This window comes from Nocardioides sp. SLBN-35, from assembly GCF_006715725.1.
In the GTDB taxonomy this organism is placed as follows: Bacteria; Actinomycetota; Actinomycetes; order Propionibacteriales; family Nocardioidaceae; genus Nocardioides.
On record NZ_VFNU01000001.1, the window covers coordinates 4498450 to 4556120 of the forward strand.

General features: G+C 71.7%; 51 protein-coding genes (2 of these 51 only partly in view). 24 read left to right on the forward strand and 27 right to left on the reverse strand.

Annotated features, from left to right (window positions below):
• The 4 genes from FBY23_RS21745 to FBY23_RS21760 all read left to right on the forward strand — a co-directional run.
• On the forward strand, positions 1-641 hold the 3' portion of the coding sequence (locus tag FBY23_RS21745; protein ID WP_260806208.1) for a succinate dehydrogenase cytochrome b subunit. It extends 1 nt beyond the left edge of the window; the window shows 641 of its 642 coding nt (coding positions 2-642); its start codon straddles the left edge of the window (only 2 of its three bases are visible, at positions 1-2); its stop codon occupies positions 639-641.
• Positions 642-654: 13 nt separating this feature from the next.
• Complete coding sequence (locus FBY23_RS21750) at positions 655-2718, forward strand: fumarate reductase/succinate dehydrogenase flavoprotein subunit (RefSeq protein ID WP_141800046.1); 2064 nt, start codon at positions 655-657, stop codon at positions 2716-2718.
• Positions 2715-3458 (forward strand): succinate dehydrogenase/fumarate reductase iron-sulfur subunit, encoded by a 744-nt coding sequence (locus tag FBY23_RS21755; RefSeq protein ID WP_141800047.1) that lies wholly within the window; start codon positions 2715-2717, stop codon positions 3456-3458. Before FBY23_RS21750 ends, FBY23_RS21755 begins: the two co-directional genes overlap by 4 nt.
• A 130-nt stretch (positions 3459-3588) precedes the next feature.
• Positions 3589-4857, forward strand: coding sequence for an adenylate/guanylate cyclase domain-containing protein (locus tag FBY23_RS21760; protein ID WP_141800048.1), 1269 nt, complete (start codon positions 3589-3591; stop codon positions 4855-4857).
• Between the two features lie 12 nt (positions 4858-4869).
• Here FBY23_RS21760 and FBY23_RS21765 read toward each other — a convergent pair whose 3' ends face one another.
• From FBY23_RS21765 to FBY23_RS21800, 8 genes are all read right to left on the reverse strand, one after another.
• Positions 4870-5097 (reverse strand): SCO4848 family membrane protein, encoded by a 228-nt coding sequence (locus FBY23_RS21765; protein ID WP_141800049.1) that lies wholly within the window; start codon positions 5095-5097, stop codon positions 4870-4872.
• Positions 5094-6173 (reverse strand): YihY/virulence factor BrkB family protein, encoded by a 1080-nt coding sequence (locus tag FBY23_RS21770; RefSeq protein ID WP_222117903.1) that lies wholly within the window; start codon positions 6171-6173, stop codon positions 5094-5096. Before FBY23_RS21770 ends, FBY23_RS21765 begins: the two co-directional genes overlap by 4 nt.
• An 18-nt stretch (positions 6174-6191) precedes the next feature.
• Positions 6192-6698, reverse strand: coding sequence for a 2'-5' RNA ligase family protein (locus tag FBY23_RS21775; protein WP_141800050.1), 507 nt, complete (start codon positions 6696-6698; stop codon positions 6192-6194).
• On the reverse strand, positions 6698-7786 hold the full coding sequence (trpS, locus tag FBY23_RS21780; RefSeq protein WP_141800051.1) for a tryptophan--tRNA ligase: 1089 nt from the start codon (positions 7784-7786) through the stop codon (positions 6698-6700). The genes FBY23_RS21775 and trpS overlap by 1 nt, the downstream gene beginning before the upstream one ends.
• A gap of 139 nt (positions 7787-7925) precedes the next feature.
• Positions 7926-9155, reverse strand: coding sequence for an MFS transporter (locus FBY23_RS21785; RefSeq protein WP_260806214.1), 1230 nt, complete (start codon positions 9153-9155; stop codon positions 7926-7928).
• A gap of 164 nt (positions 9156-9319) precedes the next feature.
• Positions 9320-12829 carry an ABC transporter ATP-binding protein gene (locus FBY23_RS21790; RefSeq protein WP_141800052.1) on the reverse strand — a complete coding sequence of 1170 codons (3510 nt, stop codon included), beginning with the start codon at positions 12827-12829 and terminating at the stop codon, positions 9320-9322.
• 68 nt (positions 12830-12897) lie between these two features.
• Positions 12898-13563, reverse strand: a complete 666-nt coding sequence (locus FBY23_RS21795) for a DNA alkylation repair protein (protein ID WP_222117904.1) — start codon at positions 13561-13563, stop codon at positions 12898-12900.
• A 16-nt stretch (positions 13564-13579) separates the two neighbouring features.
• Complete coding sequence (locus tag FBY23_RS21800; RefSeq protein ID WP_141800054.1) at positions 13580-15769, reverse strand: NADP-dependent isocitrate dehydrogenase; 2190 nt, start codon at positions 15767-15769, stop codon at positions 13580-13582.
• A gap of 154 nt (positions 15770-15923) precedes the next feature.
• Between FBY23_RS21800 and FBY23_RS21805 the strand changes: the two genes are divergently transcribed.
• Entirely contained in the window at positions 15924-17012 is a 1089-nt protein-coding gene (locus FBY23_RS21805; RefSeq protein ID WP_186348241.1) for an MIP family channel protein, read from the forward strand.
• A 98-nt stretch (positions 17013-17110) separates the two neighbouring features.
• Here FBY23_RS21805 and FBY23_RS21810 read toward each other — a convergent pair whose 3' ends face one another.
• The gene (locus FBY23_RS21810) at positions 17111-17770 is read right to left on the reverse strand and encodes a hypothetical protein (protein WP_141800055.1); all 660 of its coding nucleotides are present in this window, start codon (positions 17768-17770) and stop codon (positions 17111-17113) included.
• A 95-nt stretch (positions 17771-17865) separates the two neighbouring features.
• On the opposite strand from FBY23_RS21810, the gene FBY23_RS21815 reads away from it, so the two are divergent.
• Complete coding sequence (locus FBY23_RS21815) at positions 17866-18852, forward strand: malate dehydrogenase (protein WP_141800056.1); 987 nt, start codon at positions 17866-17868, stop codon at positions 18850-18852.
• 63 nt (positions 18853-18915) lie between these two features.
• Here FBY23_RS21815 and FBY23_RS26755 read toward each other — a convergent pair whose 3' ends face one another.
• From FBY23_RS26755 to FBY23_RS21850, 7 genes are all read right to left on the reverse strand, one after another.
• Positions 18916-19332 carry a DUF3017 domain-containing protein gene (locus FBY23_RS26755; RefSeq protein WP_260806226.1) on the reverse strand — a complete coding sequence of 139 codons (417 nt, stop codon included), beginning with the start codon at positions 19330-19332 and terminating at the stop codon, positions 18916-18918.
• Complete coding sequence (locus tag FBY23_RS21825; protein ID WP_141800058.1) at positions 19221-20090, reverse strand: bifunctional methylenetetrahydrofolate dehydrogenase/methenyltetrahydrofolate cyclohydrolase; 870 nt, start codon at positions 20088-20090, stop codon at positions 19221-19223. Before FBY23_RS21825 ends, FBY23_RS26755 begins: the two co-directional genes overlap by 112 nt.
• 47 nt (positions 20091-20137) lie before the next feature.
• The gene (locus FBY23_RS21830; protein WP_160158327.1) at positions 20138-21922 is read right to left on the reverse strand and encodes a PQQ-binding-like beta-propeller repeat protein; all 1785 of its coding nucleotides are present in this window, start codon (positions 21920-21922) and stop codon (positions 20138-20140) included.
• Positions 21923-21944: 22 nt separating this feature from the next.
• Positions 21945-22259, reverse strand: a complete 315-nt coding sequence (locus FBY23_RS21835) for a hypothetical protein (protein ID WP_141800060.1) — start codon at positions 22257-22259, stop codon at positions 21945-21947.
• A 13-nt stretch (positions 22260-22272) separates the two neighbouring features.
• Positions 22273-23862: a bifunctional phosphoribosylaminoimidazolecarboxamide formyltransferase/IMP cyclohydrolase gene (gene purH / locus FBY23_RS21840; protein WP_141800061.1), complete on the reverse strand. Its 1590-nt coding sequence runs from the start codon at positions 23860-23862 to the stop codon at positions 22273-22275.
• 115 nt (positions 23863-23977) lie between these two features.
• Entirely contained in the window at positions 23978-24592 is a 615-nt protein-coding gene (purN, locus tag FBY23_RS21845; protein ID WP_141800062.1) for a phosphoribosylglycinamide formyltransferase, read from the reverse strand.
• Positions 24593-24619: 27 nt separating this feature from the next.
• A complete protein-coding gene (locus tag FBY23_RS21850) occupies positions 24620-25939 on the reverse strand; it encodes a DUF6350 family protein (protein WP_141800063.1) in 1320 nt (439 codons plus the stop codon).
• A gap of 135 nt (positions 25940-26074) precedes the next feature.
• Here FBY23_RS21850 and FBY23_RS21855 point away from each other — a divergent pair, with 135 nt between their 5' ends.
• The 5 genes from FBY23_RS21855 to FBY23_RS26080 all read left to right on the forward strand — a co-directional run bounded on the left by FBY23_RS21855 (position 26075) and on the right by FBY23_RS26080 (position 30621).
• On the forward strand, positions 26075-28027 hold the full coding sequence (locus tag FBY23_RS21855) for a hypothetical protein (protein WP_141800064.1): 1953 nt from the start codon (positions 26075-26077) through the stop codon (positions 28025-28027).
• A gap of 93 nt (positions 28028-28120) precedes the next feature.
• Complete coding sequence (locus FBY23_RS21860) at positions 28121-28630, forward strand: RNA polymerase sigma factor (protein WP_141800065.1); 510 nt, start codon at positions 28121-28123, stop codon at positions 28628-28630.
• Complete coding sequence (locus tag FBY23_RS21865) at positions 28623-30131, forward strand: hypothetical protein (RefSeq protein WP_141800066.1); 1509 nt, start codon at positions 28623-28625, stop codon at positions 30129-30131. Before FBY23_RS21860 ends, FBY23_RS21865 begins: the two co-directional genes overlap by 8 nt.
• Positions 30132-30180: 49 nt before the next feature.
• On the forward strand, positions 30181-30351 hold the full coding sequence (locus tag FBY23_RS26075) for a hypothetical protein (protein ID WP_160158328.1): 171 nt from the start codon (positions 30181-30183) through the stop codon (positions 30349-30351).
• 102 nt (positions 30352-30453) lie between these two features.
• Positions 30454-30621, forward strand: a complete 168-nt coding sequence (locus tag FBY23_RS26080) for a hypothetical protein (RefSeq protein WP_160158329.1) — start codon at positions 30454-30456, stop codon at positions 30619-30621.
• 64 nt (positions 30622-30685) lie between these two features.
• Here FBY23_RS26080 and sucD read toward each other — a convergent pair whose 3' ends face one another.
• Complete coding sequence (gene sucD, locus FBY23_RS21870) at positions 30686-31582, reverse strand: succinate--CoA ligase subunit alpha (protein WP_141800067.1); 897 nt, start codon at positions 31580-31582, stop codon at positions 30686-30688.
• Positions 31583-31599: 17 nt separating this feature from the next.
• Entirely contained in the window at positions 31600-32766 is a 1167-nt protein-coding gene (gene sucC / locus FBY23_RS21875) for an ADP-forming succinate--CoA ligase subunit beta (RefSeq protein WP_141800068.1), read from the reverse strand.
• Between the two features lie 342 nt (positions 32767-33108).
• On the opposite strand from sucC, the gene FBY23_RS26500 reads away from it, so the two are divergent.
• From FBY23_RS26500 to FBY23_RS21900, 5 genes are all read left to right on the forward strand, one after another.
• On the forward strand, positions 33109-34215 hold the full coding sequence (locus tag FBY23_RS26500; protein ID WP_222117905.1) for a M23 family metallopeptidase: 1107 nt from the start codon (positions 33109-33111) through the stop codon (positions 34213-34215).
• Positions 34216-34335: 120 nt separating this feature from the next.
• Positions 34336-34671: a hypothetical protein gene (locus FBY23_RS21885; RefSeq protein ID WP_141800069.1), complete on the forward strand. Its 336-nt coding sequence runs from the start codon at positions 34336-34338 to the stop codon at positions 34669-34671.
• Positions 34668-35561 carry a hypothetical protein gene (locus tag FBY23_RS21890; protein ID WP_141800070.1) on the forward strand — a complete coding sequence of 298 codons (894 nt, stop codon included), beginning with the start codon at positions 34668-34670 and terminating at the stop codon, positions 35559-35561. Before FBY23_RS21885 ends, FBY23_RS21890 begins: the two co-directional genes overlap by 4 nt.
• Positions 35558-36091 (forward strand): hypothetical protein, encoded by a 534-nt coding sequence (locus tag FBY23_RS21895; protein ID WP_141800071.1) that lies wholly within the window; start codon positions 35558-35560, stop codon positions 36089-36091. Before FBY23_RS21890 ends, FBY23_RS21895 begins: the two co-directional genes overlap by 4 nt.
• A complete protein-coding gene (locus tag FBY23_RS21900) occupies positions 36088-37056 on the forward strand; it encodes a hypothetical protein (protein WP_141800072.1) in 969 nt (322 codons plus the stop codon). Before FBY23_RS21895 ends, FBY23_RS21900 begins: the two co-directional genes overlap by 4 nt.
• Here the strand turns inward: FBY23_RS21900 and pcrA are convergent.
• The 5 genes from pcrA to FBY23_RS21925 all read right to left on the reverse strand — a co-directional run bounded on the left by pcrA (position 37053) and on the right by FBY23_RS21925 (position 42843).
• A complete protein-coding gene (gene pcrA / locus FBY23_RS21905) occupies positions 37053-39494 on the reverse strand; it encodes a DNA helicase PcrA (protein WP_141800073.1) in 2442 nt (813 codons plus the stop codon). The two genes, FBY23_RS21900 and pcrA, sit on opposite strands and share 4 nt — an antisense overlap.
• Before the next feature lie 116 nt (positions 39495-39610).
• Positions 39611-39970 (reverse strand): hypothetical protein, encoded by a 360-nt coding sequence (locus FBY23_RS21910; protein ID WP_141800074.1) that lies wholly within the window; start codon positions 39968-39970, stop codon positions 39611-39613.
• A 32-nt stretch (positions 39971-40002) separates the two neighbouring features.
• Positions 40003-40905 carry a M15 family metallopeptidase gene (locus tag FBY23_RS21915; RefSeq protein WP_222117906.1) on the reverse strand — a complete coding sequence of 301 codons (903 nt, stop codon included), beginning with the start codon at positions 40903-40905 and terminating at the stop codon, positions 40003-40005.
• Entirely contained in the window at positions 40902-41561 is a 660-nt protein-coding gene (locus tag FBY23_RS21920; protein WP_141800075.1) for a response regulator transcription factor, read from the reverse strand. The genes FBY23_RS21915 and FBY23_RS21920 overlap by 4 nt, the downstream gene beginning before the upstream one ends.
• Positions 41554-42843 (reverse strand): ATP-binding protein, encoded by a 1290-nt coding sequence (locus FBY23_RS21925; protein ID WP_141800076.1) that lies wholly within the window; start codon positions 42841-42843, stop codon positions 41554-41556. Before FBY23_RS21925 ends, FBY23_RS21920 begins: the two co-directional genes overlap by 8 nt.
• A 144-nt stretch (positions 42844-42987) precedes the next feature.
• On the opposite strand from FBY23_RS21925, the gene FBY23_RS21930 reads away from it, so the two are divergent.
• Genes FBY23_RS21930 through FBY23_RS21940 form a run of 3 tightly spaced genes read left to right on the forward strand, consistent with a single transcriptional unit; the run spans position 42988 to position 45013 of the window.
• On the forward strand, positions 42988-44154 hold the full coding sequence (locus FBY23_RS21930) for a PspC domain-containing protein (protein WP_160158330.1): 1167 nt from the start codon (positions 42988-42990) through the stop codon (positions 44152-44154).
• The gene (locus FBY23_RS21935; RefSeq protein WP_141800078.1) at positions 44151-44474 is read left to right on the forward strand and encodes a hypothetical protein; all 324 of its coding nucleotides are present in this window, start codon (positions 44151-44153) and stop codon (positions 44472-44474) included. The genes FBY23_RS21930 and FBY23_RS21935 overlap by 4 nt, the downstream gene beginning before the upstream one ends.
• A complete protein-coding gene (locus FBY23_RS21940; protein WP_141800079.1) occupies positions 44471-45013 on the forward strand; it encodes a YbaK/EbsC family protein in 543 nt (180 codons plus the stop codon). The genes FBY23_RS21935 and FBY23_RS21940 overlap by 4 nt, the downstream gene beginning before the upstream one ends.
• Positions 45014-45237: 224 nt before the next feature.
• Here the strand turns inward: FBY23_RS21940 and npdG are convergent, their stop codons facing one another.
• Complete coding sequence (gene npdG / locus FBY23_RS21945; RefSeq protein ID WP_141800080.1) at positions 45238-45942, reverse strand: NADPH-dependent F420 reductase; 705 nt, start codon at positions 45940-45942, stop codon at positions 45238-45240.
• Between the two features lie 153 nt (positions 45943-46095).
• Between npdG and FBY23_RS21950 the strand changes: the two genes are divergently transcribed.
• From FBY23_RS21950 to FBY23_RS21965, 4 genes are all read left to right on the forward strand, one after another.
• Positions 46096-47133, forward strand: a complete 1038-nt coding sequence (locus tag FBY23_RS21950; protein WP_141800081.1) for an LLM class F420-dependent oxidoreductase — start codon at positions 46096-46098, stop codon at positions 47131-47133.
• Positions 47133-48281 carry an acyl-CoA dehydrogenase family protein gene (locus FBY23_RS21955; protein ID WP_141800082.1) on the forward strand — a complete coding sequence of 383 codons (1149 nt, stop codon included), beginning with the start codon at positions 47133-47135 and terminating at the stop codon, positions 48279-48281. The genes FBY23_RS21950 and FBY23_RS21955 overlap by 1 nt, the downstream gene beginning before the upstream one ends.
• A gap of 200 nt (positions 48282-48481) precedes the next feature.
• The gene (locus FBY23_RS21960) at positions 48482-50614 is read left to right on the forward strand and encodes an MMPL family transporter (protein WP_141800083.1); all 2133 of its coding nucleotides are present in this window, start codon (positions 48482-48484) and stop codon (positions 50612-50614) included.
• A gap of 285 nt (positions 50615-50899) precedes the next feature.
• The gene (locus FBY23_RS21965; protein ID WP_141800084.1) at positions 50900-53467 is read left to right on the forward strand and encodes a bifunctional FO biosynthesis protein CofGH; all 2568 of its coding nucleotides are present in this window, start codon (positions 50900-50902) and stop codon (positions 53465-53467) included.
• Here the strand turns inward: FBY23_RS21965 and FBY23_RS21970 are convergent.
• Genes FBY23_RS21970 through FBY23_RS21980 form a run of 3 tightly spaced genes read right to left on the reverse strand, consistent with a single transcriptional unit; the run spans position 53464 to position 56626 of the window.
• Positions 53464-54717 (reverse strand): sugar ABC transporter permease, encoded by a 1254-nt coding sequence (locus tag FBY23_RS21970; RefSeq protein WP_222117907.1) that lies wholly within the window; start codon positions 54715-54717, stop codon positions 53464-53466. The genes FBY23_RS21965 and FBY23_RS21970 overlap by 4 nt on opposite strands.
• Positions 54714-55535, reverse strand: coding sequence for an ATP-binding cassette domain-containing protein (locus FBY23_RS21975; RefSeq protein ID WP_141800085.1), 822 nt, complete (start codon positions 55533-55535; stop codon positions 54714-54716). The genes FBY23_RS21970 and FBY23_RS21975 overlap by 4 nt, the downstream gene beginning before the upstream one ends.
• The gene (locus FBY23_RS21980) at positions 55535-56626 is read right to left on the reverse strand and encodes a substrate-binding domain-containing protein (RefSeq protein WP_141800086.1); all 1092 of its coding nucleotides are present in this window, start codon (positions 56624-56626) and stop codon (positions 55535-55537) included. The genes FBY23_RS21975 and FBY23_RS21980 overlap by 1 nt, the downstream gene beginning before the upstream one ends.
• Positions 56627-56779: 153 nt before the next feature.
• Here FBY23_RS21980 and FBY23_RS21985 point away from each other — a divergent pair, with 153 nt between their 5' ends.
• A protein-coding gene (locus FBY23_RS21985) for an ROK family protein (protein WP_141800087.1) crosses the window boundary here: on the forward strand, positions 56780-57671 show its 5' portion. The gene runs 275 nt beyond the window's last position; only the first 892 of its 1167 coding nucleotides appear in the window; the start codon lies at positions 56780-56782; its stop codon lies off the right edge, out of view.

A 57671-nucleotide genomic window follows, 5' to 3' on the forward strand; every position in this document is an offset into this window, starting at 1 on the left:
TGGCTGTGAGTGGCCTGCTGTTCATCGGCTTCGTGCTGGGACACATGTACGGCAACCTCAAGGCCTTCTCAGGGCGGGAGGCGTTCAACCACTACGCCGAGCACCTGCGTGAGCTCGGGGAGCCGATGCTCCCCCACGAGGGCTTCCTGTGGATCATGCGCGTCGGCCTCATCGTCGCCGTCATCGTCCACATCGCGTGCGCGGCGATCCTCGCCAGCCGCGCCGCCAAGGCTCGCCCGGTGAAGTACGTCGCCAAGAAGAACGTCGGCTCGTCGATCTCCTCGCGCACCATGCGCTGGGGCGGCGTCACGATCCTCGTCTTCATCGTCTGGCACCTGCTCAACTTCACGATCGTCAAGATCAACCCGAGCAACGGCGACACCGGCGGCCACGACCCGTACTCCCTGGTCGTCGACACCTTCGACCTGTGGTGGATGACGATCATCTACCTGCTGGCGATGGTCGCCCTCGGCCTCCACCTGCACCACGGCACGTTCAGCTCGCTGCAGACGCTGGGCTTCACCAACTCGGCCACGTCGCGCGCCCGCGCCCGCGCGGCCGGCTGGGTCGTCGCCATCGTCGTCGCCGGCGGCTTCTCGCTGGTCCCGCTGTCCGTGCTCGTCGGCATCATCGAGAAGTAAGGGGCCAACGAACATGGCTGCAGGAACCCACTACCTCCCCGGTCTGACCGAGACCAACCAGCCGTCGGTCCAGACCTCCGACGACGCCGCGGGCTTCTACGAGCTCGGCGAGAAGATCGTCGACACCCACGCGCCCACCGGCCCGATCGCCGAGCGCTGGACGACCCGCAAGTTCGAGAACCGCCTGGTCAACCCGGCCAACCGCCGCAAGCTCGACATCATCATCGTCGGCACCGGCCTCGCCGGTGGCGCCGCCGCCGCCACGCTCGGCGAGGCCGGCTACAACGTGAAGTCGTTCTGCTACCAGGACTCCCCGCGCCGGGCGCACTCGATCGCCGCCCAGGGTGGCATCAACGCGGCCAAGAACTACCGCGAGGACGGCGACTCGACGTACCGCCTCTTCTACGACACCGTGAAGGGCGGCGACTACCGCTCGCGCGAGTCGAACGTCTACCGCCTCGCCGAGGTCTCGGCCAACATCATCGACCAGTGCGTCGCGCAGGGCGTCCCGTTCGCCCGCGAGTACGGCGGCCTCCTCGACAACCGCTCGTTCGGTGGCGTGCAGGTCTCCCGCACGTTCTACGCCCGCGGCCAGACGGGCCAGCAGCTGCTCATCGGCGCCTACCAGGCCATGGAGCGCCAGGTCGCGGCCGGCACCGTCGAGCAGTTCACCCGCCACGAGATGCTCGACCTGATCGTCATCGACGGCAAGGCCCGCGGCATCGTCGCCCGCGACATGGTCACCGGCGACATCGAGACCCACCTCGCCGACGTCGTCGTGCTCGCCTCCGGCGGCTACGGCAACGTCTTCTACCTGTCGACCAACGCGATGGGCTCGAACGTGATGGCGGCGTGGCGTGCGCACCGCAAGGGCGCCTACATGGCCAACCCCTGCTACACGCAGATCCACCCGACCTGCATCCCGATCTCGGGCGCGCACCAGTCGAAGCTGACCCTGATGTCGGAGTCGCTGCGCAACGACGGCCGGATCTGGGTGCCCAAGAAGGTCGAGGACTGCGAGAAGGACCCGCGCGACATCCCCGAGGAGGACCGCGACTACTACCTCGAGCGCATCTACCCGTCGTTCGGCAACCTGGTCCCCCGCGACATCGCGTCGCGTGCGGCCAAGTACATGTGCGACGAGGGCCGCGGCGTCGGTCCCGCGATCGAGGAGCAGCAGCCCGACGGCACCACCAAGATGGTCCGCCGCGGCGTCTACCTCGACTTCGCCGACGCGATCAAGCGCCTCGGCAAGGACGGCGTCGAGGAGAAGTACGACAACCTCCTCGACATGTACGAGCGGATCACGGGCGAGAACCCCTACGAGGTGCCGATGCGCATCTACCCCGCCGTGCACTACGTCATGGGCGGCCTGTGGGTCGACTACGAGCTCCGCTCCAACATCGACGGCCTGTTCGTGACCGGAGAGGCCAACTTCTCCGACCACGGCGCCAACCGCCTCGGCGCCTCGGCGCTGATGCAGGGCCTCGCCGACGGCTACTTCGTGCTTCCGAACACCATCCGCGAGTACCTCGCCGACGGCCCGTTCGAGAAGATCGACGACAGCCACCCCGAGGTCAAGGCCGCGCTGGACGCCGTCAACGAGCGCGTCGCCAAGCTGATGTCGATCAACGGCAGCCGCTCGGTCGAGTCGATCCACAAGGAGCTCGGCTCCATCATGTGGGAGTACTGCGGCATGGAGCGCACCGAGGAGGGCCTCAAGCTCGCGATCGAGAAGATCAAGGCGCTCCGCAAGGAGTTCTGGACCAACGTGCGCGTGCTCGGCTCCCCCGACTCGCTCAACCAGGACCTCGAGAAGGCCAACCGCGTCGCCGACTTCATCGAGCTCGGCGAGCTCATGTGCATCGACGCGCTCAACCGCCGCGAGTCCTGCGGCGGCCACTTCCGTGCCGAGTCGCAGACGGAGGACGGCGAGGCGCTGCGCCACGACGACGAGTTCGCGTACGTCGCGGCCTGGGAGTGGGGCGGCGACTCCAACGAGGGCGGCAAGCCGGTCCTGCACAAGGAAGACCTCATCTACACCGCTATCGAGCTCAAGCAGAGGAGCTACAAGTGAAGGTCACGCTCAAGGTCTGGCGTCAGGAGAACGCCGCCGCCAAGGGTGCGATGCACACCTACGAGCTCGACGGCGTCTCCTCCGACATGTCCTTCCTGGAGATGCTCGACCTGCTCAACGAGCAGCTCGTCACCAGCGGCGAGGAGCCGGTCGCGTTCGACAGCGACTGTCGTGAGGGCATCTGCGGCATGTGCTCGCTGATGATCAACGGCCAGGCGCACGGCCCGGAGGTCACCACGACCTGCCAGCTGCACATGCGCTCGTTCAACGACGGCGACACGATCACCATCGAGCCGTGGCGTGCCGAGCCGTTCCCGGTGCTCAAGGACCTGGTCGTCGACCGCTCGGCGTTCGACCGGATCATCCAGGCCGGCGGCTACATCTCGGCCAACACCGGCTCGGCCCCCGAGGCCAACTCGGTGCCGGCGCCGCGCGACAAGGCGATGCGGGCGTTCAACGTCGCGACCTGCATCGGCTGTGGCGGTTGCGTCGCCGCGTGCCCCAACGGCTCCGCATCGCTGTTCCTGGGTGCCAAGATCACCCACCTCGGCGAGCTGCCGCAGGGCCAGCCGGAGCGCTGGTCGCGCGTGGTCGACATGGTCGGCCAGCACGACCACGAGGGCTTCGGTGGCTGCACCAACATCGGTGAGTGCGCCGCGGCGTGCCCGAAGGAGATCCCGCTCGACGTGATCTCCCAGCTCAACAAGGACCTGCGCACCGCGCTGAAGAACGGTCACTGACCCGGCTCCAACTGGCGTCGGATCCGCGCCGACCCGGCAGAAAGTGTCTCCGAGGAGACCACTTTCTGCCGGGTCGGCGTGTTTTTCGGGTCACTAGGCGCCGGGTCGGCGGGGCTGGCACGATTCGGCTGTGGGGGTCAGGTGGCTGCAGGAGCGGCACGCGCTGCACATGGGGCGCTGGATGCTCGAGTTCGACCAGCCGGACGCCGAGCGCGAGTTCCGTGCGTACGACGACGCGGCCGGCCAGCGCCAGGCCCGGATCGCGGTGTGGGTTGCCGTCTTCTTCGTCGTCGTCTACGGCGGCATCGACTTCCTCGTGGTCGGCTCCGGCGATGCCGGGGCTGCCGCGGTGGTCCGCTTCGCCGTGGCCACCCCCGCCCTGCTGGCGGCCGCCGTGCTCGTGCGCCGGGCGTCCTTCGTGGCCCGCCACCTCCAGCTGTGCTCGGTGCTCCTGGCCGGGTTCGTCATGGTGCTGCTCGGCAGCGTCCTGGCGCGTACGGCGGACCTGCCCGCGACGTACGTCCACACCTCCGGGACGGTGACCCTGATCGGCGCGATCGGGCTGCTGCGGCTGCGGATGCACGCCACGATGGCGGCCGTCGCGATCTACGCCGTCGTCAGCCTCACGCTCCCCCGCGGGTCCGACCAGCTCGAGACGATCATCGCGCCGACCATCGGGCTGAGCACGATCGCTGTCATCGTCGGCTACGCGCTCGAGCGGCTGCGGCGCACGGCCTTCGAGCGGCAGCGCGAGGTCGAGCTGGAGCGTGCCCGCTCCGAGGAGCTGCTGTTCAACGTGCTCCCGGTGCCGATCGCCCAGCGGCTGCGCACCGAGCGCGGCGCGATCGCCGACTCGGCACCCGACGTCAGCGTGCTGTTCTCCGACATCGTCGGCTTCACGCCGGTCTCGGAGGCGCTGAGCGCCGAGGAGCTGGTGGTCCTGCTGGACACGATGTTCCGGGAGTTCGACGCACTGTGCGACCTCCGCGGCATCGAGAAGATCAAGACCGTCGGCGACGCTTACATGGCCGTCGCCGGGCTGCCGGTGCCCGACGAGAACCACGCCGCGTCGCTCGCCGAGCTCGCGCTCGACATGCAGCGCACGCTGACCCGGCTCTCACCGTCGTGGCCGAGCCCGATCGCGATGCGGATCGGGATCGCGTCCGGACCTGTCGTCGCGGGCGTGATCGGACAGCGCAAGTTCACCTACGACCTGTGGGGCGACACGGTCAACACCGCAAGCCGGATGGAGTCCCACGGCCGGCCGCACCGGATCCAGGTCTCCGCGGCGACCCACGCGCTGCTGGAGGACCGCTACATGTTCAGCGACCCGCAGGTGATCGACGTCAAGGGCAAGGGCCCGATGACGACGTACTTCCTGCTGGGTGCCTTCGCCTGAGGCCGTCCGGGCTCAGCCGTCCTTCGAGGCGCGCAGCGCCTTCCAGCCCAGCGAGCCGAGGAGGCCGGCGATCACGAAGTTCACGACGATCAGCACGGTGTGGGCCACCCAGTAGCCGGTCGCGCGGTCCTCCCCCGCGTCGTACGCGTGGTAGAGGTTCTTGGCGAAGTTGCCGAAGGAGAAGACGTTCCAGGCCGCGACGGCGAGGAGCAGGATGGCGTGCTTGCGCTCGAACTTCACCTGCTCATTCTCCCAGACCGTGGGGTACGACGACCCACCCGGGCGACCAGCGCCCCCGCGACGCCGCCGGCGGCGAACGCGAGCAGGCTCGGCGCTCGCGGGCCGGGGGCCTCGCCGCCGTCGGCGGCCTCGGCGGTGTCAGTCGCGCGGGGCGAGTTGGCAGCCGCGATCGCCGCGGCGGCGGGGACCGGCGCCGGCGGGCGCTCGGCCAACGGGCTGGTCTGGGCCCAGGCGGCGGCGTACAGGATCACCCGCGAGAAGTAGTTGATCCACACCAGCAGGATCAGCGCGATGCCGAAGGCCTGGAAGGCCGGCTGGCCGCGGGTGCTGGTGAGCAACAGCCCGGACAGCTGCTTGAGCACCTCGAAGCCGAGCGCGCCCAGCACGGCGCCCGACCGGAGCGCCCGGTCCGGGATCGACGGGCGCACCAGCAGCCGGAACATCATGAAGAAGAGCACGGCCGAGGCGGCCAGGCCGAGCAGCACCGCGAGCACGGCCACCAGCCAGCCGAGCCGCGCGCCGATCCCGACCATGTCGAGCAGGGCGCGGGAGAAACGGGTGAGGACCGCGGAGGCGATCACGCTGGTGAACAGCACCGCGCCGAGAACGGCGAGGGTGACCAGGTCGCGCACCTTGCCGATGACGAAGTTCGGGCGCAGCCGGGTGGGCATCTCGAAGATCACGGTCAGCGCCGACTGGACCGAGGACAGCCAACCCAGCCCGGCGTACAGCACACCGACCAGGCCGATGACCCCCACCGTCCCGGCGGCATCCTGGATGTCGGTGAGGTCGACCTGCCCGTCGCCGCTGCCGACCAGGCCGGGCAGCACCTCGTCGATGGCCTTGACGAGGGTGTCCTGGGCGTCGGGGTAGACGTGGGCGATCCAGCCGACCACGAAGAAGGCCAGGGCCAGGATCGGGAAGACGGACAGGAAGCCGAAGTACGTGACGCCACCTGCCTGCTGGCTGCCCTGCACGGCGCTGTAGTGCTCCTGGGTGCGCACGGCATGGTCGACCAGTGGCCACCGGTCACGGAGCTCGGTGACCTTCGCCTTGACACGTTCGACGAGCTTCATGGGAGCCTCCGGTCCGGGTCAGCCGAGCGGGAAGGTGCGGGTCGAGCGCCAGCCCTCCTGCTCGTGGTGCACGTACAGGTGGAAGTCGGTGACGTCGAACGCGCAGTCGAAGCCGGCCAGGTCGTCGAAGGCCCGGTCCAGGGTCGGGTCGTCGAGGTGGTGGGCGACGGTGACGTGCGGGTGGTACGGGTAGTCCAGGTCGACGGCGAGCGGCCCCCGTCGTACGGCGTCCGCCAGCTGCTCGCACTGGGAGATTCCCTCGGCGAGGCTGACGAAGACCACGGGCGACACGGGCCGGAAGGTACCCGTTCCGCGCAGGTGCACCCGGAACGGCGCGACCTCGGTCGCCGCCGTGGCCAGGTGGGCCTCGATCTCGTCGAGCCCGCCCGGCAGCTCGGTGGGCGGGATGAGCGTGATGTGGCTCGGCACGCCCTCGGCGGTGGGGTCACCGATGCGGAGCCGGTAGTCGACCAGCTCGGTGGCCCAGGGCTCGGGGATGGCGACGGCGACACCGATCACCGGCATCAGCCGGCCTCCGTACGACGCTCCACCGGTGCCACGAACCCGATCCGCTGGTAGACGTCGCGCAGTGTGCTCTCCGCGACCGCGTTGGCGGTCTCGGCGCCCTGGGCGAGCACCTGCATGAGGTGGTCCTGGTTGTCGAGGAGCTCGAGGGTGCGGTCCCGGAACGGGGTCACGAACCCGACCACCACCTCGGCGAGGTCCTTCTTGAGGTCGCCGTACATCTTGCCGGCGTACTGCTCCTCGAGGGCCTGGATGCTCTCGCCGGTCAGCGCCGAGTAGATGGTCAGCAGGTTGCTGACGCCCGGCTTCTCCTCCTGGTCGAAGCGGATCTCGGTGCCGGAGTCGGTGACCGCCGAGCGGATCTTCTTCGCCGAGCGGGCCGGGTCCTCGAGCATCTCGATGATGCCGTTGGGGCCGGAGCCCGACTTCGACATCTTCTTCGTCGGCTCCTGCAGGTCGTAGATCTTCGCGGTCGCCTTGAGGATGTAGGGCTCCGGCAGCCGGAAGGTCTTCTTGAACCGGCTGTTGAACCGCTGCGCGAGGTCACGGGTCAGCTCGAGGTGCTGGCGCTGGTCCTCACCGACCGGCACGTAGTGGGGCCGGTAGAGCAGGATGTCGGCGGCCATCAGGATCGGGTACGCGAACAGGCCGACGCTCGCCGCGCCCTCGCCGCCCTTGGCCGACTTGTCCTTGAACTGGGTCATCCGCCGCGCCTCGCCGAACCCGGTCAGGCCGTTGAGCACCCACCCCAGCTGGGCGTGTGCCGGCACGTGGCTCTGCACGAAGATCGCCGACTTCTCGGGCTCGACGCCCGCCGCGAGCAGCTGGGCCGCGCTGCGCAGGGTGCGCTCGCGCAGCAGCTTCGGGTCCCAGTCGGTCGTGATCGCGTGCTGGTCGGCGATGAAGAAGAACGGCTGGTGGTCGCGCTGCAGGTCCACCCACTGCCGCAACGCACCCATGTAGTTGCCGAGGTGGAAGGAGTCGGCGGTCGGCTGGATGCCGGACAGCACGCGCGGTCGCGCGGCTCCCTCGGGCGCGGCCGGCTGCGCGGTCTCCGGCACGGGCGAGTGCTCGGTGGTGGCGGACATGGGAGGGATTCTCTCAGGCCGGTTGAGCTCCTCGTAAAGCCCCCGCCCGCGGCGGACTCCGGTTGACCGCGCCCCATGCGGTTTGGTCGCAGATCGGGGCGATCAGGCGCCAATTCGTATGGGGCGCGGCACATCGAGCTCAGACACGGACCGCAGTGACGCTTTGGCGGCGGTGGACGACGGCCGAGGCGACCAGGATCGCCGTACCGACGGCGGCGAGGCCGGCGCCGACGAGGGCCGGCGCGCGGTAGCCATGACCACCGGCGATGACCAGTCCGCCGAGCCAGGCGCCGAGCGCGTTGGCGATGTTGAGGGCGGCGTGGTTCATCGCGGCGCCGAGGGTGACCGCGTCGCCCGCGACGTCCATCAGCCGCAGCTGCAGGTTGACGACGAGCACGGATCCGGTCGCGGTGACGAGGAAGGCGACGGGCAGCAGCACCCAGCCGTGGGGGGCGGCGGCGTAGTAGACGAGCATCAGCACGATGCCGGCGACGCCGGACAGCAGCAGGCTGCGGTAGACCGACCACGCGGCGAGCTCGCCGGCGAGCCAGGTGCCGGCGACCATGCCGAGGCCCAGAGCCAGCACGAAGAACGGGACCGTGCCGCGCTCGAGGCCGCCGACGACGGTGACCGTCTTGGCGATGTACGAGTAGACGGCGAACATGCCGCCGAACCCGACGGCGCCGACCGCCATGGTCAGCCACACCTGGAGGCTGCCGAAGAACTCGCGGGCCTCCTTGCGCCCGCTCGCCCCGGAGTCGCCCGGCACCGACGGCACCGCGGCGAGCACCATCGCGACGGTGACCAGGGCAAGCAGGCCGCCGAGCAGGTACGTCGAGCGCCAGCCGACCTGCTGGCCGAGGAAGGTGGCCAGCGGGACGCCGACGACATTGGCGACCGACAGCCCGAGCATGACGCTCGCGACCGCCCGCCCGCGCCGCTCGGGCGCGACCAGGCTCGCCGCGACCAGGCTGGCGACGCCGAAGTAGGCGCCGTGGGGAAGCCCGTCGAGGAAGCGGGCCACCGTGAGCACCTCGTAGCCGGGTGCGGCCGCGCTGAGCAGGTTGAAGGCGGCGTACGCGGCCATCAGTCCCACGAGCATGGCGCGGCGCGGCAAGGCGGCACCGAAGAAGGCGAGGATCGGTACGCCGACCACCACGCCGAGCGCGTACGCCGAGATCACGTGCCCCGCGTCCGGCACCGACACCTCGACACCGTGGGCGATCTCGGGCAGCACGCCCATCGTCATGAACTCGGTGGTGCCGATGGTGAACCCGCCGACCGCGAGCGCCAGGATCGCCAGCGCGGGTCGGTGATGGGACACCTCGGGGCGCCCCTCGGTCGAGGTCGTCGTCGGCGAGGAGGTCACGGGGGATGCTAACCGGGCGACAGCCCGGCGTATTCCGGGACGTCGGATGTCTGGGCTCCACGTCGCCGGCCCGAACCGGTTCAACTACCGAATTCGCGGCCGATCGCGGCATCTCACGACAAATCCGGTAGTTGAACCGAGAGAACGCCGACCACGCCCCGGGCTCAGCCGGCGAGGTGACCCCAGTCGCCGGCCAGCGACGACCACGGCCCGACTGCGGCGACCTCGCCGTCGACGAGGACGACGACGCGGTCGGCCTGGGCGAGCGCGGCGCGCTTGGAGGTCGCCCCGATCACCGTGGTGTGCCGCTCGCGCAGCGCCGCCCACAGCTCGATCTCGGTGGCGGCGTCGAGCGCGCTGGACACGTCGTCGGCGAGCAGCAGCTCGGCGTCGGTCGCCAGGGCGCGGGCCAGGGCGAGGCGCTGGACCTGGCCGCCGGAAAGACGTACGCCCCGGTGTCCGATGACCGCGTCGGGGCCGCCGGCGTCGGCGACGTCCTCGGCCATCCGGGCGGTCTCGACGGGGCCGGCCATCTGTCGGTCGTGGCCGAGCAGGATGTTGTCGGCGAAGGTGCCCGAGAGCACCCGCGGCACCTGGGCGACGTGGCCGACCTGGCCGGGGCGCAGGAAGGTCTCGGGGTCGGTGACGTCCTGGCCGTTCCAGCGCAGCGAGCCGCGGTGGTCGATCAGGCCGGCCAGCGAGGAGAGCAGGCTGGACTTGCCGGAGCCGACCTGGCCGACGAGCAGCACCAGCTCGCCGCGCTCGACGACCAGGTCGATGCCGGTGGCGCCGACCGTGCCGTCGTCGTGGACCGCGGTGTAGCCGGCCAGCTCCAGCCGCTGCAGCGGGACCCGCGCCGGCGTGGCCGGCTCGGGCGCCTCGCCTGCGACCAGGTCGATCCCGTCGGCCATCGCCATCAGGTCCCGGCCACCCGCGAAGCGCGCGGTCGCCTGCTGCCAGGCGCGCACGCCCGGGGCCTCGGTGACCACGGCGCCGGCGACCCGGCCGAACCAGTCGAAGCCGTTGACGGCCGTCGCGACGAGCAGCGCGGTCGCCAGGCCCCAGACGTCCCACAGGTAGAGCGCCCAGGCCGCGACGACGCCGACCTGCACCATCACGATCGGCACGCCGTCGAGGACGGCCTGCACGCGGTGCTCGAAGACGGCCGCCTCCACACGGCCGTCGTCGACCTTGCTCAGGTGGGCGTGGACCTGCGGAGTGCGACCCGCGAGCTTGACCGTGCGGGCCGACTCGACCGCCGACACCACGGCCCGGCCGAACCGGGCCCGGGCGGCCGAGGAGCGCGCGGCCGAGCGACCGGCGATCGGGCGGCCGATCGAGGACGCGAGCGCGCTGGTGAGCATCACGACGAGCAGGACGCCGCCGGCCAGCCAGGTGCCACCGGCGACCATGGTGATCGCGGCGATGAGCAGGCCGTTGACGAAGTCGACCCAGCGGTCGGCGTACCTCGCGTAGCGGTCGGCGTCCATGGAGCGCGCGACCACCTCGCCGGGAGGCGTGCGCGGCAGCCGCTCGCTGCGGACCTGGCCCAGGAGCACGGACATCCGCACCCGGAGCATGACCTCGATCCACCAGCGCGGGTAGCGGCGGAAGGCGTCGGCGAGCAGGATCGGCGCGACCAGCAGGCTGACGACGAGGACGACGACCAGCGAGGTCGCGGACTCCCCCGCCTCGAGCCGCTCGACGACCTTGCCCCAGACGAAGCCGGTGATCGCGCCCAGCGGGGCGAAGATCGTGCCGCCGAGGAACAGCAGCACCGACCAGGCGCCCCACCACGGGCGGACCCAGAAGGCGTTCCAGGTGCCGCGGGCCAACGAGGAGCCGGAGCCGACCTCGGGACGCTCCGGCGGGGTTCCGGTACGGCGACGCCCGCCGACCGCGGTACCGGTCTCGGCCGGGTCGAGGTCGGCGTCGGCGAAGCCCTCGGTGTCGCTGGCGGCGAGCAGCCGGCGGAACGGTCCGTCGGCGACCGCGAGCTCGTCGCGCGGGCCGTGCTGGATGACGGTGCCGTGGTCGAGCACGGCGACCGCCTCGGCGCGCTCGATGGTGCTGAGCCGGTGGGCGACGAGGATGCCGGTGCGGCCGCTGATCAGCCGGTCGGCGGCCGCGACGACGCGGGCCTCGGTGACCGGGTCCATCCGGGCCGTCGCCTCGTCGAGCACGACGACCTGGACGTGGCGCACCAGCAGCCGGGCGAACGCGACCAGCTGCTCCTCCCCTGCCGACAGCGTGGTGCCGCCGGGACCGAGCAGGGTGTCGAGGCCGTCGGGCAGGCCGGCCACCCAGTCGGTGAGGCCGAGCTCGGCGACGGCCGCCTCGACCTCCTCGCGCGGGACGCTGGCGAACAGCGTGATGTTGTCGGCGAGGCTGCCGGCCAGGATCTCGGTGCGCTGGGTGACGACACCGACCCGGCGGCGCAGCTCGTGGAGGTCGAGCGTGGTGATGTCGGCCCCGCCGAGGAAGATCGTGCCGGGCGGCGGCTCCGCGGCCCGCGAGAGCAGCGAGGCGAGGGTCGACTTGCCCGAGCCGGTGCGGCCGACCAGGGCCAGGGTGTGGCCCTCCTCGACGTACAGCGTGACGTCGCGCAGCGCGAACGAGCTCTCGTTGTAGGCGAAGTCGAGGTGGCGGATGCGCAGGTCGAGCGCGCCCGACGGGACCGCCTCGCCGCCCTCGGGCTCCGCCTCGACGGCGAGGAGCTGGCGCAGCCGCAGGACCGCGCCGAGGCCGGCCTGGATGTCGGGCAGCTGGTGGGCCAGGTTGTTGATCTGGCCGACGAAGATCGTCGTCACCAAGAAGAGCGTGACCAGTCGCGCGACGCCGAGGTGGTCGCCGCTGACCAGCGCGACGCCACAGACCGCGATCGCGGCGAGCAGTCCGTGGAGCAGCAGGCCGACCTTGATCGCCAGCCGGGCCTCGATCATCAGCACCCGGCGGAACTTCTCGTGGACGTCGGCGGAGAGCTGCGCGAGCCTGCGTACGGCGAACGCCTGGCCCAGGCTCGTGCGCAGGTCGTCGCGCCCGGCGACGCCCTCCTCGAGTGCCGCGGCGTGATCGGTCCAGGCGGCCTCCTCGATCACCTTGCGGCGGGCGATCTCGACCAGCGCCGGACGCATCACCCAGACCGTGACGGCGCCGACGAGCGGGAACAGGACGAAGGCGGGCCACCAGGTGAAGCCGGCGACCAGCCACATCGGGACCGAGGCGAAGCCGGTGCGCATCGCCATCCAGATCTGCTGGCGCAGCAGGGTCCCGACCTCGTGGGTGTCGTCGTCGACCCGGTCGAGGACCTCGCCGACGGCCTGCTCGGTGAGGTGCTCGAGAGGCTGCTGCAGCGCGGCGCTCAGCAGGTCACCGCGAAGCCGGCCCTCGGCCCGGTCGACCACGCCCGCCCACACGACCCGGCCGGCGGTGTCGACGGTCGCGGCCCCCACGACGAACAGTGCGAGCCAGCCGACCAGGGTGCCGGTCGGGTGGTCGGCGATCCGTCCGGCGACGACGGTGCCGAGCGCCTGCCCGAGGGCCGCGAGCGCGACCGCGCCCACGGCGAAGCCGGCGGCCGGCGTGCGCAGGCGGCGCCAGTCGACGCGACGCGCCGGGTCGCCACCGACAGCGGGCCGCTCGCGGGCGTCGGGGCGGGTCAGCGTCGTGGTCATCGGCACCAGCGTAGGTTCCGGCGCCGACAGTTCGCCTCCGAATAAACTGCGGCGAATGCCCGGCCCGGCTACAGGTGTTTGAGGGCCTCGCGTCGGCTCAGCGGGCTCATCTCGTGGCCGGCGGCGTAGGCGCGGACCCACTCCGGGTGCACCTTCGCGACCTCCCGCAGCGACCACCCGACCGCCTTGCGGATGAAGAACTCGCCGTCGGCGAGGTTGGGCTCCAGCACCGCAACCAGCAGGTCGAGGTCGACCCGGTCCCCGCGGCCGAGCTGGGAGATGATCGCGAGCCGGCGCACCCAGAAGGACCCGTCGTCGGTCGACCAGCGGCGCACGACCTGCGCGGTCTCGACCGGGTGCGCGTCGTGCAGCTCGGCGACCCGGTGGGCGGCCTCGTCGACGTGGTCCCACCAGGCGCCGCTGCGCGCGACGTGTTCGTGGAAGGGCACCAGCGACAGGTCGCCGCGCAGGGGACGCAGGCCGACCAGGGCCGCCGCGGCGTACCTCTCCTCGCGGTGGGTGGCGTCGTCCCACAGCTCGCGTGCGGCGGTCGTCAGCTCCAGGGGGTCGTGGACGCCGAGCTCGCGCACGAGGGCGCGAACCAGGCGGCGTACGTCGGGAACGCGGACGCCGAGGAAGGGCATCGCCGACTTCATGTACGCCTGCTGGCCCGGGGCAAGGGACGCGTCGGCCGCGGCCCGCAACGAGGTGCGGACCGCGGCCGGCAGCGACACGGTGATCAGCGAGCGATCAGAACCCGGCGAGCGCCTCGTTGAGCGTCGCGCTCGGGCGCATCACGGCCGAGGTCTTCTCTGCGTCCGGGTAGTAGTAGCCACCGATGTCGGCGGGCTCGCCCTGGACGGCGATCAGCTCCTCGGCGATCTTCGCCTCGTTGGCCCGCAGCTTCTCGGCGAGCGGCTTGAACGCGGCCGCGAGGTCGGCGTCCTCGGTCTGGTTCGCCAGCTCCTCGGCCCAGTAGAGCGCGAGGTAGAAGTGCGAGCCGCGGTTGTCGGTCGTGCCGAGCTTGCGGCCCGGCGAGCGGTCCTCGTTGAGGAAGGTGCCGGTGGCACGGTCGAGCGCGTCGGCCAGGACCTGCGCGGCGGGGGCGCCGGCCTGCTCGGCGTACTTCTCCAGCGAGGGGACGAGCGCGAAGAACTCACCGAGGCTGTCCCAGCGCAGGTAGTTCTCCTCGACCAGCTGCTGCACGTGCTTGGGCGCCGAGCCGCCCGCGCCGGTCTCGAACAGTCCGCCGCCGGCGATCAGCGGGACGACGGAGAGCATCTTGGCCGACGTACCGAGCTCGAGGATCGGGAACAGGTCGGTGTTGTAGTCGCGCAGCACGTTGCCGGTCACCGAGATGGTGTCCTCGCCCTTGCGCATCCGCTCGAGGGAGTACGACGTCGCGAGCTCCGGCGACAGGATCTCGATGGTGAGGCCGTCGGTGTCGTGCTCGGGCAGGTAGGCGTTGACCTTCTTGATGAGCTCGGCGTCGTGCGCACGCGACTCGTTGAGCCAGAAGATCGCCGGCGTCTGCGACGCGCGGGCGCGCGTGACGGCGAGCTTGACCCAGTCCTGGACGGGGATGTCCTTGGTCTGGCAGGCACGCCAGATATCGCCGGCCTCGACGTCGTGCTCGATGAGCACGTCACCGTTGGAGGCGAGGACACGGACGGTGCCGGCCTCGGCGATCTCGAAGGTCTTGTCGTGCGAGCCGTACTCCTCGGCCGCCTGCGCCATCAGGCCGACGTTCGGGACGGTGCCGATGGTGGCCGGGTCGAGCGGGCCGTTCTTCTTCACGTCGTCGAGGACGGCCTGGTAGACGCCGGCGTACGACGAGTCGGGGATGACCGCGAGCGTGTCGTCCTCGCCGCCGTCGACACCCCACAGGCGGCCACCGTTGCGGACCAGCGCGGGCATCGACGCGTCGACGATGACGTCGGAGGGGACGTGCAGGTTGGTGATGCCCTTGTCGGAGTTGACGTAGGACAGGCGCGGGCCGGCGGCGAGGGCGGCGTCGAACGCGGCCTTGATCTCCGCGCCGTTCTCGAGGGCGTCGAGGCCGGCCAGGATGGCGCCGAGCCCATCGTTGGCCGACAGGCCGGCGGCGGCGAGCTGGTCGCCGTACTGCGCGAAGACGTCGGAGAAGAAGGCCTTCACGACGTGGCCGAAGATGATCGGGTCGGAGACCTTCATCATGGTCGCCTTGAGGTGGACCGAGAACAGCACGTCCTGGGCCTGGGCCTCGGCGATGGCGTTCTTGAGGAAGGCCTGCAGGTACGCCGCCTCCATCTTGGTGCCGTCGACGATCTCGCCGGCGAGGACCTTGAGGCCGTCCTTGAGCACGACGGTCTCGCCGGCGGCGGTCTCGAGGACGATCGAGAGCACGTCGTCCTGGGCCAGGGTCACGGACTTCTCGTTGCTGGCGAAGTCGTGCTCGCCCATGGTGGCGACGTTGGTCTTCGAGCCCTCGGTGAAGGGCTTGTTGGTGTGCGGGTGGGTCTTGGCGTAGTTCTTCACCGACGCGGGGGCGCGGCGGTCGGAGTTGCCCTCGCGCAGGACCGGGTTCACGGCGGAGCCCTTGACCTTGTCGTACTTGGCCCGGATCTCCTTCTCCTCCGCCGTCGCCGGCGCCTCGGGGTAGTCCGGGACGGCGAAGCCCTGCGCCTGCAGCTCCTTGATCGCGGCCTTGAGCTGCGGGATGGAGGCGGAGATGTTGGGGAGCTTGATGATGTTGGCCTCGGGCGTCTTGGCGAGCTCACCGAGCTCGGTCAGCGCGTCGTCGGCGAGGCCGAACTGGGCGAGGATGCGCGCGGCGACGGAGATGTCGCGGGTCTCGAACGCGACGCCGGCCTTGGCGGCGAACGCCTCGACGATCGGCAGGAAGGAGTACGTCGCCAGCAGCGGCGCCTCGTCGGTGTGGGTGTAGATGATGCTCGACATGTCCGGGCGTCACTCCTGGGCCGTGGGTGGGATTCTTGACGTCAAGATACCTGATGCCGGGGCACGCGTCCCCTTCGGCAGCCACAGTAATGACTAGGCTGCCGTGTGTAACCCGGCGGTTTTCGGGAGCCCCACGGAGGAGAAGGTCCAGCCCATGTCAGAAGAAGCAGTCGACACGTCCACACCCCCCACCCTCGTCCAGAAGATCGCGGCCGAGGCCCTCGGCACCGCCGTACTCGTCTTCATCGGCTGCGGTTCCGCCGTCATCTTCGGCAACGTCGCGGACGACAGCACCGGTCTCGCCGGGCTGTTCGCGATCACGGCGGTCGGCCTGTCGTTCGGCATCGCGATCATCGCGATGGTCTACACCTTCGGCCGCGTCTCCGGTGGCCACTTCAACCCGGCGGTCTCCGTCGGTGCCGCGCTCGGCGGCCGCATCTCGTGGAAGGACGCCGGTCTCTACAGCGCGGCGCAGATCGTCGGCGGCCTCGTCGGCGGCCTCCTGCTCGCACTGACCGCGCTCTCCAGCGACTTCGGCTGGGAGTTCGGCGAGTCGCTGGGCTCCAACGGCTTCGGTGACCACGGCGGCGTCGAGCTGCTCGGCGCGCTGCTCATCGAGCTCATCCTGACCTTCATCTTCGTGACGGTCATCCTCGGCACCACCGACGAGCGGAACCGCGCCGTGGCCGCCATGGCCCCGCTGACCATCGGCCTCACCCTCGCGGCGATCCACTTCGTGGCCATCCCCGCGACCGGCACGTCGGTCAACCCGGCTCGCTCGATCGGCGTCGCGTTCTTCTCCGGCAGCGACGCGATCGTCCAGCTGTGGCTGTTCATCGTCGCCCCGCTGCTCGGCGGTGCGATCGCCGGTGTGCTGTACCCGCTGGTGTTCGGCCACGGCGCCGACCCGGTCCCCGGCTCGGGCCTGAACTTCGGTGCGGGTGGCTCGTCCGACCCGGGCTTCACCCAGCAGTGGAACCAGCAGGCCTACGGCCAGCAGCAGGCGTACGGCCAGCACCAGGCGCAGCCGGGCCAGCAGGTCGGCCAGGTCGGCCAGGTCGCCCAGCCCGCCCAGCAGCAGGGCCAGCCGATCATCCAGGACGGCTGGCAGTGGGACCCCGCCGCGCAGCAGTGGATCCCGGCCCAGCAGCAGCCCGCTCCCGGAGCGCCGGCCTCGCCGGACCCGCAGGCCGGGTGGGCGCCACCCGCCAGCGACCAGACGCAGGTGCGTCCCCCGCAGTGATGCGGTGACGGGTCAACCCTCCCGGGGGCGTGGAGTCGCGGCGACGCGGCCCACGCCCTCGGGCGTTTTTCCGGTCCCCCGGGCGCGCGGCGGGCGTGTTACTCGCGGCCCGGCTCGTACGCGCCGAGGCCCGCGTCGTCGGTCCGGACCAGTCCGACACCGCGAGCGTAGGTCTCCGTGCGGACCCCGGTGGCGTCCTCGACGTCGAGCGTGACGGTGCGGTGGTACGTCGCCAGCGGGACCGTGATCTCCTCACCGACGTCCGCGACCGTCGCCACCTCGGACAGGCCCGGTGCAGAGGCGGTGCGGAAGCCGTCCCCGAACCGGGGCGCGGCGGGCATCGCTAGGCCGGCCTCGGCGCCGCCCTCCCCCGCCTGCCACTGGCCCTCGCGGCCGAACCACCACACGTTGCCGGCCCGGTCCTGGGCGTACAGGTCGCGGACGACGGTGCCGTCGGCGGCGGTACGGACCAGCGTCGTCGTCGCGACGCCGTCGACCGAGGGTCCGGCCTCCACCGTCAGGGTGAGGTCGACGCTGCCGGTCGCCAGGTCGGCGTACTCCCACCGCGAGCCGACGGCCAGCGGGAGCCACGGGTTGTCGATCCGGGCGACGAAGTCGGCGGGCCGCGGGTCGGGGGTCGGGATCTCCAGACCGTCGACGCCGGTCGGCGCACTGGGCGCGGAGGCCGACCCGCAACCGGCCAGCACGGCCCCGGCGAGGGTCAGGGCCGCGAGAGCCGCGAGAGCACGTGTCCGCATGGCCGTCATCGTCGCAGCACCCGGACCGGGTCAGCGCGCGGGCCCGGGCGCTGCTAGCGTCGCGGGAGTCCACCGAGTTCCTTGAAGGAGTCCTTGTGAGCACCACCCCGCTCAAGGTGGCCGTGACCGGCGCGGCCGGTCAGATCGGCTACAGCCTGCTCTTCCGCATCGCCAGCGGCGCCATCGCCGGCGACCGTCCCGTCGAGCTGCGTCTGCTCGAGATCGAGCCCGCGCTCAAGGCGCTCGAGGGCGTCGTCATGGAGCTCGACGACTGCGCGTTCCCGAACCTCGCCGGCGTCCAGATCGGCTCCGACCCGGAGAAGATCTTCGACGGCGTCAACCTCGCCCTGCTCGTCGGCGCGCGGCCGCGCGGCCCGGGCATGGAGCGCGGCGACCTGCTGTCCGCCAACGGCGCGATCTTCACCGCCCAGGGCAAGGCGCTCAACGCCGTCGCCGCCGACGACGTCCGCATCGGCGTCACCGGCAACCCGGCCAACACCAACGCGCTGATCGCCGCGAGCAACGCCCCCGACATCCCCAAGGAGCGGTTCTCGGCGCTGACCCGCCTCGACCACAACCGGGCGATCTCCCAGCTGGCCGCGAAGACCGGCTCGGCCGTCACCGACATCAAGAAGATCACGATCTGGGGCAACCACTCGGCCACCCAGTACCCCGACATCTTCCACGCCGAGATCGCCGGCAAGAACGCCGCCGAGGTCGTGGGCGACCAGGCCTGGATCGCCGACACCTTCATCCCGACCGTCGCCAAGCGCGGCGCCGCGATCATCGACGCCCGGGGCGCCTCCTCGGCCGCCTCGGCCGCGTCCGCGACCTGCGACGCCGCCCGCGACTGGCTGAACGGCACCCCGGCCGACGACTGGGTCTCGATGGCGGTCGTCTCCGACGGCTCCTACGGCGTCCCCGAGGGCCTGGTGTCCTCGTTCCCGGTCACCACCTCGAACGGCGACTGGAGCATCGTCCAGGGCCTCGAGATCGACGAGTTCTCGCGCGGCAAGATCGACGCCTCCGTCGCCGAGCTGGCCGACGAGAAGGCCGCGGTCACCGAGCTGGGCCTGATCTGACCTGACGTACGACGAAGGGCCGGTGCCGCGTGGCACCGGCCCTTCGTCGTACGTGCGGAGTCCTCAGCCCTGCTCCGGGATGCTCCCGGCGAGCAGGATCAGCACGACCGCGACGGTGACCAGGATGCCGACGTCGAGGAACCGGTGGCGCACGGCGAGCATGCCGGCATCCTTCTCCGGCAGCCCCAGCCGCAGCGCGGCGGCGGTGAGCAGGCCGCCGGACATGATCCGCAGGCCCACCCGCCAGTCCGAGACTGCCGCGACCACCAGGCCGGCGCCGACGACGACCAGGACGGCGATGTAGCACGCGCCGCCGATCGTCGAGGGGTAGCGACGCGGCTCCTCGGGGAGCTCGGGGGCCTCGTCGTTCAGCGTGCTGCCTTCCCGTTCGCCGCCTGCTTCTCGGCCATCGAGACCACGTTGGCCAGCAGCATCGCGCGCGTCATCGGGCCGACCCCGCCCGGGTTGGGCGAGACCCACCCGGCGACGTCCCAGACGTCGGCGGCGACGTCGCCGGCGATCTTGCCGCCAACCCGGCTGACGCCGACGTCGAGGACGGCCGCGCCGGGCTTGACCATGTCGCCGGTGATGATGTCAGGCACGCCGGCGGCCGCGACCACGATGTCGGCCGTGCGCACGTGGGCGGCGAGGTCGACGGTGCCGGTGTGGCACAGGGTCACCGTGGCGTTCTCGCTGCGGCGGGTCAGGAGCAGGCCGAGCGGGCGGCCGACGGTGATGCCGCGACCGACCACGACCACCTCGGCGCCTGCGATCGGGACGTCGTGGCGGCGCAGCAGCTCGACGATGCCGTACGGCGTGCACGGCAGCGGCGCCTCGTTGCCGAGCACCAGCCAGCCCAGGTTGGTGGGGTGGAGCCCGTCGGCGTCCTTGGCGGGGTCGATCAGGCCGAGCACCCGGTTCTCGTCACGACCGCGCGGCAGCGGGAGCTGGACGATGTAGCCGGTGCAGTCGGGGTCGGCGTTGAGGCCGGCGACGGCCTCCTCGATCTCCTGCTGGGTCGCGACCTCGGGCAGGTCGACGCGGATCGAGGCGATACCGACCTCGGCGCAGTCCTTGTGCTTGCCGTTGACGTACCACCGCGAGCCGGGGTCGTCGCCCACCAGTACCGTGCCGAGCCCCGGGATGATGCCCTGCTCGCGCAGCTTCTCGATCCGGACCCGGAGCTCGTCCTTGATCGCGGCCGCAGTGGCGTTGCCGTCGAGTTTTCTTGCCGTCACGCACGCATCCTCTCAGAGGTTGCGCCAGCCTCTTGACCGCCCGGTGCTCACGGACGGGTGACCTCGACTCCCAGCGAGGCGAAGATCTCGGTCACGGCACGCGCCACCGCGCGTCGTACCCGGGCGGCCGGGACCACGCCCGGCACCCCCTCACGCTCCACCTCGACCGAGGCGGCCACCGTGACCATCACCCCGTCCTGCTGGACCAGCAGTGCGTACGCGAGGTTGTCGTCGCGCGGAGCCTTCGGCGACGGGTCGGCGCGGCGGGCCGCGGGCCGGTCGACGACCCACGCGGCGGCTCCCCAGCCCACGGCGGGCATGCTCTCGCCCAGGTCGTCGAGGTCGTCGAAGGACTCCGCCGAGGGCAGCAGGCGGGCCAGCCCCTCCGCCTGGTCCGGCGTGCCGAGCGCGACCGCCGTCTCGAAGCGGATGTTCACGTCGTTCGTGGAGACGGTGTACCAGGAGCAGTCGAGCCTGGTGCCCACCTCGGTCCGCCGCCCGTCCAGCATCGCCAGCGTCCGGTCGCTGAACCCGTTGCAGGCACCGACGACGTCGTCGGGGCCGATCGCGGCGCTGCCACTCCCGTCGTCGACCGGCCCGACCTCCTCGCCGGCCGGCGGCAGGTCGACCACGCGGGCCCGAGCGCCGTCCTCGCTCGCCGCCACCGCCACCAGGACGTCGTCGTCGCCGAGCACCCGGTCCTGCTCGCCCTGCCTGGCGATCCGCCCGAGCAGCTGCCGCTGGCCGTCCGCCGCCGCCATCCGTACGACGTCGTACGACTCGCCGGGCTCGCCCTTGACGACAGTGAGCCCGGCCGCGTCCGCGGCCACGACGGCGCCTTGCAGGCTCCGGGACCAGGCGAGCGTGCCGGTGGCGGTGTCGAAGCGGTGGACCGTGGTCGGTCCGCCGTCGACCGCACTGGTGGCGTAGGTGGAGCCTGGCGACCTCAGCGCCGGCGAGGGGGTGTCAGCACCCGCGAGCAGGTTCTGGGCACCACGACGCCCGATCCGCTGCACCACCACGTCGTCGTCGGCCCACCGACCGAGCACGAGCGGCGAGCCGCCCAGCACCTCCAGCGCGACCGGGTCCTCGCCGTGCTCCTGGCGCAGCACCGCTCCGCTGTCGGCGTCGCGCACCCGCAGCGTGCCCGTCAGGTCCAGCGAGTCCGGGTCGTCGGGGACGAAGTCGACGAGCACCTGGCCGTCGGTGGCCGCCCCGCCGGAGAAGGTGCAGTCGCCGTCCTTCTCCAGCTCGAAGACCTCGCGCGAGAGCCGGTGGCCGTCGTCGAGCCGTAGCCGCGTCACCGAGCAGCGGCCCAGGGCCGTCACGGCGGTGTCGCCGACGGCGAGCCCGTCGAGACCCGGGTTCGCGGCGAACGGCGGCACCCGGCTGCTCCACCGCTCGGCGCCGTCACGGACGTCGTACGCCGTCACGGTGCGGCACGGCTCCGGCTCCCGCCGTGGGCCGGCAGGATCGCCGGTGGCCAGCAGGATCAGGCCGGTGCCGGTCACGTCCGACGCCGTGCACCACCGGGCCAGGTCCCGGCGCCACAGCTCGTCGCCGCTGGAGCGCTCGAATCCCGCGAGGTACCGGTCTCCGGCCAGCACGACCACCTCGTCGGTGACCCGCACGACCCGCGGCCCGGCGGGCAGGGTCGCCGTCCAGGCGGGCACGAGCGCGTCCTCGACCGCGGGCGAGGAGTACTCGGTGGGCCGGGCGACGGGAGCGGGAGTCGCCTGGCCGCCCCGGCCGAGGACCAGGGCGACGGCGACGGCGACGAGCGCCAGGACGATGCCGGCGACAACGGTGGTGCGGGAGCGGGTGGAACTCACGGCGTGCAGCCTCCCCACCCGATCAGTACACGAACCGGAACTCCCGGGTTCCTGTCCCGGCGCGAACGGCGGCCAGCACGCGCGGCACCTGGGCGTCGCCTACGCCGGCCCGGGCGAACAGCGCCACCAGCCAGCGGTAGCTGGCCGGCTGCGCCCACAGACCGACCCGGCTGCTCTGCATGCCGGGCTCCGCCAGCTCGCGCTCGGCCCGCGAGTAGCCGTAGGTCCCGTCCGGGATCTCGACGACGTCGAACCGGACCTGCCTGCCCTCGGCCTCGATCAGGACCTCGGTGCGGTGCTCCTCCTCGGAGTGCCGTCCCGAGACCACCACGCTCATTCCCCCGTCCAGCTCAGTGGAAGAAGTGACGGGTCCCGGTGAAGTACATGGTGACGCCGGCCGCCTGGCAGGCAGCGATGGTCTCCTCGTCACGCACCGAGCCGCCCGGCTGCACGATCGCCTTCACGCCGGCGTCGAGCAGGATCTGCGGGCCGTCCGCGAACGGGAAGAACGCGTCGGAGGCGGCGACCGAGCCGCGCGCCCGCTCCTCGCCCTCGACCAGGGTGTTGGCCCGCTCGACGGCGAGCTTGCAGGAGTCGACCCGGTTGACCTGGCCCATGCCGATGCCGACGGCACCGCCGTCGCGCGCCAGCAGGATCGCGTTGGACTTCGCGGCGCGGACCGAGCGCCAGGCGAAGGCGAGGTCCGCAAGGGTCGCCTCGTCGGCGGCCTCACCGGTCGCCAGCGTCCACGCAGCAGGGTCGTCGCCCTCGGCCTGGAAGCGGTCGGCGTGCTGCATGAGCAGGCCGCCGCTGATCGGCCGGGTCTCGACGCCACCCTGCGCGAGCGGCTCGGCGAGGAGGATCCGGATGTTCTTCTTGCCCTGGAGCACCTCGACCGCGCCGTCGTCGTACCCGGGGGCGACGATGACCTCGGTGAAGATCTCCGCGACCTGCTGGGCCATCTCGACCGAGACGGGCACGTTGGTGGCGATCACGCCGCCGAACGCGGAGACCGGGTCGCACTCGTGGGCGCGGCGGTGCGCCTCGGCCACGTCGGCGCCGACCGCGATGCCACACGGGTTGGCGTGCTTGATGATCGCGACGGTCGGCTGGTCGCCGTGGTCGTAGGCCGCGCGGCGGGCCGCGTCAGTGTCGACGTAGTTGTTGTAGGACATCTCCTTGCCGTGCAGCTGCTCGGCGGCGGCGAGGCCGCCGGGGCCGAAGCCGGAGCGGTAGAGCGCGGCCGGCTGGTGCGGGTTCTCGCCGTAGCGGAGCACGGCCTGCTTGTCCCAGGTGCCGCCGATCCAGGCCGGGAAGCCGGTGCCCTCGGAGGAGTCGGTGAGCACCGAGCCCATCCAGGAGGCGACCTGGACGTCGTACGTCGCGGTGTGGACGAACGCCTTGGCGGCCAGCGCCTTGCGCTCGTCGTACGTGAAGCCCTCGCCCTGCGCGGCACTCAGCGCCGCGGCGTAGTCGGCGCCGTCGGTGACGATCGCGACCGAGGGGTGGTTCTTCGCGGCGGCGCGGACCATGGACGGGCCGCCGATGTCGATCTTCTCGATGCAGTCGTCGACGCCGGCACCCGAGGCGACGGTCGCGGCGAACGGGTACAGGTTGACCACGACCAGGTCGAACGGCGCGACCTCGAGCTCCTCGAGCTGACGGACGTGGTCGGGCAGGCGGCGGTCGGCGAGGATGCCGGCGTGCACCCGCGGGTGCAGCGTCTTGACCCGGCCGTCGAGGCACTCCGGGAAGCCGGTCAGGTCCTCGACCTTGGTCACCGGGAGGCCGAGCGACTCGATGAGGGCGGCCGAGCCGCCGGTCGACACGAGCTCGACGCCGGCGGCCGCGAGGCCCTGCACCAGGTCGTCGAGACCGGTCTTGTCGAAGACGGAGACCAGCGCGCGCTTGATCTTGATCCGGTCGGGCGTGGTGGACATCGGGCTCCTCATCGGTCGGTGGTCTCGATGAGGGCACCCAGGCGATCGATGCCGACTCGTCACTCCCTGGTGGTGGCCCACCTGCGCCAGTCGTGTGCCCTCAGTCTATCGGCGTTCAGCCTCCCAGCCGAACCCGCCGGCCGTCGACGGTGAACCCCTCCCGGGCCATCCGGCCGACCGACTCGACGAGCATGGCCCGCTCGGCGACCTTGATCCGCTCGTGGAGCGTATCGACGGTGTCGTCGTCCTCCACGGGTACGACGGTCTGGGCCACGATCGCACCGGTGTCGACGCCGGCGTCGACCACGAACAGGGTCGCGCCGGTGACCTTCACGCCGTACGCCAACGCGTCGGCCGGCCCGTGCATGCCCGGGAACGACGGCGACAGGGCCGGGTGGGTGTTGACGGTCATGCCGCCGAACCTGCCGAGGAACTTCTCCCCCACCAGCTTCATGAACCCCGCCAGCACCACGAGGTCAGGCTCGAAGGCGGCGACCTTGTCGGTCAGCGCGCGGTCCCAGTACCCACGACTGCTGTGGTCGCTGACCTTCGCCACGAAGGTCGGTACGCCGGCCCGCTCGGCCCGGGCGAGGCCCTCGATGTGGTCGCGGTCGGCCCCGACGGCGACCACCCGGGCGCCGTACGACGGGTCGGCGCAGGCGTCGAGCAATGCCTGGAGGTTGGTGCCGGAGCCCGACACGAGGACGACGATACGAGGACGAGCGGGCACGGCCCGGAGTCTAGGACGTCCCGGGCCTCAGGAACGACGCGGCAGCCGCGCACGGACGGCTCGCAGCCCCCGACGGACCCGGCCGTCGGCGTCGCGCTGCCACCAGCACACGCCCAGCGCACCGACCACGCCGCCGATGCCGAACGACGTGATCGCGTGCAGCAGGACGTCGAAGGTGTAGGGCCCGACGTCCTGCATCCGGCCCGGGCCGACCGCCCCTCCTGCGAAGGCCGACACGAGCGCGAGGACGACCCCGGCGCTGATCCCGCCGGCGCAGCCGCGGATCGCGGCGCGGTCCCAGGCCAGGACCGGCCGGTCGCGCTGGACCTGACCGGCGGTCAGGGCGGCCAGCAGGAGCGGGGTGAGCATCAGCCAGTCGGTCCACCACGGCTGGCTGCCCTGGTCGGGCAGCGCGGCGAGCAGCGGGAACATCGGCAGCGGGCCGAGCACGACGGCGGTCGTGGAGACGGTGGTGCCGGTGCCGACGGTGAAGCCGGGCCCGATCAGGTAGGCGCTGGAGAAGAGCAGCGCGTTGGGGAGCAGCAGCAGGGTGAGCGCGGTCATCAGCAGCACCGCACCCGCGTCGGCGTGCAGCTGCGAGACCACGTTGGCCGCGGTCGAGAAGTCGAGCACGAACGCCGCAACCAGCGCGACCAGGCACACCAGCGCCCAGCGGGTGAGGATCCGGCGGGCGACGAGGGCGGCGTCACGCACCGCAGGGGGTACGACGGGCAGCCAGATCGCCGCGCGACCGGAGCCGAACGCGATGGCCGATCCCCCGACACCGAGTCCCAGCAGCACCGACCAGAGCACGACCCGCGCCACAGAGGGCGAGGAGGCGGCGGTGGCGGCGACCGAGGTGGTGAGGACGCCGACGACGGCGTACCCGATCGTGAACAGGCCGGCGGCGTACGGGACGGTGAGGTCGCGGGCGCCGTCGGCGATCCGGTCGGCGTCGGGGCCGTGCCCGGAGATCGACTCGCCGACCCGGTGCCCGACGCGCCAGACCACCCAGGCGCAGAGCAGGGTGAGGCCGAGCGGCATCGCGCTGATCCGCACGCCCTCGACCGCGACGGTGGAGCCGTGGGCCATCAGCCAGCCGTGGGCGCCGACCCGCAGCGCGCCGCTGGGCGCGCCCTCGCCTCCGGCGTCGGTGAGGAACCAGCCGACCACGGCGACCGCCATGCAGACCAGGAGCGGCGCACCCGCGGCGATGATGCCGCCGATGCTGGCCGTCGGCACGAGCGGCCGGGTCGTGGCCAGCTGGCGACGCAGGTCGGCGTCCGAGGCTGCCCCGGAGCGCCCGGGTCCACTGCGGCGTGCCGGCGGCGACTGGAGGGACGTCATGGTCCGTCCATCTTCACGCGCCGGACCGGCCGGTTCGGCCCGCCACGCCGGGGACGCCCGCATCACCGACGAGACGACCGCCACCGCGACACGGGTTAGAACCGGTGACCCCCGGCGAAGTAGGTTGGTGCGGCCATGACCGCGGACGACCAGGTGACCCCGAGCACCGAGCAGCCCCGGTCCGCCTACGTGAGCAGCGCGGACCTGACCAGCAGCTTCGACGCCTTCTACAAGGACGCCCGCGACCGGCTGCTGCTGCAGACCTTCGCCCTGACCGGCGACCTCGCCGTGGCGCGGAGCGCGGTGCGCGAGGCATTCGTCGTGTCCTGGCACCACTGGCGCAAGACCGGACGGCTCCCCGAGCCGGAGTCGGCCGTGCGTCCCGACGCCTGGCGCAAGGCGCTGCGTCGCGCCAGCACCCGGCCCTGGCACCGCAAGAAGGACCTCGGCGAGGAGACCCGCCGTACCCTCGAGGCGCTCGGCGCAGTCCCGGTGGTCCAGCGCAAGGCGCTGCTGCTGACCCAGCTGGCCGCGGTGACCATGGAGGAGATGGCCCACGAGATCGGGCTGCCCACCGAGGCGGCCGAGCGTGAGCTCCAGCAGGGTGCCGCCCAGTTCGCGACGGCGCTCGAGATCCCGACCTCCGCGATCCCGCTCGCGCTCAACGGGCTCGCCGACGCCACCCGGTCGGTGACCTGGCCGCGGGTGACGATCATCCGCCGCGCGGGTGCCGCCCGGCGCCGCGCCCACACCGTCGTCGGCGGGGCCGTGGCCGTGGTCGCACTCGTCGCCGGCGGTGCCGTCGCGGCCGACAGCACCGGCGTACGCCCGACCCTCGACCGCGAGGACGTGCCCGCCGCCGGTGGCCCGCCGCCGGCCGGGCCCGCGATCACCACGCTCCCCGACACCTCGCTGGTGCCGGTCGACGCCGTCCAGCAGGCCGTCAGCGGCCGGGGATGGCAGCAGGGCACGACGAGCGACAACTCCAGCGGCAACGGCCTGGTGCTCCCCTGCCAGGCGGCGCGGTACGCCGACCCGCAGGGCACCGCCGCCTGGGTCCGCACCTTCCGCGACAGCACCCGACCGCAAGCGGCGCGCAACCTGATCCAGGTCGCGGAGGCGTCCTCCTCCGAGCAGCGGGCGGTGCGCACCTACCGGCACGCCCGGCGCTGGTTCGCCACCTGCCCCTCGCCCGACGAGGACGCCACCGCGGTCCCGCGCACCCAGCTGGTCAGCACCGCCGACCTGCCGGGCGTGGGCGACCAGTCGACGCTGTTCGTGCTGCGCTCGCGCTCCGACGCGATGACGTACGTCGTCGGCGTGGCCCGCACCGGCCTGTTCACCACCGTCACCTCGCTGGCCACCACGATGCCGCCGGCGAAGGCCAACCGGGCCGGCGTCGCCCGCCTGCTCTCGACCGCCGTCGGCCGGATCTGCGCGCTGCCCGACGCCGGCGCCTGCGCGACCCCGAACCCGACGCCGACGCCGCGCGCGCCCTTCCCGGCCGGTGCGACGAACTGGATGCTCTCCGAGATCGACCTGCCGCCGATCACCCCGGAGCCCGGTCCCTGGGTCGGCACCCCGGCCACCAAGCTCACCGAGGACCGGATCGACGCCGGCGCGATCGGTTGCGACACCGCCCACCTGTTCGGCAAGTTCCGCAACCAGGAAATCCAGGGCAACGAGTTCCGCACCTTCGTGTTCGGCGGGGCGCAGCTGCCGCCGCAGGTCGGGCTCACCCAGACCGTCGGCAGCCTGCCGAGCGGCGCCGCGGGCGCCTTCGTGACCCGCTTCCGCGAGCAGATGACCGCCTGCCCCGACCTGGACGCCACGGCCGGCACCGAGGTCGTGGAGCTGCTCAGCTCCGGCAAGGGCCCGCAGGCCCTCTCCGCCTGGCACCTCAGCACCGCGCTGCCCGGCGACCGGACGATCGAGTACGACGTCGCGGTGCTCCGCCAGGGCACCGCCGTGTCCGTCCTCGCCTACGTCGCGGCTCCCAAGGCCACCATGGCCGACGAGGACTTCGTCGCGCTCGCCCAGCGCGCCCTCGAGCGGCTGGCCCGCACGGCTCCCTACGATCCGAGCTGATCGAACTTTCTCGGCAGACCGTGCAACCGGGCACGGTCCTCGGGCGTATCCATCTCGACAGTCCGCGAACGCGGAGCACGAGAGGAGGTCGGCGTGGACGCAGCTGAGTTCGACGAGTTCTACACGGCCTCGTTCCGCCGGGTGACCGGGCAGGTGTACGCGATGATCGGCGACCTCGACGAGGCCACCGACTGCACGCAGGAGGCGTTCGCCCGGGCCTGGGCGCACCGGCGCAAGCTGGACCGCGCGGCGCACCCCGAGGCGTGGGTGCGCACCACCGCCCACCGGCTCGCGGTGAGCCGCTGGCGGCGCCGCAAGCGCGGCGAGCGCTCCCCCGACCGGGCCCTGCAGCCCGTCGGTACGGCGGCCGTGGTCGACGAGTCCCACGTGGCACTCGTCGCCGCGCTGCGCCGGCTGCCCGAGGCCCAGCGCCAGGCGCTGGTCCTCCACCACATCGCCGACCTCCCGGTCCAGCAGGTCGCGGCCGAGGTCGGCGTACCCGAGGGAACCATCAAGGCCCGGCTCAGTCGCGGCAGAGCGGCACTCGCCGCCCTGCTCGCCGACGAGCCCGGCATCGCGGGAGGAGGTACGAGCCGTGCCTGACCACGACCCCACCGAGGAGCTCACCCGGTTCGGAGCCGAGCTCCGCGCAGGAGGAGACATGCCGCTCTCTGCCGCCGACGTCCGTCGCCGCGGCGACCGGATCCGCCGGCGTCGTACGGCGCTCGTGGCGGGCGGTGCCGCGCTCGCCGTCGCCGCCGTCACCGTGCCGATCCTCGCGCTGACCGGCCACGGCGGCGACCCCGACAAGCACCTGGTCACCAAGGACCCCTCGACCAGCAGGTCGCTCGGCAGGTCCGACCTGCTGCGCGACGAGGACACCCAGTACGAGCCCGGATCGTCGGGGGCCTTCCACACCACCGACACCTTCGAGGGTGACGCCCAGGCGACCTATCACGTGTGCGAGCAGGGCAACCCGAGCTCGCTCGGCGCGACCCGCAGCCTCACCCGCACGTTCGCCCTGACCCCGCCCGAGGAGGCGAGTGACGTCGTGGCCGCGCCGGGCGAGGGCCTGGTCGAGATGGTCGCGGAGTTCCCCGACCACGCCACCGCCCAGGCAGCCTTCGACACCTGGACCGACTGGATCACCAGCTGCACCACCCGGCTCGGCGACTTCGAGAACTCCCGGGTCAGCCCGGATCCCGAGACCGTCCCGCTGGCCGCGGAGGGGAAGGCCGTCATCTACGACCTGAGCTGGGGACCGGCACCCGAGGAGATCGATCCCTACGGCGACTCCGGCTTCATCAACGAGACCGGCCTGGTCGTCGAGGACAACCGGATCGCCGTGGTCGGGCTGACCATCGTCGGCCAGGACTACAACTTCCTGCCCGAGGACGGCGGCACCCCGATGTACCGGATGCTGCCGGTCGCCGCCGAGCGCCTGCTCCCCGGCGACGGGCCGCCGGCCACCCAGCCGAGCGCGCCGGACGACCGCACGACGTCCGACGGCCCCTCGGGTGCCGCGACGACCATCCCCGACGGCTTCGCGATCGACACGGGCTGGCCCGACCCGTCGGGCGACGGCACGTTCGAGCCGTCCTCGCGCAGCCTGCCGGCCTTCGAGCTCGCCCCGTGCGGCACCTCGGTGGCCGACCAGCCGGGGGGCGAGCTGCCCACGCCGACGGACCGGCTCAACGCCTCCTGGTCACAGCCCGAGGACGGCCGGGCCCGCCAGCTGCTGACCTACGAGTCGTTCGAGGCGGCCACCCGGGCGGCCACCACGATGGTCAACGCCTATCGCGCCTGTCCCGACGAGGCTCCCGACGCGGCCGGCTTCACGAGCCACCACTCCGTCACCGAAGGCGGCCTCGGCGACATCTCGTGGGTGGTCGGCACCTGGTCGACGTACGACGGCGCCCCTGCCGTCGGCATCGAGGCGCTCACCGTCGTCCAGGTCGGCAACGCCCTCCTGCTCATCACCGGCAGCAACGAGGGCGGCGCGAGCGACCCGCAGGGTGACATCGCGACCACCGCCTCCAGCGGCGCGGACGACGCCGCGGCCATCATCGCCGCCATGTGCGTCTTCGCCGACGCCGGCTGCTAGAGCTTTGAAAGGGCTTGCCAGGAACCGGTCCGGGGCGGACCATCAGGTCATGTTCTGGTTGATCGCGATCCCCGTCGTCCTGGCCGCCGCGGCGCTGTGGGCCTGGGCCGCTCGCCATGGCCAGCAGGCGGCCGCGATCGAGCGGGCCCACGAGGCCAGCAAGGCCGAGGTCTCCACCTGGCGGGCGCCGCACTCCGGCGCGCCCAATATGCCCGGCTGAGTCCACCGAGTCCCGATGCGCGAAGGCCCGCCACCCGTGTTGGGGTGGCGGGCCTTCGCGCAAGCCCTTGCCAAGAGTCGATCGGCGGCGGATCATCGACTCATGTTCTGGATCCTCGCCATCGCCGTCCTCGTGGTCGCCGCAGGCCTGTGGACCTGGGCCAACCGCCACGGTCAGCAGGCCGCCGCGATCGAGCGGGCCCACGAGGCCAGCAAGGCCGACGCCTCCACCTGGCGGGCACCGCACTCCGGCGGGGGCCCGATCGGCTGAGGCCGCCCACGACGCACGAAGGCCCGCCACCCTGACGGGGTGACGGGCCTTCGCGGTGCTCAGCTCAGAGCGACTGCAAGATCTCCCGGGCCAGCGCGGCGGTCTCGGACGGCGTCTTGCCGACCTTGACGCCGACGGCCTCGAGCGCGTCCTTCTTCGCCTGGGCGGTGCCCGCGGAGCCCGACACGATGGCGCCGGCGTGGCCCATGGTCTTGCCCTCGGGGGCGGTGAAGCCGGCGACGTAGCCGACGACCGGCTTGGTGATGTTGGCCTTGATGTAGTCCGCGGCCCGCTCCTCGGCGTCGCCGCCGATCTCGCCGATCATGACGATCACCTTGGTCTCCGGGTCCTCCTCGAATGCCTGGAGCGCGTCGATGTGGGTGGTGCCCACGATCGGGTCGCCGCCGATGCCGATGGCGGTCGAGAAACCGAAGTCACGCAGCTCGTACATCATCTGGTAGGTCAGCGTGCCCGACTTCGAGACGAGACCGACCGGGCCCTTGCCCGCGATGGTGTGCGGCGTGATGCCGGCCAGCGACTCGCCCGGCGTGATGATGCCGGGGCAGTTGGGGCCGATCATCCGGGTGGACTTGCCCTGCAGGTAGGACCAGACCTCGGCCGTGTCCTGGACCGGCACACCCTCGGTGATCACGACGATCAGCGGCATCTCGGCGTCGATGGCCTCGATCGCGGCGTCCTTGGTGAAGGCCGGCGGGACGAAGAGGACCGAGACGTTGGCGCCGGTCTCCTTCATGGCCTCCGCGACGGTGCCGAACACGGGGAGCTCGACGTCGTTGCCGTCGTGGTCCTGGTGCGTGACGGTGGTGCCGGCCTTGCGGGCGTTGACACCGCCGACGATCGTGGCGCCCGAGTCGAGCATGAGGGCGGTGTGCTTGGCACCCATGCCACCCGTGATGCCCTGGACGATGATCTTGCTGTCCTTGTCGAGGTAGATGCTCATGTTCTCTGCTCTCTATCTCAGGCGTTCGCCAGCTCGGCGGCCTTGTCGGCCGCGCCGTCCATGGTGTCGACCTGCGTCACGAGCGGGTGGTTCAGCTCGTTGAGGATCGCGCGACCCTGCTCGACGTTGTTGCCGTCGAGACGGACGACCAGCGGCTTGGTGGCCTTGTCACCGAGGAGCTCGAGGGCGCCCTTGATGCCGTTGGCGACCTCGTCGCACGCCGTGATGCCGCCGAAGACGTTCACGAAGACCGACTTGACCTGCTCGTCGTTGAGGATGACGTCGAGGCCGTTGGCCATGACCTGCGCGTTGGCGCCGCCACCGATGTCGAGGAAGTTGGCCGGCTTCACGCCGCCGTGGTTCTCGCCGGCGTACGCGACGACGTCGAGGGTGCTCATGACCAGACCCGCGCCGTTGCCGATGATGCCGACCTGGCCGTCGAGCTTGACGTAGTTGAGACCGAGGTCCTTGGCCTTCGCCTCGAGCGGGTCGGCCTCCTCGCGGATCTCGAACTGCTCGTGGTCGGGGTGCCGCACCTCGGAGGCGTTGTCGTCGAGCGACACCTTGCCGTCCAGGGCCTCGAGCTTGTCGCCGGCCAGGCGGGCCAGCGGGTTGACCTCGACGAGGGTGGCGTCCTCCTCGACGAAGACCTTGTAGAGGTCCTCGATCATCTTCACGGCCTGCTCGAAGACGGGCTCGGGGAACTTCGCCTCGGTCGCGATCTCGCGGGCCTTGGCCGCGTCGACGCCCTTGCCCGGGTCGATGCCGATCTGCTTGACGGCGTCGGGGTTGGTCTTCGCGACCTCCTCGATCTCGACACCACCCTCGACGGACGCGATGCAGAGGTACTGGCGGTTGGAGCGGTCCAGCAGGAAGGAGAAGTAGTACTCCTCCTCCGGCGGGGTCGCCGGGGTCACCAGGACGCGGTTGACCGTGAGGCCCTTGATCTCCATGCCGAGGATGTTGGACGCGTGCTCGAAGGCCTCGTCCGCCGTCTTCGCGAGCTTGACGCCACCGGCCTTGCCACGGCCACCGGCCTTGACCTGCGCCTTGATGACGGTCACGCCGCCGATCTGCTCGGCCGCGGCCCGCGCCTCCTCGGCGGTCTCGACGACCGTGCCGAGGGTGGTGGCCACTCCGTGCTTCGCGAAGAGCTCCTTCGCTTGGTACTCCATCAGGTCCACTGATACGTCCTCACGTCTTGGTCAGAGGTTCGGTGCGCACAGCGGCACACCCCCGGGCACGATAGTCCTGACCCACGAGTAGGACGAGTCCGGGAACCGCTGGCTGGACCCGACGTGACCGGACTCACGCGATCGGTGGGTTTCAGCGTTCGCCTGACTGTCCCCAGGAGCGGGACCTACGATTTCAGGGCCGTGCCGGCATCGGCTAAGGTCGGCACGCACGTTTCACCCGGCTGTCACCAGACGGCCACCTCGGCCGGAGCCGTCACTCGGGACGCCAGGAGCTGGGCACCAGGGGCGAAGCGCGCCTGCACGATCGTCCCCCCAAGGAGTCAGCAGTCGATGGGTAACCACCGAGCGGACCACAGCGCGCCGCGTCCGGACTCGACTCTCGGCTCCCCCTCCGCCGGATCGTCGTACGTCGGAAAGCGCGTGGCCGGCCGGGTCGCGTCCGAGGAGACCCCGTCGACGTACGTCGGCAAGCGCGTCGCCCGGCCCGCCGCCCAGCCGCTCGTCGAGCCGACCCAGCCCGTCGTCGAGCCGACCCTGGCCGCCGAGGCCGTCACTCCGGCCCGCGCCCTCGACCGGATGCCGACGGTCGAGCTGCCCGCCCTGCGCGACATCCCTCTCGCCGACGGCCTGTCGGACTCCTCGACCACGCTGCGCGCGGTCGCGCCGGCCGGCAAGCGCCGTGCGGTCAAGCACGCCGGCTCCCCCGGCCCGCTCTTCCGCGGCCTGCCCACCCTGCCCGTCGCCGTGGGTGTCGCCACGATCGCGATCGCGGTCGGTGGCGTCGTCACCTCCGCCGACCCGCAGCTGGCCTCCGCCGGTGACCGGCTCACCTCCCCCAACGCCCTGACCGGCTCGTTCGGCTCCGCCGCCGTCGGCACCCGCACCGGCACCGTGAGCCGCGACTCCGACCGCGACGCCCTCGCCCAAGGCGCCGACGACTCCGACCTGGTCAAGGCGGCCGAGCGCTCGGCCGCCGAGCGCACCACCGCGCTCAGCGACCTGACCGCGAAGGCCCAGAAGGAAGCCACCGAGATCGCGCTCAACAAGTGGGTGCTGCCGCTCGACAGCTACCGCCTGACCGCGACCTTCGGCGAGTACGGCCTCTGGTCGAACTACCACACCGGCCTCGACTTCGCGGCCCCTCCGGGCACCCCGATCCGCGCCGTCGCCAACGGCACGGTCACCTCCGCCCAGTTCGACGGCGCCTACGGCAACAAGACCGTCGTCACCCTCGAGGACGGCACCGAGCTCTGGTTCTGCCACCAGACCTCCTTCAACGTCTCCGCCGGCGACACCGTCCGGGCCGGCGAGATCATCGGGTACGTCGGCAGCACCGGCCACGTCACCGGCCCGCACCTCCACCTCGAGGTCCGCCCCGGCGGCGGCGACCCGGTCGACCCGGACGCCGCGCTGCGGCAGCACGGCGTCACGCCGTAGTTACTCGCGGTCGCTTCGCTCCCGCTGTCGCGCCCGTCCTCACCCGATCCGGTCAGTCCTCGCCGTTTCGCTGCATGAGCACCGGGTAGGTCCTCGCCAGCACATCGACGAGGGGGCCACGTGGGCACGAAGCAGGACATGGGCGCGAGCCTCGAGGAGCTGGAGAAGGCCGGACTGGTCGAGCTCCCGGCCATCGCGGACGCGTTCACCGGCGCCAGTACGGCACTGTCGGGGATCTCGACGAGCGGGATGTTCGTCAACGACGGGCCGTTCGCCCAGAACTGCCCGCAGACCCAGTTCGACTCGCTGATCGAGGCGATGACGGCCTCGACGAAGCGGTCGGGAGACGTCCTCGACGACGTGTCGGCCGCGCTGGTGACCACCGCGCGCGACTTCGCCAAGACCGACGCGGACATCAAGGCGGCCTACGTGGCCGCGGGAGGAACCCTCGAATGACCTCGTGCTACGACATCGGCTGCCAGGTCGGCGCCAAGGCCTCGGAGCTGATCGACGGCACCCCGCCCGGCTACGTCACCATCGGCGGTTCGTACGCCGACATCGGCCCGTCGTTCAGCCACTACGACGACCTGCCGGTCGGCACGCTCGACGGCAGCCGGACCTCGCTGTCGACCGCGCTCAACAGCGTGGCGGTGCCGGGTCAGGGCAGCTCGGACGTGCTCGACACCGGAGTGGTCACCCCCAACCAGGCCTTCGCCAACATGGCCCGGATCAACCCCGACGTCCTGAACTGGACCGGTGACGCGGCGATCGACTTCAACGACAACTACAACGCTCAGCTGCCGTACGTCGCCGACTCGAACTTCACCGGGATCTCCGTGCTCGCCGCGGCCGTCGAGGCGCAGAAGGAGCTCTACACGTTCGCGAAGGACTCGATCCTCGACATCGGCAACAAGACTCTCTCGGCGCTCGAGGCGGCCGACGGCAGGGGCGGCGCGTCCGGCGCGTTCGCACTGACGGTGCTCGCCGCGGTCGGCACCGTCGCGGTCACCGTCCTGACCGCCGGCACCGGCACCGCGGCAACCGTCGCGATCACCATCGCCGTGGCCTCCGGCGCGGCCAGCTCCGGCGCTGCCGCCACCGCCCTCCCGTTCGGTGGCGACTCCCCCGAGGACATCATGGACGACTTCTACTCGGCCGTCGGCAAGGTCGAGGAGCACGTGCGCACCCGGCAGCAGGAGATCAGCAACGGGCTGCGCGACTTCGCCGCCGCGGTCCACCAGGACATCGACCAGACCCACTTCGCCGAGGACGTCTACCCGCGCTTCAAGTTCAAGCCCACCGGCTTCGCCCAGGGACCCGGCGGTCTGGGAGGCTGGGACGGATGACCGGCAACCTGCAGTACCTGCCGCAGACCGAGGGACACATCAGCCCGTTCGGCCGGGCCGTCGACCGCATGCACGTCTCGGCCGAGGCCGACCAGGGACGGCTGCGCGCCGAGCTGACCGGCTGGTACCAGGTCCGCGTCGTCGTCTCCGAGGCCAGCACCCACCAGGCCGACGCCGACCTGGAGCGGGCCCTCGAGCGGCTGGCCCGCCAGCTGTTCGTCGCCCGGACCCGGGAGTACTACCGGCTGATGGAGGTGCACCTCCAGCCCGACCCGACGACCCTGCGCCGAATGCGCGACAACCTCGAGGACGCGACCGAGCACGCCCACGTCAGCGGTACGGCGGCCGGCGGGGCCGTCGAGGTGTCGTCGATCGGCATGCGGCACTTCGCCGTACGCCTCCGGCCCGGCACCGCCGCCCAGCTCGGCGGCGACGGCCTCGGGGCGGCTCTGACCGTGGCGGCCAACGACATGGTGGGTGGCTGGCTGCAGGTGCTCGCCGACTACAAGCGCGAGCGCTGGACCCGGTGAGGCGCACGGCCGCGGCCGTCGTGGCCGGCGCTGCGCTGGTCCTGAGCGGCTGCACCGGCGCCGCCGACGACGCCGCCATCGGCGACGTCGTGCAGGGCCGCACGGGCGACCTGTCGGGGGTCGAGCACGTGGTGCAGCTGCCCTCGGGACGGGTCAGGATCACGCTCGGCAAGCCGACCGATGCCGTCAGCGCCGAGGACGCGGCCGACGGCCAGGAGCACGCGGCTCCCGACGGCGGCGACTGGGTCGCGGTGGACTGGCACTTCGAGCCCGGTGCAGGGCTCTCGCCGTTCACCCGCTCGGTGATGGCCGAGGACGACGGCCCGCGCACCACCCTCACCCTGTCGGCCGATGACGAGACCTACCGGCTCGGCGACGTCGCCTCCACGACGAAGACCCCGGCCGACACCCGCACCAGCGGCATCGTCCACGTCGCGCTGCCCAGCGGCGCGGACCCGGTCCTCACCGTCGACTTCGACGGCGTCACCGCTCGGGTCGACACCGGCAGCGGCGAGGTGACCGGCGAGCTCGCCGACGCTCTCGCCGACCCGGCCGAGCCGGTCTCGGGCGACTGCGGCGGAGGCGACGTCGCCGGCGGCCGGACGCAGGTGGCGTGCACCTGGACAGTGACGACGGTGCCGTACCTGCCCGGACACGGCTGGTCGGACACCGGCTGGACCGTCGCCCAGGCCGAGACCCGGGTCGACGGGTTCACCCGCCACGGGTCGCGCTACACGACCTCGGCGATCACCGACGCCTCGGAGCTGACCGGCGCCGCCGCGTCCACGAGCGAGGTCGTCGATGCGCGCCTGACCACGCTCGTCGCCCGCGCGGTCGCCGAGGGACCGGCCACCGGGCTCAGCCTAGTGCGCACCGTCGAGGGCACCAAGGTCGACGGCTCGGGCCCGGACACCGCGTCGGTGACCTGGACGACGACCGTGCCGCTGTCCGGGCCGGGCGGCTAGAGCTTCTCGACCGGCGCGTAGCGCAGCAGCAGCCGCTTGACGCCCTCGGAGCCGAAGTCGATCGAGGCGACCGACTTCTCCGCGGCCCCCTCGACCGACACCACGGTGCCGAGGCCGAACGAGTCATGGGTGACCTTGTCGCCGGGCGCCAGCACCGGGATCGCACGGGCGGGCTTCGACTTGGCGGCGGCGTCGGCGCGGGCGGCCGCGGAGCTGAAGTTGCGGCGGCCGGCGGCGGTCGGAGTGCCGAACCTGTTGCCGGCGTAGTCGTCGGAGCCACCCGACCGGCCGCTGTCGTACGACGGCCGGGACCAACGGGTCTGGTCGGCCTCGGTCCGGCGCCAGTCGACGAGGTCGATCGGGAGCTCGCCGAGGAACCGGGACCCCGGGTTCATGGCGGGCGCGCCCCAGGCCGAGCGGACCATGGCCCGGGAGACGTAGAGCCGCTGGCGGGCGCGGGTGATGCCGACATAGGCCAGCCGGCGCTCCTCCTCCAGCTCGGGGCGGTCGCCCAGCGCGCGGGAGTGCGGGAAGACGCCGTCCTCCATGCCGGTGAGGAACACGACCGGGAACTCCAGGCCCTTGGCGGTGTGCAGGGTCATCAGCGTGACCACGCCCTGGTCCTCCGGGGCGTCCGGGTCGTCGTCCGGGGCATCGGGGATCTGGTCGGCGTCGGCGACCAGCGCGACCCGCTCCAGGAAGTCGGCCAGGCCCGGCTCGAGGATGCCGGCGTCGACGTCGGACGGGTCGGCCGAGGGGCCGGCGACGGGGTCCTCGGCGAACTCGCGGGCGACGGCGACCAGCTCGGCGAGGTACTCGAGCCGGGTCTCGTCCTGCATGTCGTCGGAGTTCTCGAGGCTGACGAGGTAGCCGGACCGGTCGAGGACGGTCTCCAGGATCACGTCGGGCCTCTCGCGGGCCTCGACCATCTGCTGCAGCTCCTGCAGCAGCCTCACGAACGACTCGATGCTGGTCTGGCTGCGGGTGGCCAGGCCGGGCGCCTCGTCGGCGCGCTGCAGCGCCTCCCAGTAGGTGATCCGCTCGCGCTCGGCGAAGGCGCCGATCGCGGCCTCGGCGCGCTGGCCGATGCCGCGGCGCGGGGTGTTGACGATGCGGCGCAGCGAGACCTGGTCGTCGGGGTTGACGAGCACCCGCAGGTAGGCCAGCGCGTCGCGGATCTCCTTGCGGTCGTAGAAGCGGGTCCCGCCGACGACCTTGTAGGGCATCCCGGTGCGGACGAAGATCTCCTCGAACACCCGCGACTGCGCGTTGGTGCGGTAGAACACCGCGACGTCGGAGGGGCGCAGCCCGCCGTCGGTGAGCTTGTCGATCTCGCCGGAGACGAACCGGGCCTCGTCGTGCTCGTCGTCGGCGACGTACCCGACGATCTTCTCCCCGTCGCCGGCATCGGACCACAGCCGCTTGGGCTTGCGGCTCTCGTTGCGCTCGATGACCGCGTTGGCGGCGGTGAGGATGGTCTGCGTGGAGCGGTAGTTCTGCTCGAGCAGGACCGTCTCGGCGTCGGGGAAGTCCTTCTCGAAGTCCATGATGTTGCGGATGTCGGCGCCCCGGAAGGCGTAGATCGACTGGTCCGCGTCACCGACGACCATCAGCTCGGACGGCGGCACCCGGTGGGCCGGCAGCCCGTCGAGGGTCGTGGGGTCGTGCTCCTCGAGGTCCTGGCCGCACAGCTGGTGGATGAGGGCGTACTGGGCGTGGTTGGTGTCCTGGTACTCGTCGACCAGGATGTGCCGGAACCGGCGCCGGTAGGTCTCGCGGATCTCCGGCTTGAGCTGGAACAGCCGGACCGTCTCCATGATCAGGTCGTCGAAGTCCATCGCGTTCGCCTCGCGCAGGCGCCGCTGGTAGGACGTGTACGCCGCGGCGTACGTCTCGTCGATCGAGTTGCGGGCCTCGGCGGCGACCTCGTCGGGCTCGCGCAGCTCGTTCTTCTGGTTGCTGATCCAGTGCAGCACCGGCCCGGGCTGGTAGCGGCGCGGGTCGAGCTCGAGGTCGGCGCAGACCAGCTGGATCAGCCGCTTCTGGTCGGCGGTGTCGTAGATCGAGAAGTTCGACTTCAGCCGCTCGTAGCCGAGGTGCTCGACCTCCTTGCGCAGGATCCGCACGCAGGCCGAGTGGAAGGTGCTCACCCACATGATCCGGGCGCGGTTGCCGATCAGGTCGGCGACCCGCTCCTTCATCTCGGCGGCGGCCTTGTTGGTGAAGGTGATCGCGAGGATCGAGCCGGGGTGCGCCTTGCGTACGGCGATGGTCCAGGCGATCCGCCGGGTCAGCACCCGGGTCTTGCCGGAGCCCGCGCCGGCGACGACGAGCAGCGGCGAGCCCTCGTGCTCGACGGCCGCGCGTTGCGGTTCGTTGAGCCCCTCGAGCAGGGACTCGGCGGTGAGTGCGGGCGGCGCGGCGGTGGTCTCAGTCATGCTCCGACCAGCCTACGGCGCCCCGCCGACGTCTGGCCGGGCGGAGTCGCACCCCATGCGGATTGGTTGCGAGTTCGGCCGAATCACGACCAAATCGTAGGGGGCTCGGCGAACGATCAGCTGCTGTGGACGGGCGACCAGAGCACGGCGATGCAGACCTCGGCGACGGCGAGCACGAGCAGCCCGGCCCACAGCCCGTTGGGGATCTTCGCCTTGCGCATGTTGACCATCACCAGCACCAGGAGCACCAGGCCGATGGCGAGCTTCACGCCCACCTTGGCGTGGTTGACCGGGTCGTCGCCGCCCTCGAGGACGCCGACGAGCAGCAGGCCGGCGAGGAACGCCGTACCGATGCCGTCACGCATGACGCCGGTGACCTTCTTGTCACCCGGACCGGCCTGCGCCAGCAGCCCACCGATCAGGGCCGAGAAGCCCAGGATGTGGAGGATGAGCAGGATCAGGCGCAGGGTCTCCATGCCCCGCACCCTATCCAGCCGGGCGCCCGGTATCAGCGACCCGTCGCCGTGAAGTGCTGGTAGTCCTTCAGCGAGCTCCACGAACCGCCCCACGACCAGCCGATCCGGGCGAACTCGCGGACCACCAGGTCGCCCGCATGGACGATGCCGGGTTGGGTCCGGGTCCGGTCGAGGTACGCCGACGCGCGCTCGGGGAGCACCACGTCGCCCTTGCTGTAGGGGTTGAGGAACGGGTTGACGTCGATCGCGAGACCGTAGGCGTGCGCGGACCAGGTCGTCTGACCGCGCGCCGCCCGGCAGACCAGCGCCGCGGTGTCGTTGCCGTCCCCGGTGGGTGGGGCGTCGAGGTCGGCGGTCGTCGGGAGCCGCATCTCCTCGATCGGGTACCCGGCCGCGAACAGGACCCGGAACACCGAGACGACGTCGTCGGCCTCCTCGGCGGCGAGGACCAGCTCGCCGGTGTGGGCCAGGCCGTCGAAGCCGCGGAAGGAGACGGTGAGGTAGGCCAGGTCCGCGAGCGCGACCGGGCACGCGGGCGACCAGGTCTCCCCCATCCGCTGCCGGACCGCGCCGGTGACCGGGCCGACGCTGGAGTGGAACCGCCCGTCGGCCGGCGGCGGGAGCAGGTCGGTCGTCGGGTAGCGGCGCACCCGCAGCGCCCTCGGCGTCGGGCGGATCTCCCCGAACCCCTGGGCGGTGCGGGGCAGCACGTGGACGCCCAGCTGCCAGGTGGAGTACGCCGGAGCGGGGCTCGGCGCGTCGGTGGCGGCCGGCTCCAGGATGCTCGAACCAGTGCTGGGACCGGTGCTGGGACCGGTGCTCGGACCGGTGCTCGGACCGGTCCTCGGATCGCCGCCGGTCGGCGCGGTCGTCGTACCACCGGAGCAGCCGGCGAGCAGCAGGGTCGCCGCGAGCAGCGCGGCGACCGGCCTCACAGCAGCCGCCGGTCCGAGGCCCAGCGGGTCAGCTCGTGGCGCGAGGAGAGCTGGAGCTTGCGCAGCACCGAGGACATGTGGGTCTCGACGGTCTTGATCGAGATGAACAGCTCCTTGGCGACCTCCTTGTAGGAGTAGCCGCGGGCGATCAGCCGCATCACCTCGCGCTCGCGCTCGGTCAGGCGGTCGAGGTCCTCGTCGACGCTCGCGAGGTCGGCGGAGAGCCCGGCGCCGGCGAAGGCGTCGAGCACGAAGCCCGCCAGCCGCGGGGAGAACACCGCGTCGCCCTCGGAGACCCGGGTGATCGCGTCGACCAGCTCGGGACCGGTGATGGTCTTGGTGACGTAGCCGCGGGCGCCGCCGCGGACCGTGCCGATGACGTCCTCGGCCGCGTCGGAGACCGACAGGGCGAGGAACCGGACATCACCGTCCTTGACCCGGCGGATCACCTCGACGCCACCGCCGCCGGGCAGGTGCACGTCGAGGAGGACGACGTCGGGCCGGTGCGCCTGCACCGCAGCGACCGCCTCGTCGACGTCGGCGGCCTCGGCCACGACCTCGACCCGGCCGGCGCCCGTGGCACCGAGCTCGGCGCTGACGCCGCGGCGGAACATGGCGTGGTCGTCGACGACGACCACGCGCACCGGGTCACTCATGGTTCTCCTTCGGGGTGTGGTCGAGGTGCAGGCGGACCTCGGTGCCCTCGCCGGGCGCGGAACGGATCTCGGCCCGGCCGCCGTGGCGCTCCATGCGGTCGATGATGCTGCGTCGTACGCCGAGCCGGTCCTCCGGGGTCGCGTTCGGGTCGAACCCGGCGCCACGGTCGCGGACGAACACGTCGATGCCCGCCGGGGTGATCTCGGCGTAGACGTCGACGCGCGGGACGCCCGCGTGCTTGGCGGCGTTGGTGGTCGCCTCGCGGGCGGCCTGGACGATCGGGCGGGCGGATTCGTCGTAGTCGCAGTCGCCGACGGCCACCACGTCGACCGCGACGCCGTACGCGTCCTCGATCTCGGCGGCCGCGGCCCGCAGCGCGCTGGCGACGGTGGCCTCGTCGAGCGACTCCCCGGCGTACAGCCAGGCCCGCAGGTCGCGCTCCTGGGCCCGGGCGAGCCGGGCCGCGTCGGCGGGGTTCTTCTGGATCAGGGCGAGGGTCTGCAGCACCGAGTCGTGGAGGTGGGCCGCGACGTCGGCGCGCTCCTGGGTGCGCACCCGTTCGGCGCGCTCGTCGGTCAGGTCGGACATCAGCCGGTAGACGAAGGGCCCGAGCACGATCGCGACGCCGAAGAAGGCGAGCACGATCGCCAGCGTCGCGTCGCGGGCCACCGTCAGCGAGCCGTCCCGCAGGGTGAACAGGACGAGCGCCACGACGACGAGGACGACGCCCGCGCCGATCCGCGCCCACGCGGCCCAGCCGCCGCCACCGACCACGAGCCGCACCGGGTCGGCCTTGCCGGTGGCGTCGAGCCAGCGCTCGCGCTGCGCCTCGTCGGCCTGCCGCCACAGCAGCGCGACGCCGACGACGGCGATGCCGACCGGCCAGATCCACCACCCGGTGCCGAGCAGCGCCTCGACCGTGAACACCGCCCCGATGCCGAGCACGGCCAGCGTGATCACCGGTCCGACGTCGGAGAGCCGGCGACCACGGCGACCGGGCCGGCGGCCGTCGCGGCTCGCGCCGGCCAGGCCGGGCGCGAGGTACGTCGGGGGCGGGCCGGCCGGGAGCAGGATCCACAGGGCGGCATACGCCATGACCCCGGAGCCGCCGATCACCGTCGCGATCACGAAGGCGGCGCGCACGAGGAGCACGGACACGCCGAGGTGGACGGCGAGGCCGGCGGCCACGCCGCCGATCATGGGCTCGCGCAGGTCGCGCCAGGCCCGTCGTACGTCGCGGGGCGGCGCCGGCGGTGCGGGCAGGGGCGCAGTCGTGCTCATGATGGATCCATCGTCACACAGCCCCTCGCGCGCCAGCAGGGGGAAGGACCCTGACCCGACCCTGATCCCGGCCCCGGGGACACCGGTGCGGATCAGGGCTGTCCCCGATGGTCCGGACCGTCTCGTGCCAACATGCTGGTTGACATGAACGCACCGACCGACACCGAGAACGAGCCTCACCGCGAGGGACCCCGGGTCACCCGCGACGAGGTCCGCGACCTCGCCCGGCTCCGCCGCAGCCGCGACGACCGCAAGGTCGCCGGCGTCGCCGCGGGGATCGCGCGACACCTCGACATCGACCCACTGCTGGTGCGCATCGCGTTCGTGATCCTGACCTTCTTCGGCGGTGGCGGCCTGATCCTGTACGCCGTGTGCTGGCTCTTCGTTCCCGAGGAGGGCACCGAGGACACGGTCATCCGCGTCGACGAGGGCATCCGCACCGCCGCGCTGATCATCGGCGGCGTGGTCGCGGTCGCCTCGGTCATCAGCGACACGGTCGGCGGGTCCGACTTCCCGTGGCCGCTGCTCGTGGTCGGCCTGATCGTGATCGTGGTCCTCGCCGGCAAGAACGCCGTCAAGCCGGGCGGGCCGACGCACCCGTGGCTGCGCGGCACCCCGGTCGGCCCTCCCCCGCCGCCGACGGAGCCCGGGGCTCCCGGCGCGACCTACTCGGCGTACCGCACCCCGGCGCCGGCGTACCGGCGCCCGGTCGACCCGCGCAAGCGCGGACCGCTGCTGTTCCCGTTCACGCTGGGCCTGGCCGCACTGGGCCTCGGCACCCTCGCCACGCTGCAGCTCGCCGGCGTCGACATCACCCCGTCGGCGTACCCCGCGACGGTGCTGGGCGTCACCGGCGTGATGCTGCTGGTCGGCGCGTTCTACGGCCGGGCCGGTGGCCTGATCCTGGTCGGCCTGCTCGCCGCCGGTGCCACGGCGGTCACCACGGTGGCCGACAGCATGGAGATCGGGCAGGAGCGGCCGGTGCTGCAGCAGGCCTCGGACCTCGCGCCGTCGTACGACCTGGGGGTGGGCGAGCTCCGGATCGACCTGACCGACATCCGCGATCTCGAGAACCTCGACGGGCACACCCTCGACCTCGAGCTCGGCGTCGGACACATCTTGGTGATCGTGCCGGAGGAGGGCCTCAACGTGGAGGCCCGGGGCACCATCGACGCCGGCGAGATCGCCATGTTCGGCAAGACGACCAGTGACGACTTCCGCGGCGACAACGGCATCGTCGACGGCGACCCCACCCTGACCATCGACGCCGACCTCGACCTCGGCCAGATCGAGTTCCGGAGCGCAGCATGAACGGCTACGACGAGCACACCACCGAACTCCCCCGTGAGGAGCGGCCCGCCGACGGCGACGACCGCCGACGCACGACCGGGTGGCACCGGGTCAACACCGGCCACCTGGTCATGGGCGTCGCGTTCACCGGCCTGGTGATCGTGTGGGCGCTGGCCGCCAGCGACACCGTGCAGATCGAGGACAACGGCTGGATCATGGGCCTGCCCTGGCTCGCCGCCGGCATCGCCGGCCTGCTCGCCTCGGTCCTGCGGGGCCGCCACTACGACCAGGGCTGGGACCAGAACGGCTGGGACGGGCACCAGATGCGGGGCTGGCAGTGACGCTCCCCCAGCTGACCGGGCTGACCTCGCTCGTGGCGCTCGAGCACCCCGGCCTGGTCGCTCCGCCGGTCGCCGCGGCCCTCGCCGCGTGGCCGGGTGCCGAGCGGATCGCGGTCGTGGAGATCGATCCCGAGCACGCCGACACGGCCGCGATGAGCGCGGCGTACGACCTGCCGATGACGTCCGGCGCCAACTGCGTCCTGGTCGCCGGCAGGCGGGAGGGCGAGGAGCGGATCGCCGCGTGCCTGGTCCGCGCCGACACCCGCGCCGACGTCAACCACACGGTCAAGCGGCTGCTCGACGTGCGCAAGCCGTCGTTCCTGCCGCTGGAGCGGGCGGTGGCCGAGTCCGGGATGGAGTACGGCGGCATCACTCCGGTCGGGCTGCCGGCCGGGTGGCGGCTGCTCGTCGACGGCCGGGTCCCGGAGATGGAGTGGGCCGTGATCGGCTCCGGCCTGCGCCGCTCCAAGCTCCTCGTCCCCGGGGACCTGCTCGCACAAGCCCCCGGCGCCGAGGTCGTGGAGGATCTGGCTGGCTGAGCGCCCTTGTAACTACGTGTTACGTCGCCCTTTTGGGTGTCAGAGCACCGAGGTAGTAGCAACAACGCCCGGGTAGTCCCGTACGCGCGGGCTCGACACCGACGAGCCGACGTCGGGTCGGTCGCAGAGGCGCGCGCCCATCTACCCGGGTGCTCCTGCTACTACCCGGGCGCTGTTGCATCGGAATTCGCGCTGTAACCCTTCGTTACAAGTGCCGCAGCGCGTCAGTGGTCGAGCCCGGTGACCCGGATGCCCGAGTGGGTCTTGTACTTGCGGTTGATCGAGATCAGGACCGCGGTGAAGGGCTCGAGGACGCGGGCGAGGCGGAGCTTGCCGCCGTCGATGCCGGGGCGGCCGGTCACGGACGCGGCGAGGTCGATGGCGACCTGCTTGCCCTCGAGGGTGTCGCCGACGACGATCACGTCCTCGTCGAGGAACTCGTCCTCGCCCCACAGCGCGGGAGCAGCGACGTTGTGGAAGGCACCGACCACGACCGCGCCGGGCACGATCTCGGCAGCGGACTCGGCGGCCGAGCCCTCGCCGTTGTTGATGACGCGGCCGTGAGCGCCGCGCTTGTCGAAGGCGAGCGGGTTGACGCAGGAGATGACGGTCTTGCCGTCGAGGGCACCGCCCTCGGCGAGGGAGGCGACGAGCTCGTCGTGGCCGTCGTACGGCACCGCGAGGAGGACGACGTCGGCGGCGGCGATCGCGTCGGCGTTGGCGGCGCCGCGGGCCGTGCCCGCGCCCTCGAGAGCCGTGAGCCGGGAGGTCACCTCGGCGGCAACGGCCTCGGCCTTCTCGGCGGCGCGGGAGCCGAGCACGATGTCGTGGCCGTGGCGCGCGAAGCGGTAGCCCAGGCCCTTGCCCTGCGGGCCGGTGCCGCCGATGACGGCGACGGTGTAGCGGTTGGGGGAGGTCTCAGAAGTCACGCTTCCTCCTATCACGCGCGCGACGGGCGGCTGGTGCCCGTCTCACCGACGGCAACCATGGACATTGTGACAGTATTACTGTCACAGTTGTGCTGTCGGTGACGGAACACCGGCAATCGTCACCGTGGCCGAGAGGCCGGAAGGGATGCGTTCATGAAGCTGTCGATGCCCCTCGTCTATGCGGGGAACCCGCGCGAGTCGGCCGACCAGGTCGTCGCTCTGGAGAAGGCCGGACTGGACACCATCTGGGTCGCCGAGCCGTACGGCTTCGATGCCCCCACCCTGATGGGCTACCTCGCCGCGAAGACCGAGACGGTCGAGATCGGTGCCGGCATCCTCAACGTCTACTCCCGCACCCCGGGCGCCCTGCTGCAGACCGCCGCCGGTCTCGACAACGTGTCGGGCGGTCGGGCGGTGCTCGGCCTCGGCGCGTCCGGCCCGCAGGTGATCGAGGGCTTCCACGGCCTCCCCTACGACCGCCCGTTGACCCGCACCCGCGAGGTGATCGAGGTGCTCCGCGCCGGCCTGCGCGGCGAGCGGCTCGACTTCCAGGGCAAGACGATCCAGGTCCCCCTGCCCGAGGGCCAGGGCCTCGGCCTGGGCAAGCCGCTCAAGCTGCTCAACCGGCCCGAGCGCGCCGACCTGCCGATCTGGGTCGCGGCCCTGGGCGACAAGAACGTCGCGATGACCGCCGAGGTCGCCGACGGCTGGCTGCCCTTCCTCTACTACCCCGAGAAGGCCACGGAGGTGTGGGGCGACCCGCTGGCGCGAGGCGCCGCCAAGCGCTCGGCGGACCTGGCTCCACTGGAGATCTGCGCCGGCGGCATGGTCGCCATCGGCGAGGGCCCCGAGACCAAGGCGCTGCTCGACTTCATGCGCCCCCTCTATGCGCTGTACGTCGGCGGCATGGGCGCACGCGACAAGAACTTCTACAACCAGCTGGCCTGCGAGTACGGCTTCGAGAAGGAGGCCAAGGAGATCCAGGACCTCTACCTGTCGGGCAAGAAGAAGGAGGCCGAGGCGCTCGTCCCGCTCGAGTGGCTCGAGGCCGGCAACCTGGTCGGCCCGGCGTCGTACGTCCAGGAGCGGATCGCGGCCTTCAAGGAGTCGGGCGTGACGAACCTGTCCGTCTCGCCGGCCTCGGACGACCCGGCCGGCACCATCGCACAGATCAAGGAGTGGGTGAGCTGATGCCCGAGCGTCCCAGCATCTACGAGACCGAGCACGAGGACTTCCGCAGGACGGTCCGTGCCTTCATGGAGCGCGAGGTCGTCCCCTTCCACGCACAGTGGGAGAAGGACGGCATCGTCAGCCGCGAGGTGTGGCGCAAGGCCGGCGAGGCCGGGATCCTCAGCTTCGAGGTGCCCGAGGAGTACGGCGGTCCCGGCATCAAGGACTTCCGCTACAACGCGATCGTGGCCGAGGAGTGTGCCCGTGCCGGCGCCAGCGGCCCCGGCTTCGCCGTCCACACCGACATCATCGTGCCGTACCTCGTCGCCATCGCGAACGACGAGCAGAAGCAGCGCTGGCTGCCCGGCACCGTGACCGGCGAGACGATCACCGCGATCGCGATGACCGAGCCCGGTGCGGGCTCGGACCTGCAGGGAATCCGCACCACCGCGGTCGACAAGGGCGACCACTACGTCCTCAACGGGTCGAAGACGTTCATCAGCAACGGCATCCTCTCCGACCTGGTCATCGTGGTCGCGAAGACCAACCCGGAGGCCGGCGCCCACGGCATCAGCCTGCTCGTCGTCGAGGAGGGCATGCCGGGCTTCACCCGCGGCACCAACCTCGACAAGCTCGGCCTCAAGGCCCAGGACACCGCGGAGCTCAGCTTCGACAACGTCGAGGTGCCCAAGGCCAACCTGCTCGGCGAGGAGGGCCAGGGCTTCATCTACCTGATGCAGAACCTGCCCCAGGAGCGGGTCTCGATCGCCACGATCGCGATCGCTGCGATCGAGCACGTCCTCGACCTGACCCTCGACTACGTGAAGACCCGCGAGGCGTTCGGCAAGCCGATCGCCAAGTTCCAGAACACCCGCTTCACGCTGGCCGAGATGGCCACCGAGGCCTACATCGCCCGGGTGTTCGTCAACCACTGCATCGAGCAGCTCAACAAGGGCGAGGTCGACACCGCGCTCGCCTCGATGGCCAAGTGGTGGACCACCGAGCTGCAGAAGAAGATCGTCGACCAGGGCGTGCAGATGCACGGCGGCTACGGCTACATGCTGGAGTACCCCATCGCCAAGGCGTACGCCGACACCCGGATCCAGACCATCTACGGCGGCACCACCGAGATCCAGAAGGAGATCATCGGGCGCTTCCTCGGCCTCTGACCCCTCCCGCTCGCCCGACGACCCCGGAATGTCACATTTCGGGGTCGTCGTGTGTCTGGTGGTCGGCGCAGACTTCCGGAGGAGCCCGAAAGGGCTCAAGGCAAAGAGTTCCCGTCCCACGATGAATCAGGGGCGATCTCAGGGTCGGTCCGGAGGAATCCCCGATGCCGATGTCCCCGCTCACTGGAAGTGTGAACGCCATGCACCGTCAGATCGCCGGCAAGCTGACCGGCCCCGTCACCAAGTGGATCGTCCTCGTCGCGGTCATCGTGATCGCCGGCGGCCTGGCCTCCTTCGCCGGGAAGCTCGTGGACGTCCAGAACAACGAGACCGAGTCCTGGCTGCCCGAGAGCGCCGAGTCGACCAAGGCCTTCGAGAAGCTCGAGGCGTTCCAGGACCCCTACGACGTCGGCACGACCGTCGTCTACTACCGCGCGTCGGGCCTCACCGACGCCGACCTCGCCGCCATCGAGACCCAGGGTGGGGAGATCGGCAAGCTCGACGGCGTCAGTGACGTCGTCACCCCCCAGGCCGCGCAGGCGGCCGGCGTACCCGCGCCGTTCGTGTCCGCGGACGGCAAGGTCGCCAAGCTCGAGTTCACCGTCAACTACGGCGACGAGCTCTGGGAGGTGCTGCCGGACCTCAAGCCGAAGATCGACAAGATCATCGCGATCGACGGGGTGAGGTCCTACCTCGCAGGAGCCGGCGGCCAGAGCGCCGACGCCGCGACCATCTTCTCCTCGGGCGACAGCAACCTGCTGCTGATCACCCTCGGCGTCGTCGTCCTCATCCTGCTCGTCACCTACCGCAGCCCGATCCTGTGGCTGTTGCCGATCATCACCGCCGTGGTCGGGCTCGGGGCCTCGATGGGCGTGCTCTACTTCCTCGCCAAGAACACCAGCCTCACCGTCAACGGGCAGACCCAGTTCATCCTCACGGTGCTCGTGATCGGCGCCGGCACCGACTACGCCCTGCTGCTGGTCGCCCGCTACCGCGAGGAGCTGCGACGCCACGAGGACCGGCACGAGGCGATGGCGTTCGCCCTGCACCGGGCCGCTCCCGCCATCCTGGCCAGCTCGGCGACCGTCGTGGTCGGCCTGCTCTGCCTGATGTTCGCCGACCTCAACTCGACCGCCGGCATGGGCCCCGCCAACGCCGTCGGCATCGCGGTCACCTTCGTCGTGATGGTCACCCTGCTGCCGGCGCTGCTGGTGATCTGCGGGCGCTGGGTGTTCTGGCCGTTCGTCCCCCACTTCGGCAGCACCGAGCCGACGGCCTCGGGCCTGTGGGCCAAGGTCGGCAAGGGCATCGCCCCGCGGCCCCGTCTGGTCTGGATCGGTACGGCGGCCGTGCTCGGCCTCCTGTGCCTGGGCTTCCTGCGCCTCGACACGGGCGGCATCCCGAGCGACGAGCAGTACACCAAGGACCAGGACTCCGTGATCGGTCAGACGATCCTCGTCGAGCACGGCCTGGTCGACGCGAGCACGCCGATCCAGGTGGTGGCGAACGCCGACCGCGCCGACGACGTGGTCGCCGCGATGTCGAAGGTCGAGGGCATCTCCGCGCCGGTCGCGGTCGCGGAGAAGGACGGGATCGCTTTGATCGTCGCCGACCTCACGAGCGACCCCTACTCCGACTCGGCGACCGCGGCGGTCGAGGACGTCCGCAGCGCCGTCCACGGGGTGCCCGACGCGGACGCGCTGACCACCGGCATGACCGCGGTGTCGATCGACATCATGGATGCGTCGGCACGCGACAACAAGGTGATCATCCCGATCGTGCTCGGCGCCGTGCTGCTGATCCTGGCCGGGCTGCTGAGGTCGATCCTGTCGCCGGTCCTCCTCATCGGGACCGTGATCCTGTCCTTCGGCGCCGCCCTCGGCATCTCCGGCCTGGTCTTCGACCTGCTCTACGGCCGCGAGCACACCGATCCGGGCTTCCCCCTGTTCGCGTTCGTCTTCCTGGTCGCCCTGGGCATCGACTACAACATCTTCTTGATGACCCGGGTGCGCGAGGAGGCAGCGACCCACGGGACCCGGCGCGGGTCGCTGATCGCGCTGTCCTCGACCGGCGGCGTGATCACCTCGGCCGGGCTCGTGCTGGCCGCGACCTTCGCGATGCTCGCCACGATGCCGATGACCTTCACCCTGCAGCTCGGCACCACGGTCGCCCTCGGTGTCCTGCTCGACACGATGATCGTCCGCTCGGTCCTGGTGACGGCCCTCAACCTGGACCTCGGCGGGAAGATCTGGTGGCCGAGCAGGCTCGACCGGGGCGCGCCGGCGGTCGAGCCGCCGGCGACCGAGCCGGACCGGATGCCCGCGGGCGTCTGACCGGGTCCGACCCCGCGTCGGACGCGTTCCCTACGACGCTCCCACGGGCCGAACGGGCGGCCTGTGGGAGCGAGGGGTCCTCCACGGCGGAGCCGAGCGGCCGCGGCACGGTGGTCACCTGGAGCCTCCCGGGCTCCTACCACGGCACCTTCGTCGCGCGGGTCGCAAAGCTGACGGCGAAGATCGCGAGCTGAGAGGCTCCGCTGAGCCGGACGTCGTACGACGGGCGTCCGCGCCTCGGCCTCCGCACGCGTCCGCGACCGTGCCCGGTAGCCTGAGGGCGTCATGACGGATGGCCCCACCCCCCAGCAGATCCGGCGTGCGTTGGCCCGTGCCGAGCGCGGTGCCGCGCTCGACGTCGCGGAGACGACCGCCCTGCTCGCCGCGACCGGCGAGGACCTCGACCGGTTGTGCGCGGCCGCGGCGAAGGTCCGCGACGCAGGCCTGGTCGCCGCGGGTCGTGTCGTGGACGGCACGGGCGTGGTCACGTACTCGCCCAAGGTGTTCATCCCGATCACCAAGCTGTGCCGCGACCGGTGCCACTACTGCACGTTCGTGGAGACCCCGGCCCAGGCTGCACGCGAGGGGCGGGCGCCGTACCTGTCGCCGGACGAGATCCTCGACATCGCCCGCCAGGGCGCCGAGCTGGGCTGCCTCGAGGCGCTGTTCACCCTCGGCGACCGGCCCGAGGACCGCTGGCCCGAGGCGCAGGCGTGGCTCGACGAGCAGGGCTACGACTCGACGCTGGCCTACATCCGGGCGATGGCGATCCGGGTGCTCGAGGAGACCGGGCTGCTCCCGCACCTCAACCCCGGCGTGATGTCGTGGGAGGAGCTCAACCGGCTCAAGCCGGTGTCCCCGTCGATGGGGATGATGCTCGAGACCACCTCGAGGCGGCTGTTCGAGACCAAGGGCCTGGCGCACTACGGCTCGCCCGACAAGGACCCCGAGGTCCGGCTCCGGGTGCTCGAGGACGCCGGGCGCCACGGCATCCCGTTCACCACCGGCCTGCTGGTCGGGATCGGCGAGACCCTGACCGAGCGGGCCGAGACGATCTTCGCGCTGCGCGCGACCTCGCGGGCGTACGGCGCCGTGCAGGAGGTCATCGTCCAGAACTTCCGGGCCAAGCCCGACACGGCGATGCGCCACGTCGACGACCTCGACCTCGCCGAGTACCGCGCCGCGATCGCCGTCACCCGGCTCGTGCTCGGTCCCAAGGCCCGGATCCAGGCGCCCCCGAACCTGGTCGACCTCGAGGAGTGCCGGGCGCTGCTCGACGCCGGCGTCGACGACTGGGGCGGCGTCTCGCCGCTCACGCCCGACCACGTGAACCCCGAGCGACCCTGGCCCTCGCTCGACCGGCTGCGCTCGATCACCGCGACCTGCGGGTTCGAGCTGCGCGCGCGGCTCACGGTGCACCCGGAGTACGTCGTCGGGTCGCTGCAGCGCGGCGAGGCCTGGATCGACCCGCGCCTGCACGCCCATGTCGCCGCGCTCGCCGGCCCGGACGGTCTGGCGATCCCCGAGGTCAGGCCCACCGGCCTGCCCTGGCAGGAGCCCGACGGCGGCTTCGAGTCGGCCGGTCGGACCGACCTGCATTCCGCGGTCGACACGGACGGCCGCACCGACGACCGCCGTTCGGACTTCGGGTCGGTCTACGGCGACTGGGCCGCGGTCGGCGAGGCGGCCGCACACACCGGGCTGATCGATGGCGCGCCGGCCGTCCTGCACTCCGAGGGCCGCGAGGCGATGGCCGCCGCGGAGGCCGATCCGGGCAACCTGTCCGACGAGCACGCACTGACGCTGATGACCGCCGAGGGTGACCTGCTGCGCGAGGTGGTCCGACTCGCCGACGACCTGCGCAAGCAGACCGTCGGCGACGAGGTCACCTACGTCGTCAACAGGAACATCAACTTCACCAACGTCTGCTACGTCGGGTGCCGGTTCTGCGCGTTCGCGCAGCGTCGCACGGACGCGGACGCCTACTCCCTGTCGTACGCCGAGGTCGCCGACCGCGCCCAGGAGGCCTGGGACCTCGGCGCCACCGAGGTCTGCATGCAGGGCGGCATCGACCCCGAGCTGCCGGCGTCGGCGTACTTCGACATCGCCGCCGCGGTGAAGCAACGCGTCCCCGACATGCACGTCCACGCGTTCTCCCCGATGGAGGTCGTCAACGGCACCGCCCGCACCGGCCTGTCCATCGAGGACTTCCTGATCAAGGCCCGCGAGTCCGGCCTCGGGTCCCTGCCGGGCACCGCCGCGGAGATCCTCGACGACGAGGTCCGCTGGGTGCTCACCAAGGGCAAGCTCCCGGCGCGCACGTGGATCGAGATCGTCTCGACCGCGCACCGCATCGGCCTGCCGACGACGTCCACGATGATGTACGGCCACGTCGACAACCCGCGCCACTGGGTCGGCCACCTCAACGTCCTCAAGGGGGTGCAGGACACCGCGCGCGAGAACGGCTCGAGCGGGTTCACCGAGTTCGTGCCGCTCCCCTTCGTGCACACCTCCGCGCCGATCTACCTCGCCGGCGTCGCCCGCCCCGGACCGACACTGCGCGACAACCTCGCCGTGCACGCCATGGCCCGGATCCTGCTGCACGGCCGGATCTCCAACATCCAGACCTCCTGGGTCAAGCTCGGCGTCGACGGCACCCGCGCCATGCTGAACGCCGGCGCCAACGACCTCGGCGGCACCCTGATGGAGGAGACCATCTCCCGCATGGCCGGCTCCGAGCACGGCTCCGCCAAGACCGTCGAGGAGCTCACCGAGATCGGTGCCGGCATCGACCGGCCGGTGCGCGAGCGCACCACGCTCTACGGTGAGCCCGGCGCCCGCGCAGCCGGCTAGCCTCTACCGCTGCTGGAGCGGGCGCGCCGGGCGACGGAGTCGATAGCGACCGCGAGCAGCAGCACCGCGCCGGTGACGATCAGGCGGACGTCGGAGTCGACGTTCATCAGGTTGAGGCCGGTGCGGATCGCCTGCAGGACAAGGATGCCGAGCAGGGCGGAGTACGCCGACCCGCGGCCGCCGAAGAGGCTGGTGCCGCCGATGACAGCGGCGGCGATGGCGGTGAGGTTGGTGTCCGTCGTACCGCTGGACTGGGAGACCGTCGTGAGCTGGCCCGCGACGAGCACGCCGCCGAGGGCGGCGAAGGTCGAGCAGAGCACGAACACCGAGCCGTAGACCAGGCCCACGCGGATGCCGGCCCGGCGGGCCGCCTCCTCGTTGCCGCCGACGGCATAGACGTAGCGACCCCAGCGGGTACGCCGCAGCAGCAGGTCCATGAGCACGACCAGGCCCGCGAAGAGCACCGGCAGGTAGCCCCAGCCCCGGTCGATGCCGAGGTAGTAGGTCAGCCAGCCGAGGCCGACTGCCAGGGCCGCGCCCTTGACGATCACGCCGAGCAGGTTGGGCGGGGTGAGCCCGGCGGCGCGCTTCTGCCGGATGCTCCACAGCCGCGAGCCGACGTAGACCGCGACCACGACCGCGACGAGGGCGTAGCCCTGCCCGTCGGAGAGGAACTTCTGCCGGGTGAACTCCGGCAGCCCGGAGTCACGGGGCAGGTTGATCGTGCCCTGGTCGCCGAGGACCCAGTAGAGGGCGCCCTCGAACGCGAGCAGGCCGGCCAGCGTGAACACGAAGCTGGGGACGCCGACCCAGACGAAGAGCACGGCGTACCCGGCGCCGATGAGGGCGCCGAGCGCGATCGCGGCGAGGATCGACAGGGCCAGGGACTGCCCGTGGCTGACGAACATGACCGCCGTGGTCGCGGACGTGAAGCCCGAGACCGTGCCGACGCTGAGGTCGATCTCGCCGAGCAGCAGCACGAGCACGATGCCGAGCGCGATGACGCCGAGCGGCGCGGCGTACAGCGTCATGGTGACCAGGCTGCGCGAGGACAGGAACGTGGGCTCCTGGCTGTAGAAGAACACGCAGATCGCGACCAGGCCGAGGACGACGGGCAGCATGCCGAGGTCGCCGCCACGCAGGCGGCCGACGAGGTGGCGCAGGTAGTCGCCGGGCGAGACGACGCGGACCAGCCGCTCGTCGGCCGCGTCGACGGCGGACGCGGGCTTGTCGGTGAGCTGGTCGGTCACTGCTCCCCCTCAGGGTGTCCGGCGCGGCGCGCGGCGCGCTGGGCGACGACGTTGTCGGATGCACCGGTGATGGCGGCGACCAGCTGGTCGGTGGTCGCCTCCTCGGTGCGGAACTCCGCGGCGTTGCGGCCCAGGCGGAGCACGACGATCCGGTCGGACACCGCCTGCACGTCGGCCATGTTGTGGCTGATCAGGATGACGGCGAGGCCCTGCTCGCGCAGACGCTCGACGAGGTTGAGCACCTCGGCGGTCTGGGCGACGCCCAGCGCGGCGGTCGGCTCGTCGAGCATGACCACCTTGGGGTTGCCGACCAGGGAGCGCGCGATCGCGACGGTCTGCCGCTGGCCGCCGGAGAGCCCGGCGACCGGGATCCGCACCGACGGGATCTTCGCCGAGAGGCTGCGCAGCAGCCGCCAGGCCTCCCGCTCCATGGTGACCTCGTTGATCACCGGACCGAGGTGGTGCTCCTTGCCGAGGAACAGGTTGGCGACGACGTCGAGGTTGTCGCACAGCGCGAGGTCCTGGAAGACCGTGGCGATGCCGAGGTGCTGGGCCCCCGCGGGGCCCGCGACCGTGACCGGCGACCCGGCGAACTCGATGACACCGGCGTCGGGCTGGTAGACGCCGGCGATGGTCTTGACCAGCGTCGACTTGCCCGCGCCGTTGTCGCCCACGAGGGCGACCACCTCTCCGGCCCGGACGGTCAGGCCGACGTCGGTGAGCGCCTGAACGGCGCCGAAGCGCTTGTTGACCCCGGTCAGGGACAGGACGACCTCGCCCGTGTCCCTGACCGCGACCTCGTTCTCGATGACGGACATCAGGAGACGCCGGCCTCCGTGCAGGCCTGCGCGTACTCGCCGGTGCAGATCTCCGAGGCCTCGTAGAACTTGTCGGCGATGACGGTGTCGGCGACGTTGTCCTTGGTGACCACGATCGGCGTGAAGATGTAGGACTTGACGTCCTTGTACGTCGACTGCGCGATGCCGGTGTCGGTGGTGGCGGGCACGTCGTCGCCGTGGGCGAGCAGGACGGCCACCTCGGCCGCGGTCTCGGCCTCGATCGGAATCGGCTTGTAGATCGTCATCGTCTGCTCACCCGCGAGGATCCGCTGGATCGCGGCGACCTCGGCGTCCTGGCCGGTGATCGGCGGCAGCTTGTCGGCCGCGATGTGGTCGGTCAGCGCGGCGATCACGCCGCCGGCCTGGCCGTCGTTGGCGGCGTAGACGCCACCGATCTTGGCCGGGTCGTACTTGTTGAGCTGGTCGGTCGTCCACTGCTGGGCGTTCTCCGGGCTCCAGTCCGGGTTGTCGTACTCGGCGAGGATCTTCACGCCACTGCCGTCGAGCACGCTGTGCGCGCCGGCCTTGAACTGCGCGGCGTTCGGGTCGCTCGGCGCACCGTTGAGCATGAGGATGTCGCCCTTGTCGCCCATCGCGTCGACGAGCGCCTGGGCCTGCATCTTGCCGACCGTCTCGTTGTCGAAGGACATGTAGTAGTCGGCGTTCTCGATGAACCGGTCGTAGGCGACGACCGGGACGTCCTGGCCCTTCGCCTCGTCGACCATGCCGGTCGCGCCCTCGCCGTTGACCGGGTCGAGCACGACGACGTCGGCACCCTGGTCGAGCGCGGTCGTCATCTGCTGAGCCTGCTTGGCCTCGTCCTGGTCGGCGTTGTAGTAGAGCACCTTGCAGTCGCTGCACAGCTCCTTGACCTTCGCCTCGAACAGCGGGCGGTCGTGGGCCTCGTAGCGGGTGGTCTTCGACTCCGGCAGGAGCAGCGCGATGGTGCCTCCCTTGCCACCGTCGCTGCCGCCCTTCTCGGCGTCATTGGCACCGCACGCGCTGAGCGCGACGGCACCGAGGAACAGGGCCGCGCTGGCGGCGGCGACTCGACGGGCTGTTGTGGACATGGCTCTCCTCGATCGGACGTTGAGCGGTGGTTCGAGTGTTGTGCGTCACGTCGTAGACGTCAAGACTTGAACACAAACTTCGTCATATCTGATCTTCGATGGGCTTTGTGGTCATTTCTTGACCATTACGCCGGAGCCGTGCACAGTGACGCCATGACGTCGGAGCGCAGCGACCACGCGCCTGGATCGACCGCATCGCTGCGTGCGGCCAACCAGCGCCGCGTGCTCGACGTGCTGCGCACGACCGCCGACGGCGAGGCGACCACGGTCTTCACCCAGGCCGAGCTCGCCCGGGCGACCGGGCTGGCCCGCGCGACGGTGTCCAACATCGTGCGGGACCTCGGGCAGGCCGGGCTGGTCGACACCGAGGCGGGCAGCGGGCGCCGCGGCTCCGCCGTACGCCTCTCGGAGGGGGCGGGCATCGTCGCCGGCGTCGACTTCGGCCACAGCCACCTCGCGGTCGCGATCGGCGACCTCACCGGGCGGGTGCTCGCCGAGGAGCGGCGGACCATCCCCCCGGAGTTCCCGCACGAGGAGGCACTCGCGCTCGCCGTCGCGATGACCGACGAGCTCCGGCCCTCGGCCGCGACCCTGCGCCACGTCGGCCTCGGCCTGCCGGCGCCGGTCACCGACGGTGTCGTGCAGAGCGCCGCGATCTTCCCCGGCTGGCGCAATGTCGACGCGCGCACCGCCGGCTCGGCGGCCTTCGGCTCCCCCGTCGACGTCGAGAACGACGCCAACCTCGGCGCTCTCGCCGAGCACCGGATCGGCGAGGGCCGCGGCACCGACAGCTCGGTGTTCGTGAAGATCTCCTCCGGTGTCGGCGCCGGCATCATCTTGCGCAACGAGCTGTTCCAGGGAACCGCCGGGAGCGCGGGCGAGATCGGGCACCTCACCTTCGACGAGCAGGGCCCGCTGTGCCGCTGCGGCAGCCGCGGCTGCCTGGAGACCTACACGTCCGTGCAGGCCGTGCAGGGACTGCTCGCCGGCCAGCTCCCCGGCGCCGACCTCGACGAGATCATCGCGACCGCCGAGAGCGGCGACA

Coding starts and splice junctions, on each gene's coding strand:
- FBY23_RS21750 (WP_141800046.1), top strand. CDS start 655: ATGGCTGCAGGAACCCACTACCTCCCCGGTCTGACCGAGACCAACCAG.
- FBY23_RS21770 (WP_222117903.1), bottom strand. CDS start 6,173: ATGAAGCTCGTCGAACGTGTCAAGGCGAAGGTCACCGAGCTCCGTGAC.
- FBY23_RS21775 (WP_141800050.1), bottom strand. CDS start 6,698: ATGCCGGTGATCGGTGTCGCCGTCGCCATCCCCGAGCCCTGGGCCACC.
- trpS (WP_141800051.1), bottom strand. CDS start 7,786: ATGTCCGCCACCACCGAGCACTCGCCCGTGCCGGAGACCGCGCAGCCG.
- FBY23_RS21790 (WP_141800052.1), bottom strand. CDS start 12,829: ATGACCACGACGCTGACCCGCCCCGACGCCCGCGAGCGGCCCGCTGTC.
- FBY23_RS21800 (WP_141800054.1), bottom strand. CDS start 15,769: ATGTCGAGCATCATCTACACCCACACCGACGAGGCGCCGCTGCTGGCG.
- FBY23_RS21805 (WP_186348241.1), top strand. CDS start 15,924: ATGTCAGAAGAAGCAGTCGACACGTCCACACCCCCCACCCTCGTCCAG.
- FBY23_RS21810 (WP_141800055.1), bottom strand. CDS start 17,770: ATGCGGACACGTGCTCTCGCGGCTCTCGCGGCCCTGACCCTCGCCGGG.
- FBY23_RS21835 (WP_141800060.1), bottom strand. CDS start 22,259: ATGAGCGTGGTGGTCTCGGGACGGCACTCCGAGGAGGAGCACCGCACC.
- purH (WP_141800061.1), bottom strand. CDS start 23,862: ATGTCCACCACGCCCGACCGGATCAAGATCAAGCGCGCGCTGGTCTCC.
- FBY23_RS21850 (WP_141800063.1), bottom strand. CDS start 25,939: ATGACGTCCCTCCAGTCGCCGCCGGCACGCCGCAGTGGACCCGGGCGC.
- FBY23_RS21855 (WP_141800064.1), top strand. CDS start 26,075: ATGACCGCGGACGACCAGGTGACCCCGAGCACCGAGCAGCCCCGGTCC.
- FBY23_RS26075 (WP_160158328.1), top strand. CDS start 30,181: ATGTTCTGGTTGATCGCGATCCCCGTCGTCCTGGCCGCCGCGGCGCTG.
- FBY23_RS26080 (WP_160158329.1), top strand. CDS start 30,454: ATGTTCTGGATCCTCGCCATCGCCGTCCTCGTGGTCGCCGCAGGCCTG.
- sucD (WP_141800067.1), bottom strand. CDS start 31,582: ATGAGCATCTACCTCGACAAGGACAGCAAGATCATCGTCCAGGGCATC.
- FBY23_RS26500 (WP_222117905.1), top strand. CDS start 33,109: ATGGGTAACCACCGAGCGGACCACAGCGCGCCGCGTCCGGACTCGACT.
- FBY23_RS21890 (WP_141800070.1), top strand. CDS start 34,668: ATGACCTCGTGCTACGACATCGGCTGCCAGGTCGGCGCCAAGGCCTCG.
- FBY23_RS21895 (WP_141800071.1), top strand. CDS start 35,558: ATGACCGGCAACCTGCAGTACCTGCCGCAGACCGAGGGACACATCAGC.
- pcrA (WP_141800073.1), bottom strand. CDS start 39,494: ATGACTGAGACCACCGCCGCGCCGCCCGCACTCACCGCCGAGTCCCTG.
- FBY23_RS21910 (WP_141800074.1), bottom strand. CDS start 39,970: ATGGAGACCCTGCGCCTGATCCTGCTCATCCTCCACATCCTGGGCTTC.
- FBY23_RS21920 (WP_141800075.1), bottom strand. CDS start 41,561: ATGAGTGACCCGGTGCGCGTGGTCGTCGTCGACGACCACGCCATGTTC.
- FBY23_RS21925 (WP_141800076.1), bottom strand. CDS start 42,843: ATGAGCACGACTGCGCCCCTGCCCGCACCGCCGGCGCCGCCCCGCGAC.
- FBY23_RS21930 (WP_160158330.1), top strand. CDS start 42,988: ATGAACGCACCGACCGACACCGAGAACGAGCCTCACCGCGAGGGACCC.
- FBY23_RS21935 (WP_141800078.1), top strand. CDS start 44,151: ATGAACGGCTACGACGAGCACACCACCGAACTCCCCCGTGAGGAGCGG.
- FBY23_RS21950 (WP_141800081.1), top strand. CDS start 46,096: ATGAAGCTGTCGATGCCCCTCGTCTATGCGGGGAACCCGCGCGAGTCG.
- FBY23_RS21955 (WP_141800082.1), top strand. CDS start 47,133: ATGCCCGAGCGTCCCAGCATCTACGAGACCGAGCACGAGGACTTCCGC.
- FBY23_RS21960 (WP_141800083.1), top strand. CDS start 48,482: ATGCACCGTCAGATCGCCGGCAAGCTGACCGGCCCCGTCACCAAGTGG.
- FBY23_RS21965 (WP_141800084.1), top strand. CDS start 50,900: ATGACGGATGGCCCCACCCCCCAGCAGATCCGGCGTGCGTTGGCCCGT.
- FBY23_RS21975 (WP_141800085.1), bottom strand. CDS start 55,535: ATGTCCGTCATCGAGAACGAGGTCGCGGTCAGGGACACGGGCGAGGTC.
- FBY23_RS21980 (WP_141800086.1), bottom strand. CDS start 56,626: ATGTCCACAACAGCCCGTCGAGTCGCCGCCGCCAGCGCGGCCCTGTTC.